Source organism: Staphylococcus sp. CoH_129_LAB_1 (assembly GCF_058191515.1).
The window spans coordinates 1-41,886 of the sequence record NZ_JBXWKZ010000019.1; the positions used below are offsets into that span (position 1 = coordinate 1).

Consider the following 41,886-nt stretch of genomic DNA (forward strand, 5'->3'; position numbering starts at 1 on the left):
AATTAATCATTTCTTTATCTAATTGAGATAACTGTTCTATAGAATCTTTTAACTGTCGAATTAATAACTGAAGTTTTTATCGTTTAGGTAACTAAAAAATGTTGCGTAATTATTGTAGATGTGATAATATTATTGACGGCTATAAAGCCAATACACACGTAGTGAATGTAAATATAAAGGGTGCAGTCTTTAGTATTGTCTTTATATTAGTTTACTATGGAGGTAATTAACCAATAGGAGGAATTTAATATGGCAGTAATTTCAATGAAACAATTACTTGAAGCCGGTGTTCACTTCGGTCACCAAACACGCCGTTGGAACCCAAAAATGAAAAAATATATCTTCACTGAAAGAAATGGTATTTATATCATTGATTTACAAAAAACAGTGAAAAAAGTTGAAGAAGCTTATAACTTCTTAAAACAAGTATCTGAAGAAGGCGGTAAAGTCTTATTTGTAGGTACTAAAAAACAAGCACAAGAATCAGTTAAAGCTGAAGCAGAACGTGCTGGTCAATTCTACGTTAACCAAAGATGGTTAGGTGGAATCTTAACTAACTATAAAACAATCTCTAAACGTATTAAACGTATTTCTGAAATTGAAAAAATGGAAGAAGACGGTTTATTTGACGTTTTACCTAAAAAAGAAGTTGTTGAACTTAAAAAAGAATATGACCGTTTAATTAAATTCTTAGGCGGTATTCGTGATATGAAATCTATGCCTCAAGCATTATTCGTAGTTGATCCTCGTAAAGAGCGTAACGCGATTGCTGAAGCACGTAAATTAAATATCCCTATCGTTGGTATCGTTGACACTAACTGTGATCCAGATGAAATTGATTACGTTATCCCAGCGAATGATGATGCTATTCGTGCCGTTAAATTATTAACTGGTAAAATGGCTGACGCTGTCTTAGAAGGTCAACAAGGTATTTCTAACGATGAAGTAGCTGCAGAACAAAACATCGATTTAGATGAAAAAGAAGAAACTCAAGAAGCAGAATCAACTGAAGAAAATACTACTGTTGAATCAAACTAAGATATAGTTTAAATGGGTGATAAGATGTAATGCTTATCGCCCTTTTTTTAAAATAAGATTAATTTAAAAAATTATTAATAAATCGTAATAGAGTATTGGAAATAATAGTACCTTTAATGGTAATATTTAAGTATCATCTATTATTACAATTAGACATATTGGAGGAATAATTAATGGCAATTTCAGCAAAACTTGTTAAAGAATTACGTGAAAGAACTGGCGCAGGTATGATGGATTGTAAAAAAGCGCTAACTGAAACTGATGGAGACATTGATAAAGCGATTGACTACTTGCGTGAAAAAGGTATCGCTAAAGCAGCTAAAAAAGCTGATCGCATCGCTGCTGAAGGTTTAGTACATGTAGAAGTAAAAGGTAATGAAGCAGCAATCGTAGAAATTAACTCTGAAACTGACTTCGTTGCTCGTAACGAAGGATTCCAAGAATTAGTTAAAGAAATTGCTAATCAAATCCTTGAAAGTAAAGCGGAAACAGTAGACGCTTTATTAGAAACTAAATTATCAAATGGTCAAACAGTTGATGAAAGAATGAAAGAAGCTATTTCAACTATCGGTGAAAAATTAAGCATCCGTCGTTTTGCAATTAGAACTAAAACTGATAACGATGCTTTTGGTGCATACTTACACATGGGCGGACGCATCGGTGTATTAACTGTAGTTGAAGGTTCTACTGATGAAGAAGCTGCTAAAGATGTAGCAATGCACATCGCTGCAATTAACCCTAAATATGTTTCTTCAGATCAAGTAAGTGATGAAGAAATTAATCATGAAAGAGAAGTATTAAAACAACAAGCATTAAATGAAGGTAAACCTGAAAAAATCGTTGAAAAAATGGTTGAAGGTCGTTTACGTAAATATCTTCAAGAAATTTGTGCAGTTGACCAAAACTTTGTTAAAGATCCAGATCAAACAGTTGAAGCTTTCTTAAAATCTAAAGGCGGTAAATTAGCTGACTTCGTACGTTATGAAGTAGGCGAAGGTATGGAAAAACGCGAAGAAAACTTTGCTGATGAAGTTAAAGGTCAAATGAAATAATTTGTTAACATCATTCTAACAAGAAAGAAGACACCTTTAAGGAATTCTATATAATAACGTGCTTTTATTATAGAAGACCACTTGTGTCTTCTTTACTTGTATATATTACATATCATTAATCATAGAGAGGAAAAAATAATGGCGCAAACTTCTAAATATAAACGTGTAGTACTGAAACTTAGTGGTGAAGCACTTGCAGGTGATAAAGGTTTTGGTATCAATCCTATAATCATTAAAAGTGTAGCGAAACAAGTCGCTGAAGTAGCTAAAATGGATTGTGAAATAGCTGTTATCGTTGGCGGCGGTAATATTTGGAGAGGTAAAACAGGTAGCGATTTAGGTATGGACCGTGGTACTGCTGATTATATGGGCATGCTTGCTACCGTAATGAATGCATTGGCATTACAAGATAGTTTAGAACAATTAGATTGTGATACACGAGTGTTAACTTCGATCGAAATGAAACAGGTAGCTGAGCCTTATATTCGTCGTCGTGCAATTAGACATTTAGAGAAAAAACGCGTAGTTATTTTTGCAGCTGGTATTGGTAATCCATACTTCTCAACTGACACAACAGCAGCATTACGTGCAGCTGAGGTTGAGGCTGATGTTATTTTAATGGGTAAAAATAATGTTGATGGTGTATATTCTGCAGATCCAAAAATCGATAAAAATGCAGTGAAATATGATCATCTAACACATATTCAAATGTTACAAGAAGGATTGCAAGTGATGGACTCAACTGCTTCTTCTTTCTGTATGGATAATAACATTCCATTAAATGTATTCTCTATCATGGAAGAAGGCAATATTAAACGTGCTGTTATGGGCGAAAAAATTGGTACGTTAATTACTAAATAATTAGAGGTGTAAATTTATGAGCGAGATTATTCAAGATACAAAATCTAGAATGCAAAAATCAATTGATAATTTATCACGTGAATTAGCTAATATTAGTGCAGGTAGAGCGAATTCTAATTTATTAAACGGTGTAAATGTTGATTACTATGGTGCTCCAACACCAGTTCAACAATTAGCGAGTATAAATGTGCCTGAAGCACGTTTACTTGTCATTTCTCCGTATGATAAAACATCTGTAGCTGATATTGAAAAAGCTATTATTGCTGCTAACTTAGGTGTTAACCCTACAAGTGATGGTGAAGTAATTCGTATTACTGTTCCTGCTTTAACTGAAGAACGTCGTAAAGAATTAGTTAAAAATGTTAAAAAAATCGGTGAAGATGCAAAAGTTTCAATCCGTAATATTCGTCGTGATATTAATGATCAATTGAAAAAAGACGAAAAAAATGGAGATATCACTGAAGATGATTTAAGAAACCAAACAGATGATGTTCAAAAAGCAACGGACAATTCAATTAAAGAAATTGATAATTTAGTTGATGAAAAAGAAAAAGATATTATGTCTGTTTAATATTTCATCATCATCTCTATGACAAGATTATAAATTGTTTTAGTCTAAACTGTACCAAGTCAGACTTTGGTACAGTTTTTTAATTTGCTTATTCAATGCCATTATTTAGTATGATAAAATGATAGATGATTTCTTAAATAACTTATATAATATAACAGAAATGATCAGGCTCGGAGGAAAGACCATGTTTAGAAAGCTAATAAAAAGAAATAAGACTAAAATCAATCAAAATGATGATTTAGATATACATAATTTACCTGAACATATAGCAATTATCATGGACGGAAATGGTCGTTGGGCAAAAAAGCGTAGTATGCCTAGAATCAAAGGTCACTATGAAGGTATGCAAACTATTAAAAAAGTGACTCGTGAAGCAAGTCATTTAGGTATTAAATATTTAACTTTATACGCTTTTTCAACGGAAAATTGGTCAAGACCTGAAAATGAAGTTAATTATATCATGAATTTACCTGTTAATTTTTTAAAAACATTTCTACCAGAACTTATAGAAAAAAATGTTAAAATAGAAACTATTGGTTTTTTAGATGCGGTTCCTCAATCAACAATTGAGGCAATTAATCATGCTAAAGAAAAAACCAAAAACAATACAGGTTTGAAATTAGTATTTGCCATTAATTATGGTGGACGAGCTGAACTTGTTCAAAGTATGAAATCAATTTATGATGAACTTCAACGTAATGGTCAAAACAGTGATGATATTGATGAATTGATGATTTCCAAACATTTAATGACCCATCCATACCCAGATCCAGATTTATTAATACGTACGTCTGGAGAACAACGCCTTAGCAACTTCTTAATTTGGCAGGCATCATACAGTGAATTTATTTTTAATGAGAAGTTATGGCCAGACTTTGATGGTGAAGAATTAAAACAATGTATAAAAATATATCAATCTCGCCAAAGACGTTTTGGAGGATTAAGTGAGGAGTAAATTATGAAAGTAAGAACACTGACCGCGATTATAGCATTGCTTATTTTTCTACCTATATTATTAAAAGGTGGAACTATTTTAATGCTTTTTGCTTATTTGCTTGCGCTGATTGCTTTAAAAGAATTGTTAAATATGAATATGATTAAATTTTTATCAATACCAGGTATTTTCAGTGCTTTAGCGCTTATCATTATTATGCTTCCTCAATCTGCTGGAGATTGGGTGAGTGATGTTCAATTAAAAAGTTTAATTGCAATGAGCTTTATACTATTAAGTTACACAGTGCTTTCAAAAAATAGATTTAGCTTCATGGATGCTGCATTTTGCTTAATGTCTGTAGCATACGTTGGAATAGGATTTATGTATTTTTACGCTACACGTTCTTATGGTTTACATTACATACTTTTTGCATTTTTAATCGTATGGCTAACAGATACAGGCGCGTATATATTTGGACGTTTAATGGGGAAACACAAATTGTGGCCAGTTATTAGTCCAAACAAAACGATTGAAGGTTTTATTGGAGGACTCATTTGTAGTTTAATTGTTCCAATTACAATGATGATTTTTGTAGATTTTCATCTAAATATTTGGCTATTATTATTAATTACACTTATTTTAAGTATCTTTGGTCAATTAGGTGACTTAGTAGAATCTGGTTTTAAACGTCATTTTGGTGTTAAAGATTCAGGCAGAATCTTGCCAGGACATGGCGGCATCCTAGACAGATTTGATAGCTTTATGTTTGTATTACCGCTGTTGAACATTCTATTATTACAAATGTAATAAAAAAGTAACGTTTTATTTATTTATGAAAAGCATATAATGATATAATTGAGGAGTTATTGAGTTCACATTTGATTAATATTATATAATTGTGTACTTTATAGCTCTTTTTTAAAACTGATTTTTATACTAGAAGTCATCATAAATTTTAAAATATTATATTCTAGATAAATTAAATATTAAAATTAATTGAGGTGTTGTAAGTGAGTTATTTAATCACAATCGTCTCATTTATTATCGTATTTGGTGTACTCGTTACTGTACATGAATATGGACATATGTTTTTTGCGAAACGTGCAGGCATTATGTGTCCAGAATTTGCGATTGGAATGGGACCCAAAATTTTCAGTTTCCGTAAAGATGAAACGTTATACACAATACGTTTACTTCCGGTTGGTGGGTATGTAAGAATGGCAGGAGACGGGTTAGAAGAACCACCTGTTCAACCAGGGATGAACGTTAGAATAAAATTGAATGAACATGATGAAATCACACATATTATTTTAGATGACCAACATAAATTCCAAAAAATTGAAGCGATTGAAGTTAAACGATGTGATTTTAAAGATGATTTATATATTGAAGGGATTACGTCATATGATGATGAAAGACATCATTTTAATATCGCTAAAAAAGCTTATTTTGTTGAAAATGGTAGTTTAATTCAAATTGCACCAAGACATCGTCAATTTACACATAAAAAACCATTACCTAAATTTTTAACTTTATTTGCAGGCCCATTATTTAACTTTATTTTAGCTCTCATACTGTTTATTGGCTTAGCATACTATCAAGGAACCCCTACGACTACAGTAAAACAATTAGCAGATCATTATCCAGCACAAGAAGCTGGCTTAAAAACTGGAGATAAAATTGTTCAAGTTGGACAGTATAAAATTAATGATTTTAGTGACATTCAAAGTGCTCTTAATAAAACGAAAGACCATCAAACAACAATTAAAATTGTACGAGATGGTCATACCAAATCACTAGATGTTACACCTAAAAAACAAGTGATTAAACAGACAAAATTAAATTCTAAAACTTCTTATGTATTAGGTTTTCAACCTATGAATGAACATACACTATTTAAGCCTTTAGCATTAGGTGCACAACAATTTTTAGATGCAAGTGTACTTATTTTTAAAGCAGTAGGTTCTATGATTGGAAGCATTTTTACAGGTGGATTTACTTTTGACATGCTAAATGGTCCAGTTGGTATTTATCACAACGTAGATTCTGTAGTAAAACAAGGCATAATTGCATTAACATACTACACAGCATTATTAAGTGTTAACTTAGGAATTATGAACTTATTACCTATTCCTGCCTTAGATGGTGGTAGAATTTTATTTGTCATTTATGAAGCAATATTTAGAAAACCAGTAAATAAAAAAGCTGAAACTGCAATTATTGCTGTTGGAGCTATATTTGTAGTGATTATTATGATTTTAGTTACTTGGAATGATATACAACGTTATTTCTTATAATTTAGGAGGATAAAAAATGAAACAATCGAAAGTCTTTATACCAACGATGAGAGAAGTACCTTCTGAAGCTGAAGCTTTAAGTCATCAGTTGTTATTAAAAGCAGGTTTAATTAAACAAAGTACAAGTGGGATTTATAGCTACTTACCTTTAGCAACACGCGTATTAAATAACATTTCTAAAATCATTCGTGAAGAAATGGAAAACATCGATGCTGTCGAAATTTTAATGCCTGCTTTACAACAAGCAGAACTTTGGGAAGAGTCTGGACGTTGGGGGGCTTACGGTCCTGAATTAATGCGATTAAAAGATCGTAATGGAAGAGAATTTGCTTTAGGTCCTACACATGAAGAAGTAGTTACTTCTATCGTTAGAGACGAATTAAAATCTTATAAACAATTACCATTAACATTATTCCAAATTCAATCTAAGTTCCGTGATGAAAAACGTCCACGTTTTGGTTTATTACGTGGAAGAGAGTTTATTATGAAAGATGCTTATTCTTTCCATGCTGATGAAGCATCGTTAGATCAAACGTATCAAGATATGTACAATGCTTATAGTCGTATTTTCGAACGTGTTGGAATTAATGCACGTCCAGTAGTAGCTGACTCAGGTGCTATTGGGGGTAATCATACACATGAATTTATGGCTTTAAGTGAAATTGGTGAAGATACAATTGTATATAGTGAAAATAGTGATTATGCAGCGAACATTGAAAAAGCTGAAGTTAAGTATTATCCAAATGAGAAACATACAGACATTAAATCACTAGAAAAAATTGAAACGCCAAATATTAAAACTGCCCAAGAGTTAGCTGACTTCTTAAATCGTCCAATTGATGAAATTGTAAAAACAATGATTTTGAAAGTTGATGGAGAATTTATAATGTTCTTAGTAAGAGGACATCATGAGCTCAATGATGTGAAGGTTAAAGCATACTTTGGAACTGATAATGTTGAAATGGCGACTCAAGACGAAATTGTGAATTTACTTGGAGCAAATCCTGGTTCATTAGGACCTATTCATAATAAAGATATTAAAATTATTGCTGATAATTTTGTTAAAGATTTAAATAACATAGTGATAGGTGCTAATGAAGATGGCTATCACTATATTAATGCAAATGTTGAGCGTGATTTTAATATCGATGAATACGGAGACTTTAGATTTATTTTAGAAGGTGAACCATTAAGTGATGATTCTGGAAATGCAAAATTTGCAGAAGGTATTGAAGTTGGACAAGTATTTAAACTTGGAACGAAATATTCTGAAGCAATGAATGCTAAATTTTTAGACAATCAAGGTAAAGCTCAGCCTTTAATTATGGGTTGCTATGGTATCGGAGTATCTAGAACATTAAGTGCGATTGTTGAGCAAAATAATGATGAAAATGGTATTATTTGGCCAAAGTCAGTCACTCCATTTGATTTACATTTAATCACAATTAATCCTAAAAAAGAAGAACAACTTGAATTAGGAGATAAATTATACTCAGAATTGCAATCTAAATATGATGTACTTTATGATGATCGTAAAGAACGAGCAGGCGTTAAATTTAATGATGCCGATTTAATTGGTTTACCGATAAGAATTGTTGTAGGTAAAAATGCAAGTGAAGGTATTGTTGAAGTTAAAGTGCGTCAAACGGGTGAAAGTGAAGAGGTTCATATTAATGAATTAAACAATCACATTACGTCACTCTATGAAAACCTATAGGTACACATGAATAAAAATGGTTGGAACATGTTGTTGTTTCCAACCTCTTTTATTGTTTTTATTAGTTAAACTGTAATCATGAAAAATAAATGTGAAAGTAGTATAATATAAATCAAGTTTTTTAAGTAAATGATAAGTTCGAAATAAGGTGGTTATTCTTTGTGGCAATGACAAGTCAGGAAAAATTTAGAGTACTTGCCGATCAAATTAAGATTTCAAATCAATTGGATAAAGAAATACTTGAAAAAGGTGAACTCACACGAATAGATGTATCAAATAAAAATAGAAGTTGGGAATTTCAGATTACGTTACCTTATTTTCTTTCAAATGAAGACTATTTAATCTTTACTCATGCAATTAAAGAAGAGTTTAAAGATATTGCACATGTGGACTGGCATTTTACAATTCAAAATACATCGAACCAAGATGAACATGTGATTAAATATTTTGGACATTGTATTGAACACACAGCCTTATCACCAAAAGTGAAGGGTCAACTTAAACAAAAACGTTTAATTATGTCAGGCAATGTTTTAAAAATAATGACTTCAAATGATATTGAAAGAAATCATTTTGATAAAGTTTGTAATGGTAGTTTAGTAAAAGCATTTCAAAAATGTGGCTTTGATATAGATAAAGTAATATTTGAAACTGATGATTCGAATAGAGATGAAGATCTTGCTTCATTAGAGGCACATATTCAAGAAGAAGATCAACAAAGTGCTAAAGAAGCTACAGAAAAAATTGAAAAAATAAAAGCTGAAAAAGCTAAACAACAAGATAACAATGATAGTAGTGTTGAAAAATGTCAAATAGGAAAACCAATTCACGTTGAAAATATTAAACCTATTGAAACAATTATTGAAGAAGAATTTAAAGTAGCCATTGAAGGAGTTATCTTTGATATTAATATTAAAGAACTAAAAAGTGGACGTCACATCGTTGAACTTAAAGTGACAGACTATACAGATTCTTTAGTATTAAAAATGTTTACTAGAAAAAATAAGGATGATTTAAATCACTTTAAAGCCTTAAGTGTAGGTAAATGGGTGCGTGCACAAGGTCGTATAGAAGAAGATACATTTGTCCGTGATTTAGTCATGATGATGTCAGATATTGAAGAAATCAAAAAGACACCTAAACAAGATAAAGCAGAAGAGAAACGTGTCGAATTTCATTTACATTCATCAATGAGTCAAATGGATGGTATTCCAAACATCAGCGCATATGTTAATCAGGCTGCAGCATGGGGACATAAAGCAATAGCTGTTACTGATCATAATGTGGTTCAAGCTTTTCCTGATGCTCATAGTGCAGCGGAAAAAAATGGAATTAAAATGATTTACGGGATGGAAGGCATGTTAGTCGACGATGGCGTGCCTATTGCCTATAAACCTACCGATAGAAATTTAAAAGATGCGACATATGTAGTGTTTGACGTCGAAACAACAGGTTTATCTAATCAATATGATCAAATTATTGAACTTGCTGCTGTCAAAGTTAAAGATGGCGAAATTATAGATAAATTTGAAAGATTTAGTAATCCACATGAAAAATTATCAGAAACAATAATTAATCTGACACACATTACAGATGACATGCTAGTGGATGCACCAGAAATTGAAGAAGTACTAACAGAATTTAAGGAATGGGTAGGAGATGCGATTTTTGTAGCGCATAATGCTTCATTCGATATGGGATTTATTGATACAGGGTACGAACGATTAGGTTTTGGTCCATCAACTAATGGAGTGATTGATACCCTTGAATTATCACGTACTATTAACACTGAATATGGTAAACATGGGTTAAATTTCTTAGCTAAAAAATATGGCGTTGAACTCACTCAACACCATAGAGCGATTTATGATACTGAAGCAACAGCTTATATTTTCATTAAAATGGTTCAACAAATGAAAGAATTAGGTGTGGCTAATCATAAAGATATTAATAAAAAATTATCAAATGAAGATGCCTATAAACGTGCACGACCAACCCATGTCACACTCATAGTTCAAAATCAAGATGGACTCAAGAATTTATTTAAAATCGTAAGTGCTTCTTTAGTAAAATATTATTATAGAACACCTAGAATTCCACGATCATTATTAAATGAATATCGAGAAGGCATTTTAGTTGGTACAGCTTGTGATGAAGGGGAATTATTTACAGCTGTGATGCAACGTGATCAATCTGAAGTTGAAAAAATAGCAAAGTATTATGATTTTATAGAAGTACAACCACCTAAACTTTATCAAGATTTAATCGATCGTGAATTAATTCGTGATACTGAAACGTTGTATGAAATATATGATCGTATTTTAAAAGCGGGAGCAAGTACAGGTATACCTGTACTTGCTACTGGTAATGCTCATTACTTATATGAGCATGATGCTATTGCTCGTAAAATCTTAATTGCATCACAACCAGGTAATCCGTTAAATCGTTCTACTCTTCCAGAAGCACATTTTAGAACAACAGATGAAATGTTAGATGAATTTCATTTCTTAGGAGAAGATAAAGCCTATGATATTGTTGTTAAAAATACGAATGAATTAGCAGACCGAATTGAGAAAGTAATTCCAATTAAAGATCAATTATTTACACCACGTATGGAGGGCGCTAATGAAGAAATACGTGAATTAAGCTATACAAATGCAAAAAAATTGTATGGTGATGACTTACCGCAAATTGTAATTGATCGTCTCGAAAAAGAATTGGATAGTATTATAGGTAATGGTTTCTCAGTTATCTACCTTATATCACAACGATTAGTAAAAAAATCATTAGATGATGGCTATTTGGTAGGGTCACGTGGTTCTGTAGGTTCGAGCTTTGTTGCAACAATGACAGAGATTACAGAAGTAAATCCGCTCCCTCCACACTATATATGTCCACATTGTAAGACGAGTGAATTTTTTGATGATGGATCGGTAGGTTCTGGCTTCGACTTACCTGATAAAACGTGTGAAACATGTGGTGGCGAATTAATTAAAGAAGGTCAAGATATTCCATTTGAGACTTTCTTAGGATTTAAAGGAGATAAAGTGCCAGATATTGACTTGAACTTTAGTGGTGAATATCAACCGCATGCCCATAACTATACGAAAGTACTTTTTGGAGAAGATAAAGTATTCCGAGCAGGTACAATTGGTACAGTGGCTGAAAAAACGGCATTTGGTTTCGTTAAAGGATATCTAAATGACCAAGGTATTCATAAACGTGGTGCGGAAATCGATAGACTTGTCAAAGGATGTACAGGTGTTAAACGTACAACTGGACAGCATCCAGGAGGAATTATTGTAGTTCCTGATTATATGGATATTTACGATTTTACACCGATACAATATCCAGCAGATGATCAAAGTGCACCTTGGATGACAACACACTTTGATTTCCACTCGATTCATGATAATGTGTTAAAACTTGATATACTTGGACACGATGATCCTACAATGATACGTATGTTACAAGATTTATCGGGTATCGATCCTAAAACGATTCCTGTTGATGATAAGGAGACAATGCAAATATTTAGTAGTCCGGCCTCTTTAGGTGTAACAGAAGAGGATATTTTATGTAAGACAGGCACATTTGGTGTACCTGAATTTGGTACAGGTTTTGTTCGTCAAATGTTAGAAGATACTAAGCCAACAACATTTTCTGAACTTGTACAAATTTCAGGATTATCACATGGTACCGATGTGTGGCTTGGTAATGCGCAAGAGTTAATTCGCTCAGGCATCTGCGATTTATCCAGTGTAATTGGTTGTCGTGACGATATTATGGTATATCTTATGTATGCCGGACTTGAACCATCAATGGCCTTTAAAACAATGGAGTCTGTACGTAAAGGTAAAGGACTTACAGACGAAATGATAGATGCGATGAAATCGAATAATGTACCTGATTGGTATTTAGACTCATGTTTAAAAATTAAATACATGTTCCCTAAAGCCCATGCAGCTGCTTATGTACTTATGGCTGTGCGTATCGCATACTTTAAAGTGCATCATCCGTTATACTATTATGCAGCATATTTTACAATTCGTGCATCAGACTTTGATTTAATTACAATGATTAAAGATAAAGAAAGTATTAAGAACACAGTTAAAGATATGTATTCTCGTTATATGGATTTAGGAAAAAAAGAAAAAGATGTATTAACAGTATTAGAAATAATGAATGAAATGGCACATCGTGGGTTTAAAATGCAGCCGATTAGCTTAGAAAAAAGTCAAGCTTTTGATTTTATTATTGAAGATGATACATTGATCCCACCATTTATTGCTGTGCCAGGATTAGGGGAAAATGTAGCTAAACGTATTATTGAGGCACGTGAAGACGGGCCGTTTTTATCCAAAGAAGACCTTAATAAAAAAGCAGGTTTATCTCAAAAAATTATTGAATACCTTGATGATTTAGGTTCATTACCAGATTTACCAGATAAAGCACAGTTGTCCATTTTTGATATGTAAATGGAGAACTTAGATGTATTAATAGTAGCTTCATTTGTTTAAGCATATAAAGTATGTTATAATTAATTTGTGTAAAAATTTAGACTCAGGCAGAAAGAGTGGGCATATACCCGCTCTTTTCTATTTGCCAAAAAAGGAGGCCTGTATGAGTAAAATTACTGAAGAAGTAGAAACTATCATTACTCCCATTTTAGATGATTTAAATTTTGAATTAGTTGATGTTGAATATGCAAAAGAAGGCAAAGATCGTTTTTTGAGAATCTCTATTGATAAAGAAGGTGGCGTAGATTTAAATGATTGTACGCTTGCTTCTGAAAAAATAAGTGAAGCAATGGATCAAAATGATCCTATTCCTGAGATGTATTATCTTGACGTAGCTTCACCTGGAGCTGAACGTCCACTAAAAAAAGAAAAAGATTATCAAAATGCGATAGAGCAACCTGTATTTGTCTCTCTTTATGCACCAATTGAAGGCGATAAAGAATGGTTAGGCATTCTGAAGTCTGTCGATGATGACACAATAACTATGGAAGTTAAAGAAAAAGCTAAGAAAAAAACAATTGAGATACCAAGAAATAAAATTGCAAAAGCACGTCACGCTGTAATGATTTAACGTGATGAGGAGGAATAATCGTGGCAAGTAATGAATTATTATTAGCAACTGAATACTTAGAAAAGGAAAAGAAAATTCCAAGAGAAGTTTTAATTGATGCTATTGAAGCAGCTTTGATTACTGCATATAAGAAAAATTACGATAGTGCTAGAAACGTCCGTGTAGAATTAAATATGGATGAAGGTACGTTTAAAGTCATCGCACGTAAAGAAGTTGTAGAAGAAGTATTTGATGATCGTGAAGAAGTTAATTTAAGTACAGCTTTAGTAAAAAACCCTGCTTATGAAATAGGTGATATTTACGAAGAAGATGTCACACCTAAAGACTTTGGTCGTGTAGGCGCACAAGCTGCTAAACAAGCAGTAATGCAACGTTTAAGAGATGCTGAAAGAGAAATCTTATACTCTGAATTTATTGATAAAGAAGAAGATATCTTAACAGGTGTGATTGATCGTGTTGATCATCGATATGTGTATGTTAATTTAGGTAGAATCGAAGCAGTTTTATCCGAAGCTGAAAGAAGTCCTAATGAGACATATGTTCCGAATGAAAGAATTAAAGTTTATGTTAATAAAGTGGAGCAAACAACAAAAGGTCCACAAATTTATGTGTCAAGAAGTCATCCGGGTTTATTAAAACGTTTATTTGAACAAGAAGTCCCAGAAATTTATGATGGAACTGTTATTGTGAAATCAGTTGCACGTGAAGCAGGAGATCGTTCTAAAATTAGTGTATACTCTGAAAATCCAGATATAGATGCAGTGGGAGCTTGTGTAGGTGCAAAAGGTTCACGTGTTGAAGCGGTTGTTGAAGAATTAGGTGGGGAAAAAATCGATATTGTTCAATGGGATGAAGATCCAAACGTTTTTGTACGTAATGCTTTAAGCCCATCACAAGTTTTAGAAGTTATTGTTGATGAAGATAACCAATCTACTGTAGTGGTAGTACCTGATTATCAATTATCATTAGCTATTGGTAAACGAGGACAAAATGCGCGCTTAGCTGCCAAACTGACAGGATGGAAAATTGATATTAAATCTGAAACAGATGCTCGCGAAGCAGGGATTTATCCTATAATTGAATCTGAAGAAAAAGCTGATGAAATAGTATTTTCTGAAGATAAAGATATTGAAATTGATGACATCAATTTAGAAGAAACAAACTTAACAACAGCTGAATTATCAGCGGAAGTTGATGAAACTTCAAATGAAGCACAAGACGCTTCAGATAATAAAGAAGAACATTAATACGTTTAAGCATGTGGGGTGAGTAGTAAATGAAGAAGAAGAAAATTCCAATGCGCAAATGCATCATCACGAATGAAATGCGTCCTAAAAAAGACATGATTCGAGTAGTAATTAATAAAGAAGGCGAAATTTTCGCTGATGGTACTGGAAAACAACAAGGTAGAGGTGCATATGTTTCAAAAGATGTTAAAAGCGTAGAAGATGCTCAAAAAAATGGTGTACTCGAGAAATATTTTAATGAAAGTCCTGAAAAATTAGATCCTGTATATAAAGAAGTAATTCGATTAATTTATAGAGAAGAGATTCCTAAATGACAAAAGAACAGATATTTAATTTTTTAGGCTTAGCGATGAGAGCTAGAAAAGTTAAAGTTGGAGAATCAGTACTCATATCAGAAATAAAAAAACGTAATATTAAGCTTGTGATTTTATCTACTGATGCTTCAGATAACGCTAAAAAGAATATAAAGAATAAATGTGACACATATCATGTTCCATTTAGAGTTTTCGGTACGAGAGTAGAATTAGGACAATCATTAGGCAAAGAAGAACGTGTAAATGTTGGCGTAACAGATTCAGGTTTTGCCAAAAAACTTATGTCGATGATTGATGAATATTGTAAGGAGTGATTATATGAGTAAAAAGAGAATTTACGAATATGCGAAAGAAGTAAATGTTAAAAGTAAAGAGATTATAGATGAGTTAAAGAAAATGGACGTTGAAGTATCCAATCACATGCAAGCATTAGAAGATGACCAAATTAAGATGCTTAATAAAAAGTTCAAATCATCAAAAAATGAAGAAAATAAAAAACAAAACACTCAAAATAATCACCAAAAACAGCAAAATAAAAAAGATAATAATCAAAACAAATCTAATTCAAAGCAGAAAAATAATAAAAATAGCAAAAATAATAAAAATAGCAAAAACAATAAAAACAACAAAAATAATAAAAAAGGTAAGAATAACAAACCTGCTGCTGAACCCAAAGAAATGCCTTCAAAAATCACGTACGAGGAAGGTATTACAGTAGGAGAACTTGCTGATAAATTAAATATCGAATCATCTGGCATTATTAAGAAATTATTCTTATTAGGTATTGTTGCAAATATTAACCAATCATTAGATGAAGAAACGTTAGAACTTATCGCAGATGATTATGGTGTTGAAATTGAAAAAGAAGTTGTTGTTAACGAAGAAGACTTAACAACTTATTTTGATGATGAAGAAGACGATCCAGATGCAATTGAAAGACCTGCAGTTGTAACAATTATGGGACACGTTGATCATGGTAAAACAACATTACTAGACTCAATTAGAAATACAAAAGTAACAGCAGGAGAAGCAGGAGGTATTACGCAACACATCGGTGCATACCAAATAGAAAATAGCGGTAAAAAAATCACTTTCTTAGATACACCTGGACATGCAGCTTTCACAACAATGCGTGCGCGTGGTGCTCAAGTAACAGATATCACTATTTTAGTAGTAGCAGCAGATGACGGTGTTATGCCTCAAACAATTGAAGCAATTAATCATGCTAAAGAAGCGGATGTACCAACAATTGTTGCAGTAAACAAAGTTGATAAACCAACTGCAAATCCAGATCGTGTGATGCAAGAGTTAACTGAATATGGTTTAATCCCAGAAGATTGGGGTGGTGACACAATCTTTGTACCACTTTCTGCATTAAATGGTGATGGTATTGATGACTTACTAGAAATGATTGGTTTAGTAGCTGAAGTTCAAGAGTTAAAAGCTAATCCTGATAAGCAAGCAGTAGGTACTGTTATTGAAGCAGAATTAGATAAATCACGTGGGCCAGCAGCTTCATTATTAGTTCAAAATGGCACATTACATGTAGGTGACTCAATTGTAGTTGGTAACACATATGGACGTGTAAGAGCTATGGTAAATGATTTGGGTCAAAGAATTAAAACAGCTGGACCTTCTACACCGGTTGAAATTACTGGTATTAACGATGTACCTCAAGCAGGTGATCGCTTCGTTATTTTCAAAGATGAGAAACAAGCACGTCGTATTGGTGAAGCACGTCATGAAGCTAGTGTCATTCAACAACGTCAAGAAAGTAAAAATGTTTCATTAGATAATTTATTCGAACAAATGAAACAAGGAGAAATGAAAGACCTTAATGTCATTATTAAAGGTGACGTACAAGGTTCTGTAGAAGCTTTAGCTGCATCTCTTATGAAAATTGATGTCGAAGGCGTAAATGTTCGTATTATTCATACTGCTGTAGGAGCAATCAATGAATCAGACATTACATTAGCTAATGCCTCAAATGGTATTATTGTTGGATTTAACGTACGTCCTGATGCAGGCGCAAAACGTGCAGCGGAAGCTGAAAATGTTGATATGCGTCTTCATAGAGTCATCTATAATGTTATTGAGGAAATTGAATCAGCAATGAAAGGTTTATTAGATCCTGAATTTGAAGAACAAGTCATCGGACAAGCCGAAGTACGTCAAACATTCAAAGTTTCTAAAGTTGGAACAATTGCTGGTAGTTACGTAACTGAAGGTAAAATTACTCGTAATGCAGGTGTACGTGTCATTCGCGATGGCATCGTTCAATTCGAAGGTGAACTTGATACATTGAAACGTTTTAAAGACGATGCTAAAGAAGTATCCCAAGGTTACGAATGTGGTATCACAATTGCAAACTTTAATGATATTAAAGAAGGCGACATTATTGAAGCATTCGAAATGGTAGAAATTGAAAGATAATTCATTGGTAAAGAGCTGAAGTGTGTATTATATAAATAGACACTTTAGCCTTCTTTTCTAATCAAATGTTAAATAATAAAGAGGTGACATATCCATGAGTAATATGAGAGCTGAACGTGTTGGCGAACAAATGAAAAAAGAAGTTATGGATATCATTAATAATAAAGTTAAAGATCCAAGAGTAGGGTTTATTACTATTACTGACGTAGAATTAACAAATGATTTGTCACAAGCCAAAGTTTTTTTAACAGTGCTTGGCAATAAAAAAGAAGTTGAGGATACGTTTAAAGCTCTAGAAAAAGCAAAAGGATTCATTAAATCTGAGCTAGGTTCAAGAATGCGATTACGTATAGTACCAGAGTTATCTTTTGAATATGATGAATCAATTGAATATGGTAATAAAATTGAAAAAATGATTCAAGATTTACACAAACAAGATAAATAATATTTATCATTGTTGTTATGAAGTGACATCTAATCAAATAACTTCTCAAAAAGAAGTTTAGTTGTAACATAAAATGGGGGTAGGACGATAACATTTTACATGAATTCAGTCCTACTCCTTTTTATATTATTAATACTGATAAAATATTAATAAGAAGTTAAATCATTTAATAATACATAATGGAAAATAAGTAAACTAAAGGGTGTGAAAAAAATGTACAACGGTATATTACCAGTATATAAAGAACGTGGTTTAACCAGTCATGATGTTGTATTTAAACTTAGAAACATCTTAAAAACAAAAAAAATAGGTCATACAGGGACATTAGATCCTGAAGTTTCTGGCGTACTACCTATCTGTATAGGTGCAGCAACAAAAGTAAGTGACTATGTTATGGATATGGGAAAATCCTATCAAGCAACTATTACATTAGGTGAAAGTACGACAACGGAAGATCAAACTGGAGAAGTAATAGAAAAAATAAATATACAAGCGAATATGATTACTTCTAAAGAAATTGATTATGCTTTAGAAGAATTTAAAGGAATAATAGAACAAATTCCTCCAATGTACTCCTCTGTAAAAGTAGATGGAAAAAAATTATATGAATATGCTAGAAAAGGAGAAACAGTTGAACGCCCAAAACGATACGTCAAAATTGATGAAATTAAACGTATATCTGATTTAACATTTAAAGAACAAACATGTCATTTTGACATAAGTGTAACGTGTGGAAAAGGCACCTATATCAGAACGTTAGCAACAGATATTGGCAAAGCTTTAGGCTATCCTGCACATATGTCGTTGTTAACGCGGATAAATTCGGGAGGATTCAACCTTAATGAAAGCTTACCACTTGAAAAAATTTCTGAATTACATGAGCATGAAACATTACAACACTATCTATTTCCTATAGAATATGGTTTGAAAAGTTTACAACATATAGTCATTGATGATGACAACTTAAAGTACAGAATCTTAAATGGTCAAAAACTCCAAAAAAAAGATTTTACTATATCATTAGAAAAGCAATTTGTGTTTATCGATAAAACAAGTAAAAAAGCATTAGCCATTTATGAGCATCATCCTGACAAAATTAACGAAATAAAACCTAAAAAAGTATTTAATTAAAGGAGCCTTTGATTGATATGAAAGTTATAGAAATAACGCATCCAATTCAAGATGAACAACTCATAAAAGAAGATGTTGCAATGGCATTTGGCTTTTTTGACGGAATGCATCGTGGTCATAGTAAAGTATTTGAAGCATTAGATATAAAAGCCAGAGAAAAAGATTTAAAAAAAGCAGTAACAACATTTGATCCGCATCCATCTGTTGTATTAAATCCCGAACGTAAACGTACAGATTATTTAACGCCACTATCTGATAAATTAGAAATGATAGAACAGCATGACATTGATTATTGTATTGTGATCAATTTCTCATCACGCTTTGCAAACGTTACAGCTGAAGAGTTCATCAAAGAATATATTATTAATAATCATGTTAAAGAAGTTGTTGCGGGATTTGATTTTACATTCGGTAAATTTGGTAAAGGAAATATGGCCGTTTTAAATGAAATGGATGAATTTAATACTACAATTGTCGGTAAATTAGATTTAGATTCTGAAAAAATTTCAACAACATCAATTAGACAAGAGCTACATGAAGGTAATCTGAAAAAATCTAATGAGGAATTAGGTTATTTATATCGCATCAAAGGCACAGTTGTTCAAGGAGAAAAAAGAGGTCGAACAATCGGTTTTCCAACAGCTAATGTACAACCTAGCGATGATTATGTGCTTCCTAAAAAAGGTGTGTATGCTGTGAGTATTGAAATAGGTGTCGAACACAAAATATATCGCGGGGTAGCTAATGTAGGTGTTAAGCCAACCTTCCACGATCCATCTAAAGCAGAAGTTGTTATAGAAGTTAATATTTTTGATTTTGAAGAAAATATATATGGTGAACGTGTGACCGTATATTGGCATCATTATTTAAGACCAGAAGTAAAATTTGATGGTATAGATGCTCTTGTAAGTCAAATGAATGATGATAAGGAACGAGCAAAATATCTTTTAGCAGTTGATTTTGGTGATGATGTATCGTATAATATCTAAAGTTGAGTGTTTTAACAACTCATTACTATTGAATCCTTTATCTTGGCAGGTTGAAACTCCGACGCCTCGCTCAGATTAAGGTGTAAACAAAAATTAGGAGGAATTTAATTATGGCTATTACTCAAGAACGTAAAAATGAAATTATTAACGAATATCGTGTACATGAAACAGATACTGGTTCACCAGAAGTACAAATTGCTGTTTTAACTGCAGAAATTACTGCATTAAACGAACACTTACGTGAACACAAAAAAGATCATCATTCACGTCGTGGGTTATTAAAAATGGTAGGTCGTCGTAGACACTTATTAAATTACTTACGTAGTAAAGATATTCAACGTTACCGTGAATTAATTAAATCATTAGGTATTCGTCGTTAATTTTAATTTTAAATATATTAAAAGGAAAGCACCACTTAGATTGGTACTTTCCTTTTTTTATCTTTTTATATCAAACACTAATATAAAATTTTAATAATAAATGATATGATGTAAGTATTAGATTTCAGAGAGGAGATTCATAATGTCTCAAGAAAAGAAAGTGTTTAAAACTGAATGGGCTGGAAGATCATTAACGATTGAGACAGGTCAATTAGCGAAACAAGCTAATGGTGCAGTTTTAGTCCGTTATGGAGATACAGTTGTATTATCTACTGCTGTAGCTTCTAAAGAGCCACGTGATGGCGACTTTTTCCCATTAACAGTTAACTATGAAGAAAAAATGTATGCGGCTGGTAAAATTCCAGGCGGATTCAAAAAACGTGAAGGTCGTCCTGGAGATGAAGCGACACTTACTGCACGTTTAATTGATAGACCTATTAGACCGTTATTCCCTAAAGGTTATCGACATGACGTTCAAATTATGAATACCGTATTAAGTGCGGATCCAGATTGTTCACCGGAAATGGCAGCAATGATTGGATCATCAATGGCATTGAGCGTATCAGATATTCCTTTCCAAGGGCCAATTGCTGGTGTAAATGTGGGATATATTGAAGGCCAATACGTGATTAACCCAACACTGGAACAAAAAGAAGTTTCTCGTTTAGATTTAGAAGTTGCTGGTCATAAAGATGCCGTAAATATGGTTGAAGCAGGTGCGAGTGAAATTACAGAAAAAGAAATGCTCGAAGCGATTTTCTTCGGTCATGAAGAAATAAAACGCTTAGTTGCTTTCCAAGAAGAAGTTGTTGAACATATTCAACCTGTAAAAAAAGAGTTTATTCCTGTTGAACGTGATGAAGAATTAGTACAACGAGTAAAATCATTAACTGAAGAAAAAGGGTTAAAAGAAACTGTATTAACGTTTGATAAACAACAACGTGATGAAAATTTAGATGCACTTAAAGCAGAAATCGCTACTGAATTTGTAGATGAAGCTGATCCAGAAAATGAGTTACTCATAGATGAAGTATATGCGATTTTAAATGATTTAGTAAAAGAAGAAGTTCGTCGATTAATTGCAGATGAAAAAATTAGACCTGATGGCCGTAAACCAAACGAAATTCGTCCACTTGAATCAGAAGTTGGTTTATTACCACGTGCACATGGTTCTGGCTTGTTTACACGCGGACAAACTCAAGCTTTATCTGTACTTACACTAGGAGCTTTAGGAGATTATCAACTTATTGATGGATTAGGACCTGAAGTTGAAAAACGTTTTATGCATCACTATAATTTCCCTAATTTCTCAGTAGGTGAAACGGGTCCAGTAAGAGCACCAGGTCGTCGTGAAATTGGTCATGGTGCACTAGGTGAAAGAGCGCTTAGATATATCATTCCTGATACTACAGAGTTCCCTTACACAATTCGTATTGTGAGTGAAGTATTAGAATCAAATGGCTCATCTTCACAAGCTTCAATTTGTGGATCGACATTAGCGTTAATGGATGCTGGCGTACCTATTAAAGCTCCAGTAGCTGGCATTGCAATGGGGCTTGTTACGCGTGAAGACAGCTATACCATTCTAACTGATATTCAAGGTATGGAAGATGCCTTAGGTGATATGGACTTCAAAGTTGCTGGGACTAAAGATGGTATTACTGCAATTCAAATGGATATTAAAATTGACGGTTTAACGCGTGAAGTGATTGAAGAAGCTCTTGAACAAGCTCGTCAAGGCCGTTTAGCGATTATGGATCATATGTTACAAACTATCGATCAACCACGTAGTGAATTAAGTGCATATGCTCCTAAAGTAGAAATTATGCATATCAAACCTGAAAAAATCCGTGATGTAATTGGTCCAGGTGGTAAAAAAATTAATGAGATTATTGATGAAACTGGCGTTAAGTTAGATATTGAACAAGATGGTACTATCTTTATTGGCGCCGTTGATCAAGATATGATAAATAGAGCTCGAGAAATTATTAATGAAATTACACGCGAAGCTGAAGTTGGTCAAGTATATAATGCAAAAGTTAAACGTATTGAGAAATATGGTGCCTTTGTAGAATTATTCCCTGGTAAAGATGCATTATTACACATTTCTCAAATTTCTAAAGATAGAATAAATAAAGTTGAAGACGTTCTGAAAATTGGTGATACGATTGAAGTTAAAATTACGGAAATTGATAAACAAGGTCGTGTAAATGCCTCTCATAAAGTTTTAGATGAATAAATGATTGAAGTAAAGTAAGGTTGGGACATATTGAAGTCCTAACCTTATTTATATATAAAGAGATAAAGAATGATTTCATAAAAGTAGATATGTATTTTAGTGAAGGTCTTTTATCCCTTATTTACAACACACTTTAATAGTGTACATCCTCCGTAAATTAAATTATAATAAATTATGAGTTTATATGGACGGGAATTAATTATAGGAGGTAACATTTTGAGTTTAGTAAAGAAAAAGAATAACGATATTCGCATTATTCCACTTGGTGGTGTAGGCGAAATCGCTAAAAATATGTATATCGTCGAAGTAGACGATGAGATGTTTATGTTAGATGCAGGATTAATGTTTCCTGAAGATGAGATGTTAGGAGTAGATATTGTTATTCCTGATATCCAATATGTGGTAGAAAACAAAGATAAATTAAAAGGTATATTTTTAAGTCATGGCCATGAACATGCAATTGGAGCAGTGAGTTATATTTTAGAGCAAGTTGATGCACCCATTTATGGGTCAAAGCTTACTTTAGCTTTAGTTAAAGAAAGTATTAAAAAAAGAAATCTAAAGAAAAAAGTGCGATATTATACTGTAACTCATGATTCAGTGATGAGATTTAAAAATGTCAATATTACTTTCTTTAATACATCACATAGCATCCCAGATAGTTTAGGGATTTGTATCCACACATCATACGGTTCAATAGTATATACAGGTGAATTTAAATTTGATCAAAGTTTACAAGGACATTATGCTCCTGATATGAAACGTATGGCTGAAATTGGAGAAGAAGGTGTTTTTGCTTTAATTAGTGATTCAACAGAAGCAGAAAAACCTGGTTATAACACGCCAGAAAATGTTATAGAATCGCATATTTATGATGCTTTTGCTAAAGTAAAAGGTCGTTTAATTGTTTCATGTTATGCATCGAATTTTATTAGAATTCAACAAGTATTAAATGTTGCAAGTAAATTAAACCGTAAAGTATCTTTCTTAGGTAAATCTCTTGAAAGTTCATTTAATATTGCGCGAAAAATGGGATATTTTGATATTCCTAAAGATTTATTACTTCCAATCAATGAAGTTGAAAACTATCCTAAAAATGAAGTGGTTATTATAGCAACAGGTATGGAAGGCGAACCTATTGAAGCATTAAGTCAAATGGCTCAACATAAACATAAGATTTTAAATATTGAAGAAGGCGATTCAGTTTACTTAGCTATCACTGCTTCAGCAAATATGGAAGTGATTATAGCAAATACGTTAAATGAACTTGTTCGAGCAGGCGCACATATTATTCCAAATAATAAAAAAATTCATGCATCTAGTCATGGTTGTATGGAAGAATTGAAAATGATGATTAATATTATGAAACCTGAATACTTTATTCCTGTTCAAGGTGAATTTAAAATGCAAATTGCTCATGCAAAATTAGCAAATGAAGCAGGTGTTGCACCTGAAAAAATTTTCCTTGTTGAAAAAGGTGACGTGATTCACTTTGATGGCTCACACATGGTTTTAAATGAAAAAGTAAACTCAGGTAATATTCTTATCGATGGTATAGGTGTAGGAGACGTTGGAAATATTGTGTTAAGAGATCGTCATCTTCTTGCCGAAGATGGTATCTTTATTGCAGTAGTAACATTAGACCCTAAAAATAGACGTATAGCTGCTGGACCTGAAATTCAATCACGTGGATTTGTTTACGTACGTGAAAGTGAAGAGCTAATGAAAGAAGCGGAAGATAAAGTTCGAGAAATTGTGGAAGCTGGACTACAAGAAAAACGTATTGAGTGGTCTGAAATTAAACAAAATATGCGCGACCAAATTAGTAAGCTATTATTCGAAAGTACAAAACGTCGCCCAATGATTATTCCAGTTATTTCTGAAATTTAAAAGATATACATTTAATAAAGAGGTCGGGACAATATCACTTTTATAAAATAATTAAAAATATAAACTTCTATCATTCTTATTTATAGATATAATGATGTATTAAAATGAAGGTACGTAACAGATGAGTCATTTAACTTAACTCTTACATTGAGATCTATAATTTAAAAGATGGTTTATCTAATTTATTTTTTAATTATTTTAAAATGGGCTTGAGAGTCTATGTGATACACATTGTCTCAACCTCTTTCATACTTTTAACTCTAATACATAACTTACATTTTTTTATATTTTTGAAAATGTCATTTTTATAATTAAAAATAAAAGAAGGTGTAACATTTGCCACGAACTAAGAAAAAAACCACGGCTAGAAAAACAAATTCAAAGACAAAAACGAAAGCACGTCAAACTAAAAAGAAAAAGCAAAAAAAAACAGATAGTTCTATAAGATTTATTGTTGCTATTATTATTGTGATTATATCTGTTTTAGGAATGTTTCAATTAGGTCTTGTTGGTAGAATGATTGATAGTTTTTTCAATTATTTATTTGGCTCAAGTCGTTATCTTACATATATTTTAGTAAGTCTAATTACTATTTATATTGCAATGCAAAGACATTTTCCCAAAACACGTCGTACATTCGGACTCATTTTATTACAATTTGTATTACTTATCGTATCTCAACTTATGTATTACTTTTCTAAAGGACAAGTTGCGAAAAGAGAACCGGTGTTATCTTACGTCTATAAGTCTTATGAACATACCCATTTTCCAAATTTCGGTGGAGGCATTATAGGTTTTTATTTATTAAAACTATTTGTACCTTTAATCTCTATTGCTGGGATCATCATAGTGACTTTGATGTTACTGACATCAAGTATTATTCTATTACTAAAATTACATCATAGAGATGTAGCGAGAAATACAATTGATCATTTCAAACGTTCTACACAGAATGCCTCATCTACTTTAAAAGAAAAAAGAGAAGCAAATAAGATTAGAAGAGAAGAACGATTACGTGAAAAAGAAGAACAGCGTCAAGCGTTAGCACAACAAAGAGAATTAGAAGAACAACAAAGAGAAAATGAAGTTATTAAGGATGTGAGTGACTTCCCAGAAGTGAAACAACAACCTGAAGATATACCTATATATAGTCATCATGCATCAACGAATGAAGAACAAATACGACCTAAACGTAAGAAACGTCAATTTGACATAGACATTCAGGATAAAGAATCTTCTCATAGCTCTCCATCACCTTCTATGAAAAAGGATAAAACAACACATACATCAAATGATAACGATACGAGTAATAGTTCAATTACAGAAGCGGGAGAAGTCGGAAATGTAGCATATCATATTCCTCCGTTATCATTACTTAAACAACCATCAAAGCAAACAACAACTTCAAGAGCTGAAGTGCAACGTAAAGGTCAAATATTAGAATCAACCATGAAAAACTTCGGAGTTAATGCTAAAGTAACTCAAATCAAAATTGGTCCAGCAGTCACTCAATATGAAGTTCAACCTGCCCAAGGTGTTAAAGTAAATAAAATTGTTAATTTGCATAATGATATTGCTCTAGCACTTGCTGCGAAAGACATTCGTATTGAAGCGCCTATACCTGGACGTTCAGCTGTAGGTATTGAGGTTCCAAATGATAAAATTTCTTTAGTTACACTAAAGGAAGTTTTAGAATCTAAGTTTCCAGCAAAAAATAAATTGGAAGTGGGTCTAGGGCGTGATATTTCTGGAGAACCAATGACCATTGAATTGAATGAAACACCTCATCTATTAGTGGCTGGTTCTACAGGCAGTGGTAAATCAGTATGCATTAATGGTATTATTACGAGTATTTTATTAAATGCTAAGCCACACGAAGTAAAATTAATGTTAATTGATCCTAAAATGGTAGAATTAAATGTATATAATGGTGTTCCCCATTTATTAATACCAGTTGTAACAAATCCTCATAAAGCTTCACAGGCATTAGAAAAAATTGTGGCTGAAATGGAACGTCGTTATGATTTATTCCAACATTCGTCTACAAGAAATATTGAAGGATACAACCAATTTATCAGACGACAAAATGAAGAACTTGATGAGAAGCAATCAGAACTTCCTTATATTGTTGTCATTGTTGATGAATTAGCAGATTTAATGATGGTGGCAGGTAAAGAAGTTGAAAATGCAATACAGCGTATTACACAAATGGCTCGTGCAGCGGGTATTCATTTAATTGTAGCAACTCAACGTCCTTCTGTGGATGTTATTACAGGTATTATTAAAAATAATATCCCTTCAAGAATTGCTTTTGCTGTAAGTTCACAAACAGACTCTAGAACAATCATAGGTTCTGGGGGAGCAGAAAAGTTATTAGGTAAAGGTGACATGCTTTATGTTGGTAATGGCGAATCTACGCAGACACGTGTTCAAGGTGCATTTTTAAGTGATCAAGAAGTACAAGAAGTTGTGAATTATGTAGTTGAACAACAAAAAGCAAATTATGTAAAAGAAATGGAACCTGACGCTCCTGTAGATAAATCAGAAATGAAAAGTGAAGATGCTTTATATGATGATGCATACGCTTTTGTAATTGAGAAACAAAAAGCAAGTACGTCGCTGCTACAAAGACAATTTAGAATCGGATATAATCGTGCATCAAGATTAATGGATGATTTAGAACGAAATAATGTTATTGGCCCACAAAAAGGCAGTAAACCAAGACAAGTTTTAATAGATTTTGAGAATGAAGAGGTGTGAGTATGACGGAATTAAACTCAGTTTTTAGAGTTAAAGAATATATTTTTAATAAAATAAAAGATCATTCTTTAAAACCTGGCGATAAACTTCCTAGCAATTTATCTATTGCTAGAGAAGTTAACGTTAAAACAGATGATGTCTATGAAGCAATTGGAGAACTTATTACAGAACAAGTTTTGACTGATAATTTTGAAGAAGGAACAAGTATAAAGGCTCTTCGTCCCTTTTACTATCCTTTAAATAAATTATTTAGTATTAGTGAAATGATTAAAAAAGCGGGATATGAAGCAAGTACAGAATATTTGAGTTTAGAACAACAACCCGCTTCTTTACTAGATGCAAAAATGTTAGATATTGAAGATAAACAGCCTATAAAAATTATTGAAAGACTACGTACTGCCAATCATCATCCAGTTATTTATTGTTTAGATAAAATTGCTGAACATCACTTAACTTGTACAGAATATCAAGAAAGTGATGGATCAATGCTTAACGCAATTGAACTTAATACGGGTCATAAGGTAGCTTCTGCTGAAACTGAAATTGAAGCCGTCAGCTATGAACCTCATATTTCTAGTATATTAAATGTGGAACCGCATGAGGGACTAATGTTATTAAAGGTTGTACATTACGATGAAATGGGTAAACCTATTTTATACTCATTAAATTATATAAAAAGCAGCTTAGTGAAGTTTAAATTAACACGTACAAAAATTTAATAACAGTTAAAGGAGCGATCGATTATTTTGAAACAACATACTAATCGTCAAATACATATTGATATTCTTCCAACTGAGAAATTTAAAACAACTATGATTACAATTAAATTTATGGCACCACTTGATTACGAAACGATTACTGATCGTTCATTACTAAGTAAAGTATTGGTTCGTGCTACAAAAAAATGGCCAACAGATAAAGATTTTAATAAACAATTATCAGAGCTTTACGGCGCCTATATTAATAGCTTTGTTTCTAAGTTTAAGGATAAACATGTTATTACTATTTCTTTAGAAATTGTAAATGAACGTTATCTTAAAGATAATACACCATTATTTGAAAAAGGTTTGAATTTATTAAAAGAAGTCATCATGAATCCACTTATTGAGAATAATTCATTCAATCCTATATTTGTTACTCAAGAAAAATCATTATTACATAAAAAAATAGAAGCAATGATTGACAATAAGGCGCAATATTCATTTATTAATTTATTAAAATATATGTTCAAAAATGAAGCTTATCGATATTTAGCTATAGGGCAAATAGAAAATATTGAGCATATTACAAATGAAAGTTTGTATGATACATATAAATCTATGATAAATAATGATATGTGTTCAGTATATGTAGTGGGAAATGTAAATGAAAAAGAAGTTAAATCACTTATAGAAAACTCATTTAATCTTGGCTCGGCTACGATTGACTTTCAACATAATTTAAATACCGACTATACTTCTCAATCTGTCGAAACGATAATTGAAGAGGACACAGTTGATCAAGCTAAATTAAATTTAGGTTATCGCTTTCCAACTCATTATGGCAATGAAGATTACTATGCACTTGTCGTATTAAATACTATGTTTGGTGGCGACCCTTCCTCAGTATTATTTAATGAAGTACGTGAAAAACAAAGTTTAGCTTATTCTATTCATTCACAATTGGATGGGAAAAATGGCTATTTGTTTGTATTAAGTGGCGTAGCTGTTGATAAATATGACATTGCAAAAAATACAATTATTGCAGAATTTGAAAAATTTAAAGTTGGAGATTTCTCTGAAGAAAAATTAGCATTAGCTAAAAAAATCATCATTTCACAACGACAAGAAATTGCAGATAGACCTAAAGGTATTATTGAAGTCATGCAAAATCAATTACTTTTAAATCAGCCTCAATCGGATAAAGAATATATGGAATTAATTAATAAAGTGACTAAAGAAGATGTCGTTAAAATGGCAAATCAAGCCTATTTAGATACGATATACGTGTTAACGAAAGGAGGACAATTATAGTGCAAGAACAATATTATAAATTAATTGATGAGCGTGTTTATAAACATGAGTTAAATAATGGATTACGCTTATTTGTGATTCCTAAAAAAGGATTTCAAAAAACATATGTAACCTATACAACTCAATTTGGTTCATTAGATAATACATTTAAACCATATAACAAAGAACAATATGTGACTGTACCAGATGGAGTAGCACATTTTTTAGAACATAAGTTATTTGAAAAAGACGATGATGAAGATTTATTTACTGCATTTGCCAATGATAATGCTCAAGTCAATGCATTTACGAGTTTTGATCGAACAAGTTATTTGTTTAGTGCAACAGATCAAGTTGAACGTAATATTCTACGTTTGCTTGATATGGTGGAAACCCCTTATTTTTCAAAAGAGACAGTAGACAAAGAAAAGGGAATTATTGCTGAAGAAATTAAAATGTATCAAGAGCAACCAGGATATAAAATCATGTTTAATACATTACGTGCAATGTATCATCATCATCCAATTAAAGTAGATATTGCAGGTAGTGTTGAAAGTATTTATAGTATCACTAAAGATGATTTATACTTTTGTTATGAAACATTTTATCATCCATCAAATATGGTATTATTTGTCGTAGGAGATGTGGATCCTGAACGTATTTGTAACGTTATTGAAGAACATGAAAATCGTCGTCATAAAACAAGTCAACCTCCTATCCAAAGAGGGGAGATAAAAGAACCAAGTGAAGTGGTTCAATCATTTGTATCTGAAAAAATGAAATTACAGTCTCCGCGTTTAATGTTAGGCTTTAAAAATGAACCTTTGGATGAAATACCTGAGAAATATGTTCAAAGAGATTTAGAAATGACTTTATTTTTTGAATTAGTCTTTGGTGAAGAAACAGATTTCTATCAATCTCTTCTTAATGATGATTTAATTGATGATTCATTTGGATATCAATTTGTTCTTGAACCCACTTATAGTTTCTCAATCATTACAAGTGCTACTCATAAGCCAAATCAATTAAAAGATAGGCTACTTAATGAATTAAAGAAATATAGAGGTCATTTAAAAGATTCTGAAGCGTTTGAATTATTGAAAAAGCAGTTTATTGGTGAATTTATCTCCAGTTTGAATTCCCCAGAATATATTGCAAATCAATATGCAAAATTGTATTTTGAGGGTGTAAGTGTATTTGATATGCTAGACATTGTGGAAAATATTACATTAGACAGTATTAATGAAACTGCTAAACAATATCTAAATATTGATCATCTTGTTGATAGTCGCTTGGAGATAGATTAAATATGAAAGCATTAGTATTTGGTGGTTCAGGTAGTATTGGTAGTGCCATTGTAGATCGTTTATTAAAAGAAGGATATGACGTTATACTTCAATATTATCAATCTGATATCTCATCTTTGGAAAAGAAGTATAAAGGTAAAGCGGTAGAATTCATTCAAATGGATTTGACTCAAGATATTAATTTAAATGATATATTTAGTCGTATAAACCATTTAGACTGTTTAATTTATAGTAGTGGTACGTCATTATATGGGATGTTACAAGATATGAAAGATAAAGATATAGATGAATCCTATCATATTCATGTCAAACAGTTAATTCGATGCTGTCGATATTTCATTGATATATTACGAAAAAGTTCAAATGGTAGAATTATCGTTATATCTTCAATTTGGGGCGAAACGGGAGCAAGTATGGAAACCGTTTATTCTGCGATGAAGAGTGCTCAGATTGGATTTGTAAAGGCCCTCAGTCAAGAATTAGCATTGACGAATGTCACTGTGAATGCTGTAGCTCCTGGATTTGTTTCAGGACGTATGGCTAAAGCATTTAGTGATGAAGAAAAAGCAGTTATTTTATCTGAACTACCACAACAAAGAATGATAGCTCCACAAGAAGTCGCACATGTGTGCGCTTATTTATGGCATCCTAATGCTAAGAGTATTACAGGAACAGTTCAAAAAGTTAATGGTGGCTGGTATATTTAAATAGTGTTCTAAAGTTTAAATACAGATTTGATGATTCGTTTTTTATAATCAATGATATAATAAATGTAATTACATAAGGAGAATATATTGAATTGTATTTAAACAAGGGGCGAATTAAATGACTATTGCTAAAAAAAAGGAATGGTATTTAGAATACGAAATTATTGTTAATCGACCTGGACTTTTAGGTGATGTATCCAGTTTACTTGGTATGTTAGGTATTAGTATTGTCACTATAAATGGTGTTGATCAAGGACGCCGTGGATTACTCATTAAGACAGATAGTCTTGAAAAAGTCACACGTTTTGAAAATATCATTCATGAATTAAAAGAAATAGAAATAACGAAGTTAAGAATTCCAGAACTACGCGATCGTTTAGCAGTGCGTCATGGTCGTTATATTGAACAAGATGCAGATGACAAAAAAACATTTCGTTTTGAACGTGAAGACTTGGGTTTACTTGTCGACTTTTTAGCAGAATTATTTAAAGAAAATGGTCATAAGTTAATAGGTATTAGAGGTATGCCACGTGTTGGAAAGACAGAATCAATTGTTGCTGGTAGTGTCTGTGCACATAAGAGATGGTTATTTATAAGTTCAACATTAATCAAACAGACAGTTCGTAGCTCTCTTATAAAAGGTGAATATGATGCTAATCACGTTTATATTATTGATGGCGCGGTAACTGCTAGAGAAACAAATCCTAAACATCAACAGTTAGTTGAAGAAGTGATGACATTACCATCAATAAAAGTTGTTGAGCATCCAGACTTATTTATAGAAACAAGTCAATATAGCATTGAAGATTTTGATTATATTATCGAACTACGTGAACATGTGCATCAAAAAATTGAATATGATCATATGAAACAACAAGTTAAACAACAAGCAATCAAAAGCAAAAATACATTAGACTTTAGAGAAGATGTGTTTGGTGGTGGCTTTGGTTTTTTTGAGTAATGAGGGTGGAGGTGTCAAAAGTGAAAACAATTGGTGAAGCCTTAAAAGGTAGAAGAGAAAGATTAGGAATGACATTAACAGAACTAGAACAACGTACACAATTAAAACGTGAAACGTTACAATATATTGAAGAGAATAAATTTGATAAACTTGCCAAAGTGGACTACGCTGAAGGTTTTATTAGACGTTATGCAAGTGTAGTGAATATGGATGTCAATCAACTCATTAACGTTCATCATGAAGAAATTCCTATTCAACACAATCAACTCGATACACTTTTACATCATTATCGGCATAACGAAGTGCCTAAATATCGAACTAAAAGTAAAGAACCTATTCAATTATTGATTATGATTAGTATTGTTGTAATTATTACTTTTATTGTATGGATATTAGCAGTATTATTAATATAATTTACATATAAATTAAGAAATGAGGTATTAAAATGAATATACCTAACCAGATTACAGTTTTTAGAGTGATTTTGATTCCAGTATTTATATTATTTGCTCTAGTAAACTTTGGTTTTGGAAGTGTATCTGTATTAGGTGGATATGAAATAAGAATAGAGCAACTTATTGCTGCTATTATTTTTATTGTAGCTTCTTTAAGTGATTTTTTAGATGGTTATTTAGCTAGAAAATGGCAACTTGTGACAAATATGGGCAAATTTTTAGATCCATTAGCGGATAAATTATTAGTTTCTAGTGCTCTTATTGTTATGGTACAATTAGGATTAACTAATTCAGTTGTAGCGATTATTATCATTGCTCGTGAGTTTGCGGTTACAGGTTTACGTTTACTTCAAATTGAACAAGGATTTGTGAGTGCAGCAGGTCAATTAGGTAAAATTAAAACTGCTGTTACAATGGTAGCAATTATTTGGATTCTACTGGGTGATTTATTCGCAAACTGGATTGGATTCCAATTAGGTCAAGTGTTATTATACATTGGCGTATTCTTTACAATATTATCAGGAATTGAATATTTCTATAAAGGTAGAGATGTGTTTAAGCAATAAAAATTATAATCAAATAAAGTAAAAATGTAATAAGGAGCCTGAGACATAATTAAACGTCTCAGGTATTTTTAATATGTCATCTTCATCTCATTCTTTTGAGTTATTTTTTAGAATGTAGAATCGATTAAGTATAAAATATAAATTAAGATTACATAAGGGAGAGGGAAAGATGAATATATCTATCATAGCAGTAGGTTCAGAATTACTATTAGGTCAAATAGCAAATACAAATGGCCAATATTTATCAAAACTTTTTAATCAAATTGGAAAGAATGTAGTTGAACATACAGTAATTGGTGATAATCCTGACCGATTAGAATTTATTATTAAAGAAGGGTTGAAAAGATTTGATACATTAGTACTAACTGGTGGATTGGGACCAACTAAAGATGATTTAACTAAACATACAGTAGCAAAAGTATTAAACAAAAATCTAGTACTTGACGAAGATGCATTAAATTATATTGAAGATTTTTTTAAAGAACAAGATCAAGAAATGACACTTAACAATAAGCGACAAGCACTTGTGGTAGAAGGAGCAAAAGTATTAAAAAATCATTATGGTATGGCTCCGGGGATGTTTATTAAAATTAATGATAAAAAAGTAATTATGTTACCTGGTCCACCAAGCGAAATGCAACCTATGGCTAAAAATGAATTGCTTCCATTACTTATAGATAATGACAATACTATTTTTTCAGAACAACTTAGATTTGCAGGAATTGGGGAATCAAAAATTGAAACAGAACTCATGGATTTAATTGAAAAACAAACTAATCCTACAATAGCTCCGTTAGCAGGGAAACATGAAGTATACATTAGATTAACAGCAAATGCTTCTACACAAAGCGAATGTAAAACATTGATTCAGCCTATAAAAGAGGAAATACTTGCAAGAATTGGTCAATTTTACTATGGCTCAGATGACATATTATTAGAACAATCTGTAATGGAACAAATGAATTCAACAGTAAGTATATATGATGGGGTAACTGATGGAGCAATTTATACTCGTTTAAAACGCTTTGATAAACAAAATATATTAAAAGGAATGTTACCTGATAATGATATATTTTTAAATCATCTGTCAAATATTGAAATGCAATTAAGAGAGGCTTCATCATATGTGAAAGATTTATATAAAACTGAAATGGGTATAGCTATATTACATGAAAATGAGAATGTTTATCTAGCAATGAATACAAAAGATAATTTTAAAATGACTACGTTTAAAATGGCACAATCAAGAAATCTACTTCATAACAGAAGTCAAAATTATGTATTAATAAGATTATTAAATTGGCACTAAAATGCATTTAAATTGAAAAATAGTTATACTTTAGGGTACATTTGTTCGATTTTGTGTTTTGCGTTCTTTTTTATACGAACAAATATTCGCAAAATGCTTGTGTCTGAATAGATTTAAGAGTATAATATTAAATAGATAACTATCTCATATAGGAGGTTTCGCTTTGGATAATGATCGTCAAAAAGCTTTAGATACAGTTATAAAAAATATGGAAAAATCCTTTGGTAAGGGTGCAGTAATGAAATTAGGCGATAATAAAGGTCGTCGTGTATCTAGTGTATCAAGTGGTTCAGTTACTTTAGATAATGCTCTAGGTGTAGGAGGTTATCCTAAAGGAAGAATTATTGAAATATACGGTCCTGAAAGTTCTGGTAAAACAACAGTAGCACTTCATGCTATTGCTGAAGTGCAAAAAAACGGAGGGGTCGCTGCGTTTATCGATGCTGAACATGCACTTGATCCGGTATATGCTGAAGCATTAGGTGTCGATATAGATAATCTATATCTTTCTCAACCTGACCATGGTGAACAAGGTTTAGAAATTGCAGAAGCTTTCGTAAGAAGTGGAGCGGTTGATATTGTCGTTGTAGACTCGGTTGCTGCTTTAACTCCTAAAGCTGAAATTGAAGGTGAAATGGGAGATACGCATGTTGGTCTTCAAGCACGTCTAATGTCTCAAGCTTTACGTAAACTTTCTGGTGCAATTTCAAAATCAAATACTACAGCTATTTTTATTAACCAAATCCGTGAAAAAGTTGGTGTAATGTTTGGTAACCCAGAAACTACACCAGGTGGTAGAGCATTAAAATTTTATAGTTCAGTGCGTTTAGAAGTACGTCGTGCAGAACAATTAAAACAAGGTCAAGATATTGTAGGTAACAGAACTAAAATTAAAGTTGTTAAAAATAAAGTAGCACCACCATTTAGAATTGCTGAAGTAGACATCATGTATGGTCAAGGTATTTCAAAAGAGGGCGAATTAATCGACTTAGGTGTAGAAAATGATATTGTTGATAAGTCTGGTGCTTGGTACTCATATAATGGTGAGAGAATGGGTCAAGGTAAAGAAAATGTTAAAACATATCTTAAAGAAAACCCTCAAATTAAAGATGAAATCGATCGTAAATTACGTGAAAAACTAGGTATTTTTGATGGTGATGTTGAAGAAAGTGAAGATAAATCATCAGAAACATTATTTGATGAAGAATAATATCTAATTCTTAATGCTTTGATTAAAATTATGTTGTGTGAGAGTGAATAATGAATTCAAAATGAGTTCAGTGTCACTCTCTTTCTTTTATAAGTATATGCGATGAAATTTCATATCTTGACACTGATGAGTACATAAACGTACAATTAATATGTATATTATTTATACAATTTATAAAAAATCATTGAGATTTTAATATACAAGCAAATACCTAGAAAAAGGAGGTGTTTATGTGAATTTATTAGACCTCCTACTCATTTTGCTGGGGATCATTCTAGGGGTTGTTGTAGGGTATTTTTTAGCCCGAAATATATTACATCAAAAGCAAATTCAAGCTAGACAAACTGCTAATGATATTATCAAACAAGGACAAAAAGAAGCAGATAATATCAAAAAAGAAAAATTATTAGAGGCAAAAGAAGAAAATCAAATTATTAGAGAACAAGTTGAAACAGAACTACGTGAAAGACGTAGTGAGCTTCAAAGACAAGAAGCCCGAATTCTTCAAAAAGAGGAAAATTTAGATCGTAAATCAGAATTATTAGATAAAAAAGACGAGATTTTAGATCAAAAAGAATCCAAAATTGAAGAAAGACAACAACAAGTAGATGCAAAAGAGAGTAGTGTTCAGACGTTAATAATGAAGCATGAACAAGAATTAGAACGCATCTCCGGTCTCACTCAAGAAGAAGCAGTTAATGAGCAACTTCATAGAGTAGAAGAAGAACTGTCACAAGATATTGCAGTACTTGTTAAGGAAAAGGAAAGAGAAGCTAAAGAAAAAGTTAATAAAACAGCCAAAGAATTATTAGCTACTACTGTACAAAGATTAGCTGCTGATCATACAACGGAATCAACTGTTTCAGTAGTTAATTTACCAAATGATGAGATGAAAGGTCGAATTATTGGTAGAGAAGGTAGAAACATTCGTACTTTAGAAACGTTAACAGGTATCGACTTGATTATTGATGATACTCCTGAAGCAGTGATTTTATCTGGATTTGATCCAATTAGACGTGAAATCGCTAGAACTGCATTAGTGAATTTAGTATCTGATGGTAGAATCCATCCAGGTCGTATCGAAGAAATGGTAGACAAGGCTAGAAAAGAAGTGGATGATATCATTAGAGATGCAGGAGAACAAGCAACATTTGAAATTAATGTTCATAATATGCATCCAGATTTAGTGAAAATTTTAGGTCGTCTAAACTACAGAACAAGTTATGGTCAAAATGTCTTAAAACATTCTATGGAAGTCGCACATCTTTCTGGAATGTTAGCTGCTGAATTAGGCGAAGATGTTAGTTTAGCAAAAAGAGCTGGTTTACTACATGATGTAGGTAAAGCAATTGATCATGAAGTTGAAGGTAGCCATGTGGAAATTGGTGTTGAATTAGCTAAGAAATACGGTGAAGTTGAAACAGTAATTAATGCGATTCATTCACATCATGGGGACGTTGAACCAACATCAATTATTTCAATTTTAGTAGCAGCTGCAGATGCATTATCAGCAGCACGTCCAGGAGCACGTAAAGAAACACTTGAAAATTATATTCGTAGATTAGAACGCTTAGAAACACTTTCAGAAAGTTATGAAGGTGTTGAAAAAGCATTCGCAATTCAAGCTGGTAGAGAGATTAGAGTTATTGTTTCTCCTGAAGAAATAGATGATTTAAAATCTTATCGATTAGCTAGAGATATAAAAAATCAAATTGAAGAAGAATTACAATATCCAGGACATATTAAAGTGACAGTTGTTAGGGAGACTAGAGTAGTAGAGTATGCGAAGTAATCTTTAAAAATTAAATAGGGGCTCATTGATTACTAAAAAGGGGATTAGGACAGAATTCATTTTGAATTCGTCGTTTTATCTCGGTACCAAGGATTAGTGTTGAGAAAGTTTGATACAAGTGAAGTTTCAATTCACTTATCCACTGCCAATATGTTAAAGAGCCTGAGACATCATGAGTTGTCTCAGGCTCTTTTTTTATTTAAGTTGTAAATCTGTTTTTTTGACTTCAGAAAGAATTTCAGCAGTATCATAACAATTTGTAGCAATATTAGAATATCTTTCTGCTAAACGATAGGCATTAACATATAATTCTAAGCTTTCTTTAGCCATATCTTCTGCATCTTCTGATTTGGATGGGTTTGCTTTTACAACTAGTTCTGCAAATTTTTCTGGATCGATATTAATTGACATTAAATTATACAACTCCTAAATGTTTATAATATTATAATAACATATGCTGTATACATGCTAAAGTTAAGACTCTACAATTTAAAAAATTATAAAACTCTCTCTTTAATTATATAGTTATTTCAATTAAACTATATTGTGAGAGGATGAACATGAATGCGAATTTTATTTATTGGAGATATTGTAGGAAAAATAGGTAGAAACGCAATTGCTGAATATCTACCTAAATTAAAGCAAGCTTATAGACCTACACTGAGTATTGTTAATGCAGAAAATGCTGCTCATGGAAAAGGTTTAACTGAGAAATTATATAAACAATTGCTTAGAGATGGCGTGGATTTTATGACAATGGGGAATCATACATATGGTCAAAGAGAAATTTATGACTTTATCGATGATGCTAAAAGAATGATAAGACCTGCTAATTTTCCAAATGAAGCGCCAGGTATTGGGATGCGTTTTATTCAGGTGAATGATATTAAAGTCGCTATTATTAACTTGCAAGGACGATCATTTATGCAAGATATTGATGATCCATTTAAAAAGGCAGATCAATTAATAGAAGAAGCTAAAAAAGAAACAAATTATATTTTTGTAGATTTTCATGCAGAAACGACTTCAGAGAAAAATGCAATGGGTTGGTATTTAGATGGAAGAGTGAGTGTTGTTGTAGGAACACATACTCATATTCAAACCTCAGATGAACGTATTTTACCTAACGGTACAGGTTATATTACAGATGTTGGTATGACTGGTTATTATGATGGAATACTAGGGATTAATCGTGATGAAGTTATTAAGCGTTTTATTACAAGTTTACCACAACGTCATGTAGTGCCTGATAATGGTAGAAGTGTACTTTCAGGTGTTATTATAGACTTAGATAAAGATGGAAAAACAAAATATATAGAACGTATTTTAATCAATGAGGATCATCCTTTTGATAAATAGTTTATAGTCCATTAGTATGAATTTAAATAAAAGCCACTGTTGACATAGTAAGACGGTGGTTATTTTTGTTATGATTTAGTATGAATTAATTCCACAGGAGGCTAATGATATGAAACCACAAATATCATGGAAAGTGGGCGGACAACAAGGTGAAGGTATTGAGTCAACTGGAGAAATATTTGCTACTGCAATGAATCGAAAAGGTTATTATTTATATGGATATCGACATTTCTCAAGCCGAATTAAAGGCGGTCATACAAATAATAAAATAAGAGTCTCAACTTCTCCAGTTCATGCAATTAGTGATGATTTAGATATTTTAGTTGCATTTGATCAAGAGACAATTGAATTAAATCATCATGAAATGAGAGAAGATAGTATTATTATTGCAGATGCTAAAGCTAAACCTTCTAAACCAGATGATTGTCGTGCTCAACTTATTGAATTACCATTAACATTAACGGCTAAAGAATTAGGAACGGCACTAATGAAGAATATGGTAGCAGTAGGTGCTACTTGTGCTGTAATGAATTTAGATACAACAACGTTTGAAACGTTAATAACAAATATGTTTGCCAAGAAAGGGCAAAAAGTAGTTGAAATGAATGTTGAAGCACTTCATCGAGGCTATGAGTTAATGAAAGATAAACTAGATACAATAAATGGAGACTATCTTTTAGAAGATAGTGAGGGAACTCCACATTTATACATGATTGGTAACGATGCTATTGGATTAGGTGCAATTTCAGCTGGTTCAAGATTTATGGCAGCCTATCCAATTACACCTGCTTCAGAAATCATGGAGTATATGATTGCGAATGTTCCTAAAGTAGGAGGAACAGTGGTACAAACTGAAGATGAAATTGCTGCAGCAAATATGGCAATTGGTGCTAATTATGCAGGAGTGAGAGCATTTACTGCAAGTGCAGGACCAGGTTTATCTTTAATGATGGAAGCCATTGGTTTGTCAGGAATGACGGAAACACCATTAGTCATCGTTAATACACAACGTGGAGGTCCTTCAACTGGATTACCTACAAAACAAGAACAATCAGATTTAATGCAAATGATATACGGCACGCATGGTGATATACCTAAGATTGTAGTAGCACCAACTGATGCTGAAGATGCGTTTTATTTAACTATGGAAGCTTTTAATTTAGCTGAAGAATATCAATGCCCAGTTATCGTATTAAGTGATTTGCAACTGTCATTAGGTAAACAAACAGTAAAACAACTTGATTATAATAGAATTCAAATTAAACGTGGAGAAATTATTCAATCAGATATTGTACGCGATAAAGATGATAAATCATACTTTAAACGTTACGCACTTACATCATCTGGAGTGTCACAACGCCCAATTCCTGGTGTTAAAGGTGGCATTCACCATGTTACTGGTGTTGAGCATAACCAAGAAGGTAAGCCAAGTGAAGCTGCTGACAATAGACGTGAACAAATGGAAAAACGTATGAGTAAAACTGCGAACTTACTTATTGAAAAACCTGTGCATTATAATGAAAAGCATGAGAAAGCAGATATTTTATATATCGGATTTATTTCAAGTAAAGGTGCAATTGAAGAAGGAAGTAAAAGATTAAATAATATTGGAATTAAAGTCAATACGATGCAAATTCGTCAACTTCATCCATTACCAAAAGATATTATCCAACAAGCTATTGATAAAGCTTCAAAAGTCATAGTAGCTGAGCACAATTATCAAGGACAATTATCAAATATCTTAAAAATGAATACAGTTATACAAGACAAATTAGTGAATCAAACTAAATACGATGGTACACCTTTCTTACCACATGAAATAGAAAGAAAAGGACTTTCAGTAGTTAAAGATATGAAGGAGATGATGTAATTGGCTACATTTAAAGATTTTAGAAATAATGTGAAGCCAAACTGGTGCCCAGGATGTGGAGACTTCTCAGTACAAGCTGCCATTCAGAAAGCCGCAGCAAATATAGGATTAGAACCTGAAGAAGTAGCATTAATTACAGGAATTGGTTGTTCTGGCCGTTTGTCAGGTTATATTAACTCATATGGAGTACATGGTATTCACGGTCGTGCGTTACCTCTTGCACAGGGAGTGAAAATGGCTAATAAAGACCTAACAGTCATTGCTTCAGGTGGTGACGGTGATGGTTATGCTATTGGTATGGGTCATACCATTCATGCATTACGCCGTAATATGAATATGACTTATATTGTTATGGATAATCAAATTTATGGTCTAACTAAAGGTCAAACTTCTCCATCTTCTGCGGTTGGTTTTGTAACTAAATCAACTCCAAAAGGAAATATAGAAAAAAATGTTGCGCCGTTAGAATTAGCACTATCGTCAGGTGCTACATTTGTAGCGCAAGGTTTTTCAAGTGATATTAAAGCACTGACAAAATTAATTGAAGATGCAATTAAGCATGATGGTTTCTCATTTGTTAATGTATTCTCTCCATGTGTAACATATAATAAAGTGAACACATATGATTGGTTTAAAGAACACTTAACTAGTATAGAAGAGATTGAAAATTATGATCCAACTGATAAACAATTAGCAATGAAAACTGTATTGGAACATGAATCATTGGTTAAAGGCATTGTGTATCAAGATACAACAACACCTTCATATGAATCACAAATTGAAGAATTAAATGAAAGTGCATTAGCTAAAAGAGATATCCATCTTTCTGAAAAAGACTTTAATGACCTAACTGCTCAATTTATATAAAAATTAAAAAAAACATTCTTGAAAGTATGGCACTGAACCCTTAAAATGGGAACTTAATAAAAACACTATGTTCTAGGCTGCTAATTCTCTGTATTTTACAGGG

The 41,886-nt window shown here is 32.2% G+C and carries 34 protein-coding genes and 1 pseudogene; 34 read left to right on the forward strand and 1 reads right to left on the reverse strand.

Annotated elements, in window-relative coordinates; genetic code table 11:
- Window positions 1-249 precede the first annotated feature (249 nt).
- The 31 genes and pseudogenes from rpsB (at window position 250) to rny (ending at window position 37,687) form a co-directional block, all read left to right on the forward strand.
- Window positions 250-1,038, forward strand: coding sequence for a 30S ribosomal protein S2 (rpsB, locus tag AC2FB1_RS06915; protein ID WP_070719170.1), 789 nt, complete (start codon window positions 250-252; stop codon window positions 1,036-1,038).
- A 173-nt stretch (window positions 1,039-1,211) separates the two neighbouring features.
- Window positions 1,212-2,090: a translation elongation factor Ts gene (gene tsf / locus AC2FB1_RS06920; RefSeq protein WP_490674537.1), complete on the forward strand. Its 879-nt coding sequence runs from the start codon at window positions 1,212-1,214 to the stop codon at window positions 2,088-2,090.
- Window positions 2,091-2,228: 138 nt separating this feature from the next.
- Window positions 2,229-2,951 (forward strand): UMP kinase, encoded by a 723-nt coding sequence (gene pyrH, locus AC2FB1_RS06925; RefSeq protein WP_490674538.1) that lies wholly within the window; start codon window positions 2,229-2,231, stop codon window positions 2,949-2,951.
- A gap of 16 nt (window positions 2,952-2,967) precedes the next feature.
- The gene (gene frr / locus AC2FB1_RS06930) at window positions 2,968-3,522 is read left to right on the forward strand and encodes a ribosome recycling factor (protein WP_490674539.1); all 555 of its coding nucleotides are present in this window, start codon (window positions 2,968-2,970) and stop codon (window positions 3,520-3,522) included.
- Window positions 3,523-3,706: 184 nt separating this feature from the next.
- Window positions 3,707-4,477: an undecaprenyl pyrophosphate synthase gene (gene uppS, locus AC2FB1_RS06935; RefSeq protein ID WP_490674540.1), complete on the forward strand. Its 771-nt coding sequence runs from the start codon at window positions 3,707-3,709 to the stop codon at window positions 4,475-4,477.
- Between the two features lie 3 nt (window positions 4,478-4,480).
- A complete protein-coding gene (locus AC2FB1_RS06940) occupies window positions 4,481-5,263 on the forward strand; it encodes a phosphatidate cytidylyltransferase (protein ID WP_490674541.1) in 783 nt (260 codons plus the stop codon).
- A 203-nt stretch (window positions 5,264-5,466) separates the two neighbouring features.
- Window positions 5,467-6,753: an RIP metalloprotease RseP gene (gene rseP / locus AC2FB1_RS06945; protein ID WP_490674542.1), complete on the forward strand. Its 1,287-nt coding sequence runs from the start codon at window positions 5,467-5,469 to the stop codon at window positions 6,751-6,753.
- Window positions 6,754-6,769: 16 nt separating this feature from the next.
- Complete coding sequence (locus AC2FB1_RS06950) at window positions 6,770-8,470, forward strand: proline--tRNA ligase (RefSeq protein ID WP_490674543.1); 1,701 nt, start codon at window positions 6,770-6,772, stop codon at window positions 8,468-8,470.
- Window positions 8,471-8,637: 167 nt separating this feature from the next.
- Window positions 8,638-12,948: a PolC-type DNA polymerase III gene (locus AC2FB1_RS06955; RefSeq protein WP_490674565.1), complete on the forward strand. Its 4,311-nt coding sequence runs from the start codon at window positions 8,638-8,640 to the stop codon at window positions 12,946-12,948.
- A gap of 145 nt (window positions 12,949-13,093) precedes the next feature.
- On the forward strand, window positions 13,094-13,561 hold the full coding sequence (gene rimP / locus AC2FB1_RS06960; RefSeq protein WP_019835115.1) for a ribosome maturation factor RimP: 468 nt from the start codon (window positions 13,094-13,096) through the stop codon (window positions 13,559-13,561).
- A gap of 20 nt (window positions 13,562-13,581) precedes the next feature.
- On the forward strand, window positions 13,582-14,808 hold the full coding sequence (nusA, locus tag AC2FB1_RS06965) for a transcription termination factor NusA (RefSeq protein WP_490674544.1): 1,227 nt from the start codon (window positions 13,582-13,584) through the stop codon (window positions 14,806-14,808).
- Window positions 14,809-14,837: 29 nt separating this feature from the next.
- Window positions 14,838-15,122: an RNase P modulator RnpM gene (gene rnpM, locus AC2FB1_RS06970; RefSeq protein ID WP_002448835.1), complete on the forward strand. Its 285-nt coding sequence runs from the start codon at window positions 14,838-14,840 to the stop codon at window positions 15,120-15,122.
- Window positions 15,119-15,436 (forward strand): YlxQ family RNA-binding protein, encoded by a 318-nt coding sequence (locus tag AC2FB1_RS06975; RefSeq protein WP_002448860.1) that lies wholly within the window; start codon window positions 15,119-15,121, stop codon window positions 15,434-15,436. Before rnpM ends, AC2FB1_RS06975 begins: the two co-directional genes overlap by 4 nt.
- A 4-nt stretch (window positions 15,437-15,440) precedes the next feature.
- Window positions 15,441-17,555 carry a translation initiation factor IF-2 gene (gene infB, locus AC2FB1_RS06980; RefSeq protein WP_490674545.1) on the forward strand — a complete coding sequence of 705 codons (2,115 nt, stop codon included), beginning with the start codon at window positions 15,441-15,443 and terminating at the stop codon, window positions 17,553-17,555.
- Window positions 17,556-17,649: 94 nt separating this feature from the next.
- A complete protein-coding gene (gene rbfA / locus AC2FB1_RS06985) occupies window positions 17,650-18,000 on the forward strand; it encodes a 30S ribosome-binding factor RbfA (protein ID WP_490674546.1) in 351 nt (116 codons plus the stop codon).
- Window positions 18,001-18,213: 213 nt separating this feature from the next.
- Window positions 18,214-19,131, forward strand: coding sequence for a tRNA pseudouridine(55) synthase TruB (gene truB, locus AC2FB1_RS06990; protein ID WP_490674547.1), 918 nt, complete (start codon window positions 18,214-18,216; stop codon window positions 19,129-19,131).
- A gap of 17 nt (window positions 19,132-19,148) precedes the next feature.
- Entirely contained in the window at window positions 19,149-20,120 is a 972-nt protein-coding gene (gene ribF / locus AC2FB1_RS06995; RefSeq protein ID WP_490674548.1) for a riboflavin biosynthesis protein RibF, read from the forward strand.
- A gap of 110 nt (window positions 20,121-20,230) precedes the next feature.
- A complete protein-coding gene (gene rpsO / locus AC2FB1_RS07000; RefSeq protein ID WP_490674549.1) occupies window positions 20,231-20,500 on the forward strand; it encodes a 30S ribosomal protein S15 in 270 nt (89 codons plus the stop codon).
- A gap of 142 nt (window positions 20,501-20,642) precedes the next feature.
- Window positions 20,643-22,739: a polyribonucleotide nucleotidyltransferase gene (gene pnp / locus AC2FB1_RS07005; RefSeq protein WP_490674550.1), complete on the forward strand. Its 2,097-nt coding sequence runs from the start codon at window positions 20,643-20,645 to the stop codon at window positions 22,737-22,739.
- A gap of 216 nt (window positions 22,740-22,955) precedes the next feature.
- Window positions 22,956-24,629 carry a ribonuclease J2 gene (gene rnjB, locus AC2FB1_RS07010; protein ID WP_490674551.1) on the forward strand — a complete coding sequence of 558 codons (1,674 nt, stop codon included), beginning with the start codon at window positions 22,956-22,958 and terminating at the stop codon, window positions 24,627-24,629.
- Between the two features lie 450 nt (window positions 24,630-25,079).
- Window positions 25,080-27,389: pseudogene (locus AC2FB1_RS07015) on the forward strand (DNA translocase FtsK); the annotation flags it as partial.
- 2 nt (window positions 27,390-27,391) lie between these two features.
- A complete protein-coding gene (locus tag AC2FB1_RS07020; protein ID WP_490674552.1) occupies window positions 27,392-28,108 on the forward strand; it encodes a GntR family transcriptional regulator in 717 nt (238 codons plus the stop codon).
- A 93-nt stretch (window positions 28,109-28,201) separates the two neighbouring features.
- Window positions 28,202-29,401 (forward strand): EF-P 5-aminopentanol modification-associated protein YfmF, encoded by a 1,200-nt coding sequence (yfmF, locus tag AC2FB1_RS07025; RefSeq protein WP_490674566.1) that lies wholly within the window; start codon window positions 28,202-28,204, stop codon window positions 29,399-29,401.
- A complete protein-coding gene (yfmH, locus tag AC2FB1_RS07030) occupies window positions 29,401-30,687 on the forward strand; it encodes an EF-P 5-aminopentanol modification-associated protein YfmH (protein ID WP_490674553.1) in 1,287 nt (428 codons plus the stop codon). Before yfmF ends, yfmH begins: the two co-directional genes overlap by 1 nt.
- 2 nt (window positions 30,688-30,689) lie before the next feature.
- Window positions 30,690-31,394 (forward strand): elongation factor P 5-aminopentanone reductase, encoded by a 705-nt coding sequence (gene ymfI, locus AC2FB1_RS07035; RefSeq protein ID WP_490674554.1) that lies wholly within the window; start codon window positions 30,690-30,692, stop codon window positions 31,392-31,394.
- Window positions 31,395-31,512: 118 nt separating this feature from the next.
- On the forward strand, window positions 31,513-32,355 hold the full coding sequence (locus AC2FB1_RS07040; protein WP_490674555.1) for a YmfK family protein: 843 nt from the start codon (window positions 31,513-31,515) through the stop codon (window positions 32,353-32,355).
- 20 nt (window positions 32,356-32,375) lie between these two features.
- Entirely contained in the window at window positions 32,376-32,768 is a 393-nt protein-coding gene (locus tag AC2FB1_RS07045; protein WP_490674556.1) for a helix-turn-helix domain-containing protein, read from the forward strand.
- Between the two features lie 32 nt (window positions 32,769-32,800).
- Complete coding sequence (pgsA, locus tag AC2FB1_RS07050; RefSeq protein WP_490674557.1) at window positions 32,801-33,376, forward strand: CDP-diacylglycerol--glycerol-3-phosphate 3-phosphatidyltransferase; 576 nt, start codon at window positions 32,801-32,803, stop codon at window positions 33,374-33,376.
- Between the two features lie 169 nt (window positions 33,377-33,545).
- Window positions 33,546-34,685, forward strand: coding sequence for a CinA family nicotinamide mononucleotide deamidase-related protein (locus AC2FB1_RS07055; protein WP_490674558.1), 1,140 nt, complete (start codon window positions 33,546-33,548; stop codon window positions 34,683-34,685).
- A 163-nt stretch (window positions 34,686-34,848) separates the two neighbouring features.
- Window positions 34,849-35,895, forward strand: coding sequence for a recombinase RecA (gene recA / locus AC2FB1_RS07060; protein ID WP_490674559.1), 1,047 nt, complete (start codon window positions 34,849-34,851; stop codon window positions 35,893-35,895).
- 232 nt (window positions 35,896-36,127) lie between these two features.
- On the forward strand, window positions 36,128-37,687 hold the full coding sequence (rny, locus tag AC2FB1_RS07065) for a ribonuclease Y (RefSeq protein WP_490674560.1): 1,560 nt from the start codon (window positions 36,128-36,130) through the stop codon (window positions 37,685-37,687).
- Between the two features lie 195 nt (window positions 37,688-37,882).
- On the opposite strand, the gene AC2FB1_RS07070 is transcribed toward rny, so the two are convergent.
- Window positions 37,883-38,098 carry a hypothetical protein gene (locus AC2FB1_RS07070; protein ID WP_490674561.1) on the reverse strand — a complete coding sequence of 72 codons (216 nt, stop codon included), beginning with the start codon at window positions 38,096-38,098 and terminating at the stop codon, window positions 37,883-37,885.
- A gap of 153 nt (window positions 38,099-38,251) precedes the next feature.
- Here AC2FB1_RS07070 and AC2FB1_RS07075 point away from each other — a divergent pair, with 153 nt between their 5' ends.
- From AC2FB1_RS07075 to AC2FB1_RS07085, 3 genes are all read left to right on the forward strand, one after another.
- A complete protein-coding gene (locus tag AC2FB1_RS07075; protein ID WP_490674562.1) occupies window positions 38,252-39,046 on the forward strand; it encodes a TIGR00282 family metallophosphoesterase in 795 nt (264 codons plus the stop codon).
- A 109-nt stretch (window positions 39,047-39,155) separates the two neighbouring features.
- On the forward strand, window positions 39,156-40,916 hold the full coding sequence (locus AC2FB1_RS07080) for a 2-oxoacid:acceptor oxidoreductase subunit alpha (protein WP_490674563.1): 1,761 nt from the start codon (window positions 39,156-39,158) through the stop codon (window positions 40,914-40,916).
- Window positions 40,917-41,783, forward strand: a complete 867-nt coding sequence (locus AC2FB1_RS07085; RefSeq protein ID WP_490674564.1) for a 2-oxoacid:ferredoxin oxidoreductase subunit beta — start codon at window positions 40,917-40,919, stop codon at window positions 41,781-41,783. It abuts the gene before it with no gap.
- The last annotated feature ends 103 nt before the right edge of the window (window positions 41,784-41,886 follow it).

Bases quoted from the DNA above. Each gene is read 5' to 3' on its own strand.
- rpsB (WP_070719170.1), top strand. From the start codon at position 250: ATGGCAGTAATTTCAATGAAACAATTACTTGAAGCCGGTGTTCACTTC.
- tsf (WP_490674537.1), top strand. From the start codon at position 1,212: ATGGCAATTTCAGCAAAACTTGTTAAAGAATTACGTGAAAGAACTGGC.
- pyrH (WP_490674538.1), top strand. From the start codon at position 2,229: ATGGCGCAAACTTCTAAATATAAACGTGTAGTACTGAAACTTAGTGGT.
- frr (WP_490674539.1), top strand. From the start codon at position 2,968: ATGAGCGAGATTATTCAAGATACAAAATCTAGAATGCAAAAATCAATT.
- uppS (WP_490674540.1), top strand. From the start codon at position 3,707: ATGTTTAGAAAGCTAATAAAAAGAAATAAGACTAAAATCAATCAAAAT.
- AC2FB1_RS06940 (WP_490674541.1), top strand. From the start codon at position 4,481: ATGAAAGTAAGAACACTGACCGCGATTATAGCATTGCTTATTTTTCTA.
- AC2FB1_RS06950 (WP_490674543.1), top strand. From the start codon at position 6,770: ATGAAACAATCGAAAGTCTTTATACCAACGATGAGAGAAGTACCTTCT.
- AC2FB1_RS06955 (WP_490674565.1), top strand. From the start codon at position 8,638: ATGACAAGTCAGGAAAAATTTAGAGTACTTGCCGATCAAATTAAGATT.
- rimP (WP_019835115.1), top strand. From the start codon at position 13,094: ATGAGTAAAATTACTGAAGAAGTAGAAACTATCATTACTCCCATTTTA.
- rnpM (WP_002448835.1), top strand. From the start codon at position 14,838: ATGAAGAAGAAGAAAATTCCAATGCGCAAATGCATCATCACGAATGAA.
- AC2FB1_RS06975 (WP_002448860.1), top strand. From the start codon at position 15,119: ATGACAAAAGAACAGATATTTAATTTTTTAGGCTTAGCGATGAGAGCT.
- infB (WP_490674545.1), top strand. From the start codon at position 15,441: ATGAGTAAAAAGAGAATTTACGAATATGCGAAAGAAGTAAATGTTAAA.
- rbfA (WP_490674546.1), top strand. From the start codon at position 17,650: ATGAGTAATATGAGAGCTGAACGTGTTGGCGAACAAATGAAAAAAGAA.
- truB (WP_490674547.1), top strand. From the start codon at position 18,214: ATGTACAACGGTATATTACCAGTATATAAAGAACGTGGTTTAACCAGT.
- ribF (WP_490674548.1), top strand. From the start codon at position 19,149: ATGAAAGTTATAGAAATAACGCATCCAATTCAAGATGAACAACTCATA.
- rpsO (WP_490674549.1), top strand. From the start codon at position 20,231: ATGGCTATTACTCAAGAACGTAAAAATGAAATTATTAACGAATATCGT.
- pnp (WP_490674550.1), top strand. From the start codon at position 20,643: ATGTCTCAAGAAAAGAAAGTGTTTAAAACTGAATGGGCTGGAAGATCA.
- AC2FB1_RS07020 (WP_490674552.1), top strand. From the start codon at position 27,392: ATGACGGAATTAAACTCAGTTTTTAGAGTTAAAGAATATATTTTTAAT.
- yfmF (WP_490674566.1), top strand. From the start codon at position 28,202: ATGATTACAATTAAATTTATGGCACCACTTGATTACGAAACGATTACT.
- ymfI (WP_490674554.1), top strand. From the start codon at position 30,690: ATGAAAGCATTAGTATTTGGTGGTTCAGGTAGTATTGGTAGTGCCATT.
- AC2FB1_RS07040 (WP_490674555.1), top strand. From the start codon at position 31,513: ATGACTATTGCTAAAAAAAAGGAATGGTATTTAGAATACGAAATTATT.
- pgsA (WP_490674557.1), top strand. From the start codon at position 32,801: ATGAATATACCTAACCAGATTACAGTTTTTAGAGTGATTTTGATTCCA.
- AC2FB1_RS07055 (WP_490674558.1), top strand. From the start codon at position 33,546: ATGAATATATCTATCATAGCAGTAGGTTCAGAATTACTATTAGGTCAA.
- AC2FB1_RS07070 (WP_490674561.1), bottom strand. From the start codon at position 38,098: ATGTCAATTAATATCGATCCAGAAAAATTTGCAGAACTAGTTGTAAAA.
- AC2FB1_RS07075 (WP_490674562.1), top strand. From the start codon at position 38,252: ATGCGAATTTTATTTATTGGAGATATTGTAGGAAAAATAGGTAGAAAC.
- AC2FB1_RS07080 (WP_490674563.1), top strand. From the start codon at position 39,156: ATGAAACCACAAATATCATGGAAAGTGGGCGGACAACAAGGTGAAGGT.